The 57,090-nt window shown below is 62.2% G+C and carries 50 protein-coding genes, 2 tRNA genes and 2 pseudogenes; 23 read left to right on the plus strand and 31 right to left on the minus strand.

The window, feature by feature from the left end; genetic code table 11:
* Positions 1-335: 335 nt before the first annotated feature.
* From ppc to serS, 11 genes are all read right to left on the minus strand, one after another.
* Complete coding sequence (ppc, locus tag E6X30_RS07875) at positions 336-3,137, minus strand: phosphoenolpyruvate carboxylase (RefSeq protein WP_051120677.1); 2,802 nt, start codon at positions 3,135-3,137, stop codon at positions 336-338.
* A 319-nt stretch (positions 3,138-3,456) separates the two neighbouring features.
* Positions 3,457-3,546: transfer RNA gene (locus E6X30_RS07880), tRNA-Ser, on the minus strand.
* Positions 3,547-3,635: 89 nt separating this feature from the next.
* Positions 3,636-4,382 (minus strand): hypothetical protein, encoded by a 747-nt coding sequence (locus tag E6X30_RS07885; protein ID WP_016663363.1) that lies wholly within the window; start codon positions 4,380-4,382, stop codon positions 3,636-3,638.
* Between the two features lie 97 nt (positions 4,383-4,479).
* Positions 4,480-5,211, minus strand: coding sequence for a hypothetical protein (locus E6X30_RS07890; RefSeq protein ID WP_316335995.1), 732 nt, complete (start codon positions 5,209-5,211; stop codon positions 4,480-4,482).
* A gap of 102 nt (positions 5,212-5,313) precedes the next feature.
* Entirely contained in the window at positions 5,314-5,691 is a 378-nt protein-coding gene (locus E6X30_RS07895; RefSeq protein WP_147594868.1) for a hypothetical protein, read from the minus strand.
* Between the two features lie 431 nt (positions 5,692-6,122).
* Complete coding sequence (locus tag E6X30_RS07900; protein ID WP_316335996.1) at positions 6,123-6,854, minus strand: hypothetical protein; 732 nt, start codon at positions 6,852-6,854, stop codon at positions 6,123-6,125.
* Between the two features lie 267 nt (positions 6,855-7,121).
* Complete coding sequence (locus E6X30_RS07905) at positions 7,122-7,778, minus strand: hypothetical protein (protein ID WP_016663367.1); 657 nt, start codon at positions 7,776-7,778, stop codon at positions 7,122-7,124.
* Between the two features lie 158 nt (positions 7,779-7,936).
* A complete protein-coding gene (locus E6X30_RS07910) occupies positions 7,937-8,416 on the minus strand; it encodes a peroxiredoxin (RefSeq protein ID WP_016663368.1) in 480 nt (159 codons plus the stop codon).
* Positions 8,417-8,550: 134 nt separating this feature from the next.
* Positions 8,551-8,638 (minus strand) — tRNA-Ser (locus E6X30_RS07915).
* A 59-nt stretch (positions 8,639-8,697) separates the two neighbouring features.
* Complete coding sequence (locus E6X30_RS07920) at positions 8,698-9,576, minus strand: HAD-IIB family hydrolase (protein WP_016663369.1); 879 nt, start codon at positions 9,574-9,576, stop codon at positions 8,698-8,700.
* Positions 9,573-10,832: a serine--tRNA ligase gene (gene serS / locus E6X30_RS07925; protein ID WP_016663370.1), complete on the minus strand. Its 1,260-nt coding sequence runs from the start codon at positions 10,830-10,832 to the stop codon at positions 9,573-9,575. Before serS ends, E6X30_RS07920 begins: the two co-directional genes overlap by 4 nt.
* Positions 10,833-10,876: 44 nt before the next feature.
* Between serS and E6X30_RS07930 the strand changes: the two genes are divergently transcribed.
* Positions 10,877-11,818, plus strand: a complete 942-nt coding sequence (locus E6X30_RS07930; RefSeq protein ID WP_016663371.1) for a diacylglycerol kinase family protein — start codon at positions 10,877-10,879, stop codon at positions 11,816-11,818.
* A 12-nt stretch (positions 11,819-11,830) separates the two neighbouring features.
* On the opposite strand, the pseudogene E6X30_RS10355 reads toward E6X30_RS07930, so the two are convergent.
* Positions 11,831-11,968 (minus strand): annotated as a pseudogene (locus E6X30_RS10355) (prephenate dehydratase); the annotation flags it as partial.
* Positions 11,942-12,856, minus strand: a pseudogene (gene pheA / locus E6X30_RS07935) (prephenate dehydratase); the annotation flags it as partial. The pseudogenes E6X30_RS10355 and pheA, both read right to left, overlap by 27 nt.
* On the opposite strand from pheA, the gene E6X30_RS07940 reads away from it, so the two are divergent.
* Positions 12,812-14,848: a hypothetical protein gene (locus tag E6X30_RS07940; protein ID WP_016663373.1), complete on the plus strand. Its 2,037-nt coding sequence runs from the start codon at positions 12,812-12,814 to the stop codon at positions 14,846-14,848. The pseudogene pheA and the gene E6X30_RS07940 sit on opposite strands and share 45 nt — an antisense overlap.
* Here E6X30_RS07940 and E6X30_RS07945 read toward each other — a convergent pair.
* From E6X30_RS07945 to E6X30_RS07970, 6 genes are all read right to left on the minus strand, one after another.
* Positions 14,793-15,755 carry a glycosyltransferase gene (locus tag E6X30_RS07945; RefSeq protein ID WP_016663374.1) on the minus strand — a complete coding sequence of 321 codons (963 nt, stop codon included), beginning with the start codon at positions 15,753-15,755 and terminating at the stop codon, positions 14,793-14,795. The two genes, E6X30_RS07940 and E6X30_RS07945, sit on opposite strands and share 56 nt — an antisense overlap.
* Positions 15,752-16,576 carry a DUF5926 family protein gene (locus E6X30_RS07950; protein ID WP_016663375.1) on the minus strand — a complete coding sequence of 275 codons (825 nt, stop codon included), beginning with the start codon at positions 16,574-16,576 and terminating at the stop codon, positions 15,752-15,754. The genes E6X30_RS07945 and E6X30_RS07950 overlap by 4 nt, the downstream gene beginning before the upstream one ends.
* A 9-nt stretch (positions 16,577-16,585) precedes the next feature.
* Positions 16,586-16,837 carry a hypothetical protein gene (locus E6X30_RS07955; RefSeq protein WP_016663376.1) on the minus strand — a complete coding sequence of 84 codons (252 nt, stop codon included), beginning with the start codon at positions 16,835-16,837 and terminating at the stop codon, positions 16,586-16,588.
* Positions 16,834-18,153 (minus strand): uracil-xanthine permease family protein, encoded by a 1,320-nt coding sequence (locus E6X30_RS07960; RefSeq protein WP_016663377.1) that lies wholly within the window; start codon positions 18,151-18,153, stop codon positions 16,834-16,836. The genes E6X30_RS07955 and E6X30_RS07960 overlap by 4 nt, the downstream gene beginning before the upstream one ends.
* A 26-nt stretch (positions 18,154-18,179) precedes the next feature.
* Positions 18,180-19,925 carry a hypothetical protein gene (locus E6X30_RS07965; protein WP_016663378.1) on the minus strand — a complete coding sequence of 582 codons (1,746 nt, stop codon included), beginning with the start codon at positions 19,923-19,925 and terminating at the stop codon, positions 18,180-18,182.
* A 154-nt stretch (positions 19,926-20,079) separates the two neighbouring features.
* Positions 20,080-20,568 (minus strand): flavin reductase family protein, encoded by a 489-nt coding sequence (locus E6X30_RS07970; RefSeq protein ID WP_016663379.1) that lies wholly within the window; start codon positions 20,566-20,568, stop codon positions 20,080-20,082.
* A 172-nt stretch (positions 20,569-20,740) separates the two neighbouring features.
* On the opposite strand from E6X30_RS07970, the gene E6X30_RS07975 reads away from it, so the two are divergent.
* On the plus strand, positions 20,741-22,387 hold the full coding sequence (locus E6X30_RS07975) for an ABC transporter substrate-binding protein (protein ID WP_016663380.1): 1,647 nt from the start codon (positions 20,741-20,743) through the stop codon (positions 22,385-22,387).
* Here E6X30_RS07975 and E6X30_RS07980 read toward each other — a convergent pair.
* Positions 22,384-23,127: a FadR/GntR family transcriptional regulator gene (locus E6X30_RS07980; protein WP_016663381.1), complete on the minus strand. Its 744-nt coding sequence runs from the start codon at positions 23,125-23,127 to the stop codon at positions 22,384-22,386. The genes E6X30_RS07975 and E6X30_RS07980 overlap by 4 nt on opposite strands.
* A gap of 153 nt (positions 23,128-23,280) precedes the next feature.
* Between E6X30_RS07980 and E6X30_RS07985 the strand changes: the two genes are divergently transcribed.
* The 4 genes from E6X30_RS07985 (at position 23,281) to E6X30_RS08000 (ending at position 28,850) form a co-directional block, all read left to right on the plus strand.
* Positions 23,281-24,900 (plus strand): ABC transporter substrate-binding protein, encoded by a 1,620-nt coding sequence (locus E6X30_RS07985; protein WP_016663382.1) that lies wholly within the window; start codon positions 23,281-23,283, stop codon positions 24,898-24,900.
* 100 nt (positions 24,901-25,000) lie between these two features.
* Positions 25,001-25,966: an ABC transporter permease gene (locus E6X30_RS07990; protein ID WP_016663383.1), complete on the plus strand. Its 966-nt coding sequence runs from the start codon at positions 25,001-25,003 to the stop codon at positions 25,964-25,966.
* Positions 25,966-28,014, plus strand: coding sequence for a dipeptide/oligopeptide/nickel ABC transporter permease/ATP-binding protein (locus E6X30_RS07995; protein WP_016663384.1), 2,049 nt, complete (start codon positions 25,966-25,968; stop codon positions 28,012-28,014). The genes E6X30_RS07990 and E6X30_RS07995 overlap by 1 nt, the downstream gene beginning before the upstream one ends.
* The gene (locus E6X30_RS08000; protein ID WP_016663385.1) at positions 28,011-28,850 is read left to right on the plus strand and encodes an ABC transporter ATP-binding protein; all 840 of its coding nucleotides are present in this window, start codon (positions 28,011-28,013) and stop codon (positions 28,848-28,850) included. Before E6X30_RS07995 ends, E6X30_RS08000 begins: the two co-directional genes overlap by 4 nt.
* Positions 28,851-28,905: 55 nt before the next feature.
* Here the strand turns inward: E6X30_RS08000 and E6X30_RS08005 are convergent, their stop codons facing one another.
* On the minus strand, positions 28,906-31,143 hold the full coding sequence (locus E6X30_RS08005) for a sialidase family protein (RefSeq protein ID WP_016663386.1): 2,238 nt from the start codon (positions 31,141-31,143) through the stop codon (positions 28,906-28,908).
* Positions 31,144-31,352: 209 nt separating this feature from the next.
* Between E6X30_RS08005 and E6X30_RS08010 the strand changes: the two genes are divergently transcribed.
* From E6X30_RS08010 to argS, 6 genes are all read left to right on the plus strand, one after another.
* A complete protein-coding gene (locus E6X30_RS08010; protein ID WP_016663387.1) occupies positions 31,353-32,279 on the plus strand; it encodes a dihydrodipicolinate synthase family protein in 927 nt (308 codons plus the stop codon).
* A gap of 6 nt (positions 32,280-32,285) precedes the next feature.
* Complete coding sequence (locus E6X30_RS08015; RefSeq protein ID WP_016663388.1) at positions 32,286-33,263, plus strand: ROK family protein; 978 nt, start codon at positions 32,286-32,288, stop codon at positions 33,261-33,263.
* A gap of 3 nt (positions 33,264-33,266) precedes the next feature.
* Positions 33,267-33,962 (plus strand): N-acetylmannosamine-6-phosphate 2-epimerase, encoded by a 696-nt coding sequence (locus tag E6X30_RS08020; protein WP_016663389.1) that lies wholly within the window; start codon positions 33,267-33,269, stop codon positions 33,960-33,962.
* Positions 33,959-34,873 carry a DUF4862 family protein gene (locus E6X30_RS08025; RefSeq protein WP_259893993.1) on the plus strand — a complete coding sequence of 305 codons (915 nt, stop codon included), beginning with the start codon at positions 33,959-33,961 and terminating at the stop codon, positions 34,871-34,873. Before E6X30_RS08020 ends, E6X30_RS08025 begins: the two co-directional genes overlap by 4 nt.
* Before the next feature lie 30 nt (positions 34,874-34,903).
* Positions 34,904-37,180: an exo-alpha-sialidase gene (locus tag E6X30_RS08030; protein ID WP_316335997.1), complete on the plus strand. Its 2,277-nt coding sequence runs from the start codon at positions 34,904-34,906 to the stop codon at positions 37,178-37,180.
* A gap of 192 nt (positions 37,181-37,372) precedes the next feature.
* Positions 37,373-39,130, plus strand: a complete 1,758-nt coding sequence (gene argS, locus E6X30_RS08035; protein WP_316335998.1) for an arginine--tRNA ligase — start codon at positions 37,373-37,375, stop codon at positions 39,128-39,130.
* A gap of 27 nt (positions 39,131-39,157) precedes the next feature.
* Here the strand turns inward: argS and E6X30_RS08040 are convergent, their stop codons facing one another.
* On the minus strand, positions 39,158-40,072 hold the full coding sequence (locus E6X30_RS08040; protein ID WP_316335999.1) for an alpha/beta hydrolase fold domain-containing protein: 915 nt from the start codon (positions 40,070-40,072) through the stop codon (positions 39,158-39,160).
* Positions 40,073-40,144: 72 nt separating this feature from the next.
* Between E6X30_RS08040 and mtnN the strand changes: the two genes are divergently transcribed.
* The 3 genes from mtnN (at position 40,145) to E6X30_RS08055 (ending at position 43,374) form a co-directional block, all read left to right on the plus strand.
* Positions 40,145-40,930, plus strand: a complete 786-nt coding sequence (mtnN, locus tag E6X30_RS08045) for a 5'-methylthioadenosine/S-adenosylhomocysteine nucleosidase (RefSeq protein WP_316336000.1) — start codon at positions 40,145-40,147, stop codon at positions 40,928-40,930.
* Between the two features lie 318 nt (positions 40,931-41,248).
* A complete protein-coding gene (locus tag E6X30_RS08050; RefSeq protein ID WP_316336001.1) occupies positions 41,249-43,069 on the plus strand; it encodes a BCCT family transporter in 1,821 nt (606 codons plus the stop codon).
* Between the two features lie 116 nt (positions 43,070-43,185).
* Positions 43,186-43,374, plus strand: coding sequence for a hypothetical protein (locus E6X30_RS08055; RefSeq protein WP_016663396.1), 189 nt, complete (start codon positions 43,186-43,188; stop codon positions 43,372-43,374).
* 23 nt (positions 43,375-43,397) lie between these two features.
* On the opposite strand, the gene E6X30_RS08060 is transcribed toward E6X30_RS08055, so the two are convergent.
* Positions 43,398-44,330 (minus strand): sulfurtransferase, encoded by a 933-nt coding sequence (locus tag E6X30_RS08060; protein WP_316336002.1) that lies wholly within the window; start codon positions 44,328-44,330, stop codon positions 43,398-43,400.
* Positions 44,327-45,202, minus strand: a complete 876-nt coding sequence (locus E6X30_RS08065) for an HAD family hydrolase (RefSeq protein WP_316336003.1) — start codon at positions 45,200-45,202, stop codon at positions 44,327-44,329. The genes E6X30_RS08060 and E6X30_RS08065 overlap by 4 nt, the downstream gene beginning before the upstream one ends.
* Between E6X30_RS08065 and E6X30_RS08070 the strand changes: the two genes are divergently transcribed.
* The 3 genes from E6X30_RS08070 to E6X30_RS08080 are packed head-to-tail and all read left to right on the plus strand — an operon-like array spanning position 45,201 to position 47,872.
* On the plus strand, positions 45,201-46,145 hold the full coding sequence (locus E6X30_RS08070) for a PfkB family carbohydrate kinase (RefSeq protein ID WP_316336004.1): 945 nt from the start codon (positions 45,201-45,203) through the stop codon (positions 46,143-46,145). The genes E6X30_RS08065 and E6X30_RS08070 overlap by 2 nt on opposite strands.
* A 60-nt stretch (positions 46,146-46,205) precedes the next feature.
* Positions 46,206-46,718 carry a glutathione peroxidase gene (locus E6X30_RS08075; RefSeq protein WP_316336005.1) on the plus strand — a complete coding sequence of 171 codons (513 nt, stop codon included), beginning with the start codon at positions 46,206-46,208 and terminating at the stop codon, positions 46,716-46,718.
* A gap of 29 nt (positions 46,719-46,747) precedes the next feature.
* Entirely contained in the window at positions 46,748-47,872 is a 1,125-nt protein-coding gene (locus tag E6X30_RS08080) for an SPFH domain-containing protein (RefSeq protein ID WP_034371086.1), read from the plus strand.
* A 78-nt stretch (positions 47,873-47,950) separates the two neighbouring features.
* Here E6X30_RS08080 and E6X30_RS08085 read toward each other — a convergent pair whose 3' ends face one another.
* Both E6X30_RS08085 and E6X30_RS08090 read right to left on the minus strand, forming a co-directional pair.
* Positions 47,951-48,892 carry an aldo/keto reductase gene (locus E6X30_RS08085; protein WP_070457473.1) on the minus strand — a complete coding sequence of 314 codons (942 nt, stop codon included), beginning with the start codon at positions 48,890-48,892 and terminating at the stop codon, positions 47,951-47,953.
* Positions 48,893-48,901: 9 nt separating this feature from the next.
* Positions 48,902-50,086, minus strand: coding sequence for a MalY/PatB family protein (locus E6X30_RS08090; protein ID WP_070435726.1), 1,185 nt, complete (start codon positions 50,084-50,086; stop codon positions 48,902-48,904).
* A gap of 91 nt (positions 50,087-50,177) precedes the next feature.
* On the opposite strand from E6X30_RS08090, the gene E6X30_RS08095 reads away from it, so the two are divergent.
* Positions 50,178-51,212, plus strand: a complete 1,035-nt coding sequence (locus E6X30_RS08095; RefSeq protein ID WP_316336006.1) for a glycosyltransferase family 2 protein — start codon at positions 50,178-50,180, stop codon at positions 51,210-51,212.
* 111 nt (positions 51,213-51,323) lie between these two features.
* On the opposite strand, the gene E6X30_RS08100 is transcribed toward E6X30_RS08095, so the two are convergent.
* The 5 genes from E6X30_RS08100 to E6X30_RS08115 all read right to left on the minus strand — a co-directional run bounded on the left by E6X30_RS08100 (position 51,324) and on the right by E6X30_RS08115 (position 55,471).
* Positions 51,324-51,659 (minus strand): branched-chain amino acid transporter permease, encoded by a 336-nt coding sequence (locus E6X30_RS08100; RefSeq protein WP_016663405.1) that lies wholly within the window; start codon positions 51,657-51,659, stop codon positions 51,324-51,326.
* A complete protein-coding gene (locus E6X30_RS08105) occupies positions 51,649-52,404 on the minus strand; it encodes an AzlC family ABC transporter permease (RefSeq protein WP_016663406.1) in 756 nt (251 codons plus the stop codon). Before E6X30_RS08105 ends, E6X30_RS08100 begins: the two co-directional genes overlap by 11 nt.
* Before the next feature lie 143 nt (positions 52,405-52,547).
* Positions 52,548-52,799, minus strand: a complete 252-nt coding sequence (locus tag E6X30_RS10360) for a PIN domain-containing protein (protein WP_084813907.1) — start codon at positions 52,797-52,799, stop codon at positions 52,548-52,550.
* Between the two features lie 344 nt (positions 52,800-53,143).
* The gene (locus tag E6X30_RS08110; RefSeq protein WP_016663408.1) at positions 53,144-53,527 is read right to left on the minus strand and encodes a hypothetical protein; all 384 of its coding nucleotides are present in this window, start codon (positions 53,525-53,527) and stop codon (positions 53,144-53,146) included.
* Between the two features lie 210 nt (positions 53,528-53,737).
* A complete protein-coding gene (locus E6X30_RS08115; RefSeq protein ID WP_316336016.1) occupies positions 53,738-55,471 on the minus strand; it encodes a DNA methyltransferase in 1,734 nt (577 codons plus the stop codon).
* A gap of 229 nt (positions 55,472-55,700) precedes the next feature.
* On the opposite strand from E6X30_RS08115, the gene E6X30_RS08120 reads away from it, so the two are divergent.
* From E6X30_RS08120 to E6X30_RS08130, 3 genes are all read left to right on the plus strand, one after another.
* A complete protein-coding gene (locus tag E6X30_RS08120) occupies positions 55,701-55,949 on the plus strand; it encodes a hypothetical protein (protein WP_016663410.1) in 249 nt (82 codons plus the stop codon).
* Between the two features lie 14 nt (positions 55,950-55,963).
* Positions 55,964-56,512, plus strand: coding sequence for a hypothetical protein (locus tag E6X30_RS08125; protein WP_016663411.1), 549 nt, complete (start codon positions 55,964-55,966; stop codon positions 56,510-56,512).
* Between the two features lie 374 nt (positions 56,513-56,886).
* Positions 56,887-57,051 carry a hypothetical protein gene (locus E6X30_RS08130; protein ID WP_016663412.1) on the plus strand — a complete coding sequence of 55 codons (165 nt, stop codon included), beginning with the start codon at positions 56,887-56,889 and terminating at the stop codon, positions 57,049-57,051.
* The last annotated feature ends 39 nt before the right edge of the window (positions 57,052-57,090 follow it).

Raw genomic sequence — 57,090 nt, forward strand, 5'->3', positions numbered from 1 at the left:
GGCGTGTACTTCTTGCGCTGTTGACTCACAATGAACATCCTCTCCTACGGACACAAGATCCGCACTAATAGGGTGTCCACTAAACGAGGGTAACCTCAACAGAGCTTACGGACGGCGTATTTGGAGACACCAAGAGCATTCGCAGCGGCTTGATAGCTCATGCCTTGCTCAAACAGTCCAACCAACTGCTCGCGCTGATGCTCACTCAGCGAACTCCGTGCTCTCAACGAAAACTACTCCCCACTAGTCGGTAACTGATTTCTCAGTCCAACTAATGGGGAGCAGTTCACACATCGAGGAGCCGGGCCTTCGCCTTTGCTACCGAGAAACCGAGATCAGCCGGTGTTCTTCATGCCTGCGGCGACGCCGTTGATGGTCGTCAGCAGCGCACGCTTTTCAGCTTCGCTGATCTCAATCCCGCGCGTGTGAGCGTCGCGCACGCGCTGGAGCATCGCCACCTGCATGTAGCTGATTGGATCGAGGTAGCGGTCGCGCACCTCGAGAGTCCTCTTGAGCACCGGCGAGTTATCGAGAAGGTCGAGCACCCCCGTCAAGCGTTCGATCTCGGCGACCGTCAGTTCATACTCTTCACGGATCGTCTCGAACAGGTGCCACAGTCGCGTCGGCACGAGCGAGTGCACGTAGTGCGAAGCGATGCCCATGTCAGTCTTCGCGAGCGTCATCTCCACGTTAGAGATCACGGTCCGGAAGAAATGCCAGTTCTCGTACATTTCCTTGAGGTCGTCCTCGTAGCCCGCCTCACGAGCGGCCTTGAGGCCCGAGCCCGCGCCGAACCAGCCGGGTACGATCTGCCGCGACTGCGTCCAGCCGAAAACCCACGGGATTGCGCGCAGACCATCGAGGCCCTTCTCACTCGTCGTTCGCTTCGAGGGGCGCGAGCCGATCTTCAGGTCACCGAGCTGCTCCACGGGCGTGGACGCCACAAAGTATTCGGGCAGGTCAGGATCGTCAATGAGGGTGCGATAGCGCGCGAAGGAGGCGTCGGAAAGGTTTTCCATGACGGTGCCGAAGCGCTCCAGATCTTCCGGGCTCGTGCGGGGCTTTCGGTGCAGGGCCGAGCCCTGCATGACGGCTGCAAGCGAAAGATCGAGGTTTTCGCGTGCGAGCACGGGCAGCATGTACTTATCGGAGATGACCTCGCCCTGTTCGGTGAACTTGATTTCGCCCTCGAGAACGCCGTAGGGCTGAGCGAGAATCGCATCGTAGGTGGGACCGCCGCCGCGGCCGACGCTACCTCCGCGACCGTGGAACAGACGCAGCGTCACGTTGTGTTTGGCGGCAACGTCACGCAGGCGTCGTTGAGCCTGGTGAATCTCCCACTGGCTCGTAATGACGCCCGATTCCTTGTTCGAATCGGAGTATCCGAGCATGATCTCGTGGCGATCGCCGCGAAGGCGCACGATTTCGCGATAACTCGGGTCACTGAGGAGTTCATCGAGAATCTCGCCCGCGTGGCGAAGCTCTTCGACGGTTTCGAGGAGCGGGCTAAAGCCGATGTCTGCGCGGGGTTCGTCGCCCGCAAGGTCCACGAGGCCTGCCTCGCGCGCGAGCAGTGCCACGGCAAGGATGTCGTCGGCGCCGCGGGTCATCGAAACGATATAGGTCTGGATGACATCCGGCCCGTACGTGCGGTGCGCGGTGCGGATTTCGCGGAAGACGTTAAACGTGTTCTGCACCGAGGGATCGAGGGGGGATTCCTCGCCGAGTAGCTGCGCGCTCGCGAGTGGTCGCTTCGATGCAAGCTCGGAGGAGAGCACCGTCGTGCGCTCTTCACGCGTGAGCTCCCCGTACGCCTTATCGAGCTCGCCTACCCGGTCAAACATTTCCGCGAGCAGGTCGTGGTGCTTCTCGGCGTGCTCGCGTACGTCCATAATCGCGAGGTTAAGGCCGCTGCCAGCGAGAACAGACTGCACGAGGGCAACCGAACCGTCAGCCATGAGATCACCGCGGTGCTTGCGGAGCGAATCGCGCAGTTCTTCGAAATCGTCCTGGAGTTCAGCGCCGGTGAGATAGTCGACGCCGGGCTTGTGCGCTTCACCGCTGTGGATGCGTGTGCGTGTCGCCGCGAGCTTTGCACGCATAGAAAAGAGTTTGAGGCGATACGGCTCGTGGGCGAACAGCTCAAACTGCTTTTCGGGCACGAACGTGAGAGCTTCTTGATCCTTCTTTAGGCTCTCGTTGAACTGCTCATCCTCACCGATCAGAGTCGAGCTCATCGACAGCTCGAGAGTGAGCGTGTCGAGGAACGCCTCTGCGATATCGATCGCGGCATCGGCCTGAAGTTTGAGCACCTCGCGGGTCACGTCTGCCGTCACGTATGGGTTGCCGTCGCGGTCACCGCCGATCCACGAACCAAAGCGAAGCGGAACCTTCCGCACGGGAAGATCAGCGCCGTAGTCGCGAAGCTCGTGGCGCAACGCGTCGAGAACCTCGGGGAGCGTGTGGAGGTAGAGCGAGCGCAAGTAGAAGATTGCGTTGCGCGCTTCATCCTGCGGGGTTGGTTGCGTGCGGCGCAGCTCGTCGGTCTGCCAGAGCGCTTCGATTGTTTCCGCAAGGTCGCGATCTTGTTTCTTACGGGCGCGCGAACCTTCCTCGGTATCCGTCTCGAGGAGAGTCGAGACGCGGCGCAGCTTCGTGAGAACCGCGCGGCGCGAGGCTTCCGTGGGATGGGCCGTGAACACGAGGCGCACATCGAGTTCGTCAACCGTGCGCTGAAGCTCCTCCACCCCGGCCTCTTCCGCGATGGACTTCACCGTGCGGGGGAGCCATGAGTCGTTTTCGTCCTGCACCTGGAGCGCGCGCACGCGATACGTTTGCTCAGCGGCGTTCGCAAGCAGGAAGTACTGGGTGAACGCACGCGTGAGCTCTGTCGCCTGCTCGATCGGCAGTTCCGCGAGGCGGCGCTGCACGCGCATCGTATCCTCGGCCGATTTCGACTGCTTCGATTGCTTCGCAAGCTGACGCACCTCCTCAACCAGGTCGAGCAGTTCTTGCCCGTGCTGGTCGGCGAGCGTTTCACCGAGGAGCGTGGAAAGCCGACGCACGGTCGCGCGCAAGGGGGCGTCGATAAGCGGGTCATCACCCACCACCGGGAATTCGGCCGTCAACGTGGGCACGTTGTGAAGGCTATCGTCGTGCTGTTCGCGCACCTGAAACCTCTCGTTTGGAAGCGGGTGGCACCCGTGGCGAACCGAAAACACCGGCGTGGCGCTCGCGGTCCCCCATCAGCGCCGAATGAGCCGGGGCCAGTCTACTCCCACACGCGTCCCACCTGCATCCAGGGGTTGAACCGCATCCGCCACGCATTGCAGCGAGTGGTACGAGGCACTCCAGCGCATTCGTTACCTGTGCGACGCCACGTGGAAAATCAACGCGGCAAAGGTTAAAAGAGATTCCCCCACCCGCTTTAAAGCGGGCGGGGGAACATCCTATCTGCGGAGACGAGAGGATTTGAACCTCCGAGGCGGCTCTACACCGCCTACTCCCTTAGCAGGGGAGCGCATTCGGCCACTCTGCCACGTCTCCTTGCGCGCAAGGCGCTGAGTCAGCCTACCGAACTTCCTCGTGCTGCTCAAATCTTTCGCGGCGCGTCCCACATTGCGCCGGCGTCATCCTCAAGGTTTGATGTAAATACCCTTGCCTTCAAGCTTGACGACGTTGAAGCCCATACCGAGTTCTTCGCTCTTGACGGCGGCTGTACCGTCGCCACGTTCCTCGACTGTGAAGGCGGCACCGTTGAGCGCCTCGCGCATTGCGTTCGCCTTATTGGGGTCCATCGGCGCAACTTGCTGGCTCGCCGCCCTCACGCACGCGTTTTTCTCCACCTGGTTTTCGAGCACGAAATAGCCGCCGTTAGACTCGGCAGCCGCGAGTTCACACGCGACGGCCCAGTTCGAATCTATGCGCGCTTGCGCGTACAGGATGGTGATCTTGACCGCCTCCTGCTTTTCCTCCTCGGTGAAGGGAGTGCGGCTCGGCATGAGGGTCGCTCCCCCACCGCTGCCCGGATCCTGCGGCCCCGGAGCAGGCGCCGGTCCGGGCGCGGGCGCCGGATTCGGAGGGGCTGTGGTCGGCTCCGGGGCAGGCGGAGCGGTGGTGGGAGTCCCCGGCTGGGGTGCCGGGCCACCGCTCGTGCCGGGGTTCGCGGGCGCCGGTGCCGAAGTTGTTGGACCGGGCAACGGTGCGGTTGTGGGTGCGGGGCTCGCGGAGTCCGACGGTTGCGCGCTTGACGCAGTTGCGGAATTCGACGGGTTGCCCTCATCTTTGGAGGAAGTGAGGGCCCCGCACCCGGCGAGGCTGGCTGCCGTGAGAGTCGCCGCGAAAAAAACGGCAAGGGGGCGTCGTGTGCGGATGAGATTCATGAATGCGCCTCCGTGGCGGTGTGGGGTTTGAGGACTTCGAATCTTCAACATCACCGCCAATTGGCCGGTCACGTGAATTGCGCAAAGTCGACGCGAGTTACAGCAGGCCCCTGGCAACCAAGCGCAGACTGCCGTCATCGAGCCTCACAAGCGTCATACCTATGGGACTTCCATCCACAAGAAATTCGGCTGTCCCGTCGTGCCCGTCGCGGAGAGTCATACGCTCTGGTCTGGCTTCCCCAAGCGCTTCCTCTGCACTTTCCCTGTCACCCTGAGGCCCTTCCACGCTCTCCCTGAGAGGCAGTATGCAAGCCTTCTGTAGTTCTGGAACATCAAGGCGCAACATCTTGCCTCCCTCCTCCGCAACGAGCAACCCGCAAGCCTCTTCATACTTGCCATCGAGGACACGACGCACGAGCTCGGCGGGAAGGTCGCGACCGCGTTTTAACTCATCCTCGGTGAGGGGCGTGGGATCAACCATGGCCTTGGCGCTCGCGGGAAGGTTCTCGAGGGGTCCAACTTCATCCGCCGTTGGCTGTTCATCGTCCGGATGTACCTCACCGCCGCCAGGCGACTCGTCCTCGTCAGGCTCGGTTGTTGAGTCGCTCCGCTCGAGTGTGGTGGGACCCGCGCCACCCCCGTCGGAGGCGGCATCATTATGCGTGGGCGTCGTCTCTGCGGTGGTTTCGGCCGGAGACGTTATTGCTTCCGAGGTTGGATCGCTCGCTCCCGGCTCCTTGGTATCGCCACAGCCTGCAAGACCAAGAATAAGCGCGCCAGCGGCGGCAATCGTGCACAGCGAACGGATCTTGCAAGGAAGAGCAAACATCGTCAACCTTTCATATGGATTAAGTCGCTTGGTTTTGCCATTTCCCGCTCTAAAAGGAGTCTGTTTCGAGAGCCAGCAGCTCCCGAAACAGAGAGGAACGAGCTAGAAATTATCGACCAAAAGGCGAAGGCTGCCGTCGTCAAGCCGGGCAAGCTTCGTTGGGCTCGGCTTGCCGTCGCGTGCGAAGGTAGCTGTGCCGTCCCCATTATCGTGAAGCTCGAAGTGCTTCGGGTCAGAAGCTTCTTTCACCTGTTCCCGCGTCATGCTCTTCATAGAGGAGGAATCTATGCCGGTTTGAAGCTGAGCGGCACATTGCTCCCGGAGCTCCGGCACATCGAATCGCACAAGAGTGCCATCCTTACTCAGCACCATCATGTCGCAGACTCCGGCAGCATCCCCCGCTACCATTTTGGTCATCATCTCCTGCGGAAGCTGCAGGCCACGCTGCATCTCTTCTTGCGTGAGTGGTGTGGGATCCAATTTCGCCTTAGCACTCTCGGGGATGTCCTCGAACGAGTCGATACCTCCGGTACCCCCGGGGCTCGGTTGAGATTGGTTCCCTCCGGGTGCTGCCGGCGTTTGGTTCCCGCCCGGAGCCACAGGCGGCTGCTGAGCATCGGGAGTAGCGGCTCCGGGGTCATTCGCACCCGGATTCTCACCCCCGTTGGACACCGAGGGGCTGGCTGGTGTCGCTGACGGACTTTCATCATGCCCAGGGGCGCTCGACGAGGCTGAGGGCTCGCTCGCCCCCTTTTCTTCTCTCCCCTCTTCATTCAGAGCTCCGCACGACGCGACGCTTGCGGCCAGTGCGCTAGTCGCGACTGCTACTGCGATGGTTCGAGAAATACGATTCGCAACTCTCATCTGGTTCTCCTTCGCTACTATTTCGTCGAGCTCACCGCGCAAAACTACTACTGGGCGACTGCGAGGCGAACGCCGCCATCCTTAATCTTCAGAATGTTGAAACCGAGGGGTTGGCCAGCCATTGTCAGGGCAAAGGTGCCATCACCGTTATCTTTTAGCTCATAAGTGGCAGGATCAAACATCGATCTGGCTTGTTCCTCGGTCACGCCGCTACCACCTTGGTTCTGACCCGAAAAACTGTCCATGGCTTGAACACACTTCTCGCGCAACTCGGGCGTAGTATCCATGCGACGCATCGATCCGTCAGGCTCCTTGAATACGGTGGTGTCGCAGAGCGAACTGAAATCCCCACCCGTGGTGATTGCCACGAGAAGGTCGGCCATCATCTGTTTCCCCTGCTCCTTTTCCTGATCGGTGAGGGGCGTGGGATCAATCTCGACAGGCTCGCCTAGACCTGCAAGGCCACCACTCCCAATCCCGCCGGTGCCTGAGCCCGGAGCGACTCCACCGCCGTCACTGGGAGGTGCGGGTTTCGAGTCCGTGCCACCCTGGGTCGTCGGGTTTTCCGTACCACCCTGGGTCGCCGGTTTTTCAGTTGGCTCGGGCAATTCACTAGCCGATGTCGTAGGCGCTGGCGACGAGGTTTCTGCGGACGGCGATGCAGACGCGGATTCTTTCTTTGTTTCATTGACGGCACCGCAACCGGCGGCACCCAAAACAAGCAATCCCGCGGCTGCGGCGGCGTAGAGTGCACGAGCGGTGCGTAGTGTTGCGGACATGATCGCCTTTCTTCCGGTGCGTCTGTGAGTGCGCTTCCCACACCTATGATGCGACCAAGGTAACGCCCGTTTCTGCATCTTCCTCGAGAGACACACACAGTATTTTCAGCCTGCGCAACCTCTTGCGAGAAGACAACGACCACTCCCACATTTCGAACTGTCGCCGTTAAAAAGCGAAGGTGGCTCGGTAGACGACACTACCGAGCCACCCAGGCTTGACTCTTCTCTCACCTCAGCACGGGTGACCGACCCGAACCATGGAGAGAATCAGGAAGACAGATTCCTCATGTCGACGAGCGGACCCGCGCCCTTCACCTTGAGGAGCGAGATGCCGAGATCCTGGCCCTGGAACAAAACCTTGGCAGTACCGTCCTCGTTCGGCTGGATCTCAAGGTTTTCGGGCTTCATCACCTGCTTAATCTGCTCAGCCTGATCCTCGGTGATGCCCTGGCTGGAGAGGACTCGCTCGTTCTGAGCAGCGCACTGTTCGCGGATCTCAGGGGTATCCATGCGCTCGTAGGCGCCCCCGTTCCTCGCCACCATGTTCGTGCACGCATCTTCGAACTTCTTATCGAGCGAACTGGTGAAGAAGTCGGCCACGACCTGTGCGCCCTTCTTCTTGTCTTCTTCCGTGAAGGGGGTTTCGTCAAGCTCTACGGGCGTCCCGTGAACGCTCGAAGCGACGTCGTCTCCCGTGACAACGCCGCTGCCGGAATCCGTGCTCTCGCCCGAATCCGAGGCCGAGGCTGAGCTCTCGCTCGACGTCGAGTCTTCCTTGGTCTCTGAAGCGGTCGTGGTCTCCTTCGAAGCGGAATCATCCTTCTTCGCGTCGTTGGAGGCGCCACAGCCCGCGAGGCCGAAAGCGAGCACGCCGGCAGCGGCGATGATGGAGATCGAACGGTTCTTACGCATGAAAGTAGACATCGTCAACCTTTCGTGTTGGTCAGGGCCAGCGGCCCATGAGTCTCGCCCCTCGCAGAGCCCTTGAGGTCCACATTCGTGACGCTCTCGAGATCCACAAAGGAACGCGGACAAACCTAGCATCCCCTATTTCCGTGCATTCTCAGCTTTATGGAGAGCCGTCACATTTGCGCATCGAGGTTCAGAGCATTGCGCACAAACTCCACGTGTTTCGGGGTGCCAACGCGATACTTCACTGCGGTGAGCACCCCATGAGCATCGATGACGAAGCTCGAGCGGATCACGCCCATTTTCTTCACCCCGTACATGTTTTTCTCGCCCCAAGCGCCGTACGCCTCCATGACGGCATGGTCCTCATCTGCGGCCATCGCAAAAGGAAGATTTTCTTTTTCCACGAATTCCTCGACCTTCTCAATCGGGTCGGGGGAAATGCCGAGAATACGCGCACCATTCGCAGTGAGTTCTTCGGCATGATCTCGAAGATCGCGTGCCTGACGTGTGCACAGCGAGGTTCCGGCGGCAGGGTAGAACCAGATGAGGGCACTGTCGCCGGCAAGGTCAGCGAGCGTGATTCGGCCACCACCGGCGAGCGGGAGGTCGAAGTCGGGGGCCTTATCGCCCGGAGCGAGTTTGATGTTCATGCTTGTCTCCTTAGTGGGGCTCGACTCTCTCGATCGTACGTATATACGCGGCAGGGAATACAAAACCCCGCCTCCGGCGCGCCAAGCACGTCGAAGACGGGGAACGGCACACGGCAAGCCCATGCGCTCTAGTGCGGAGAGTAAGGGATTTGAACCCTTGGTGCAGGGTTGCTGCACAGCGGTTTTCAAGACCGCCACATTCGGCCGCTCTGTCAACTCTCCTTGCGCCGTTTGCGAGGCGCCCGTACATCCTACCCGACGCGCTATCGGGCTGGAGAAAACTAGCGAGGGTCAGCAGAGAGAAGGTGGCGCAGCACTAGTTCTGCGCCGTGGTCGTCAATGCTGAGGGTCTCGGCGTCGGCGTACGACTTCACGCGCTCGCTCGCCTGGCCCATTGCCACGCCGACGGCTGCCCAGTCGAGCATTTCCACATCGTTCGAGCCATCCCCAACTGTCACGGTGTGCTCGGGATCCACGCCAAGGCGCTCGCGCAACGCTTCAAGCGCACTGGCCTTCGTCGTGCCGGGCGCTGACATGTCGAGCCAGCTCGACCAGCCCACGGCGTATTCACAGCCGCTCACGCCGGCGCGCTCGACGATCCGCGCGAACTCATCGAGGGGAATATCGGGTGCTGTCACGACGACGCGCACGACCTCTTTCGCCCCGAAAAGCTCCTCGATACTCGCCGGCTCCGCTTGGATGCCGAAGTCGAGATCGTCGAAGCTTTCGGTCCCTATGAAGCCACCGCTCGCCCTCTCAATCGCGAATCGCGCCGTGGGGACGGCCTGATACATCGCGCGTAGCGCGGGCTCGGGGTCAAAAGTAACGGTCTCGACAATCTCGTAGTCGTCGTCGCCGGCCCCGGTGATTTTCGTGGTCACGGCACCGTTCGCGCTCACCGACCAGCCGTCTGACACGCCCGCCACACGCACGATCGGGAGGGTCGTGTTGAGCGAGCGGCCCGTCGCGATCACGATGTGGTGGCCGGCTTCGCGCACCGCGTGAAGCGCCTTCTTCACCCGCGGGTCCATGATGCCGGCGTGGTCAACGAGGGTACCGTCCACGTCGAGGCCAATCAGGGCTCGGTGCCCCGCGAGAGGCTCGAGCAGAGCGCGAAGGTGCGCCTCGTCAAAGCCCTTGGTGCTACGCGCGGGACTCATCGAACCTCGAAGATTTCGCGGCCACCAAGGTAGGGACGCAGCCCCTCGGGAACCACGACGCTGCCGTCGGCCTGCTGGTGATTCTCGAGCAGCGCGACGATGAAGCGGGTCGTGCCAAGAGTGCCGTTGAGGGTTGCGACCGGGCGCAGCGCCCCGTCCACCCGCTCGCGGATGTTGAGGCGGCGCGCCTGGAACTGCGTGCAGTTCGACGTGGACGTGAGCTCGCGGTACGTGTTTTGGCTCGGCACCCATGCTTCGCAGTCAAACTTGCGGGCTGCGGATGTGCCGAGATCACCAGCGGCGGTATCGATCACGCGGTAGGGCACATCGATGAGCGCCATCATCTCGCGCTCCATGTCGAGGAGCCTCTCGTGTTCCTCGTAGGAGTCCTCGAGCTTGCAGTACGAGAACATCTCGACCTTGTGGAACTGGTGGACGCGGATGATGCCGCGCGTGTCCTTGCCATAGCTCCCAGCTTCGCGGCGGTAGCACGCGCTCCACCCGGCGTAGCGCAGGGGCCCATTGTCGAGGTCGAGAACTTCGTCGCGGTGATAGCCCGCGAGCGCGACCTCGCTCGTGCCGACGAGGTAGAGGTCGTCGTCCTTGTCGAGGTGGTAGACCTCATCGGCGTGTTCACCGAGGAAGCCGGTGCCATCCATCGTTTCAGGTAGGACGAGGGTGGGCGTGATGACGGGCGTGAAGCCCGCACGGGTTGCCTTGTCGAGTGCGGCATTGAGAATCGCGAGCTCAAGTTGCGCACCCACCCCGGTGAGGAAGTAGAAACGCGAGCCGGAAACCTTCGCGCCGCGCTGCATGTCGATCGCCCTGAGTTTTTCGGCGATGTCGAGGTGGTCCCGCACGTCGAAGTCGAAGTTCGGGATATCCCCGTGGGTTTCGCGGACCTCAAAGTCCTCTTCGAGCCCCTCGGGAGCGCCTTCCGCAATATTGGGGATCGCGCGCAGCGCCTTTTCACGAGCCTCTTCCGCTTCACTCGCGCGCTGCTCGAGGTCCTTGACCTTCTGGCTCAGCTCTTTCGCTTCGGCGACGAGGGCCTGCTTTTCCTCGCCCTTGGCCTGGGCGACCTTCTTTCCGAAGGTTTTCTGTTCGGCACGCAGCGACTCGAAAGACTGCGTGGCCTCGCGCCAGGCCTGATCGGCTTCAAGCACGGCGTCGACGGTTTTGGGGTCGCGGCGCCGCGCTTTTTGGGCCTCGCGCACGCGTTCAGGGTTCTCACGGAGCAATCGCAGATCGATCATGTTTTCCAGGGTACAGTGCCGCGCCGTCCACGTATGCTGGAGCGGTGGAAAAGCTACACGTTGGGGTCGTTGTCAACCCGTCAAAACTCAAGGATGTCGCCGAATTTCGCGGCCGGGTCGTGAGCCACGTCTTCAATGTGGACCCGGATGCTCAGGTGTCGTTCTACGAAACGACCGTGGAGGATGCGGGCTTCGGTCAGGCTCAACAGGCGGTGTCCGACGGCTGCTCGGTGGTCCTTGCGGCCGGCGGCGATGGCACGGTGCGCCTCGTCGCGGCGGGGCTTGCGCACAGCGACGTCGCGCTCGGGATTATCCCGATGGGCACCGGTAACCTTTTTGCGCGCAACCTCGACATTCCGATCGATAATCTCCGCGGCGCCATCAAGGTCGCCCTCACGGGTGAGGCCCTCACTGCGGACCTCGGCTACCTGCAGCACGGCGAGAGCCTCGAGGATGCGAGTGATGCGAAGGAAGAACCGTTCCTCGTGATCGCGGGCTTCGGTTTCGACGCGGTCGTCATGGAGAACACCAACTCGAAGCTCAAGAAGGCCGTGGGCTGGCTCGCCTACGTGGTGGCGGGAGCGAAGAAGATCGTGGGACGCGGGCAAAGCGTCGACCTCGAACTCGATGGGCGCTCCGCGAAGTCGCTCAAGGCTCGCACCGTCATGATCGGCAACGTGGGGCGCCTTCCGGGCGGTATTACGCTCATGCCCGGAGCTGATCGCTCAAACGGCTCCCTCGAGATTCTCGCCCTCGACTGGAAGGGCGCGGCGGGCTTCTCTCAGATTCTCGGCCAGCTCGTGCTTCCGGGAGGACCCAAAACTCTCGCGAAAATCTCCAACCACCGCACGTTCCAGGCCCGTGAGGCTGTCGTGAGCACGTCGAAAGCTCTCCCAGTGCAGGTCGACGGCGACTACGTCGGCAACGCCACGCACCTCGTGACGCGTGTCGATGCGGGCGCGCTCCTCATTCGCTGTGCCCGCTAGGCGGCGTCAGTCTCGGGCGATGAGCGCCTCGAGGCCTGCAACGAAGCTGCGGGCTTCCTCGTATGCCGTGTCGGTGTTGTGGTCGACGACGTAGGGCACTGAACCGTCGGCCCGGCTGTAGGAGCCGAGGAACACGATGCGCGAGCAGATGCGGTGCAGGCCGCGCAGTGCCGAGGCGACTCGGCGGTCCTCGATGTGGCCCTCGAGGTCGAGGGAGAAGGAGTAGCGGCCGAGCGCGTCACCGATGGGTCTTGATTCGATGCGGGAGAGGTTAACGCCGTTGGAGCTGAGCACCTCGAGCATCTCGAGGAGGGAGCCGGAGCGGTCGTGAGCGAGGTGGGCGACGATCGTTGTTTTGTCCGCGCCCGTGCGCGCGGGGATGAGACCGTCGCGCTCCACGAGCACAAAGCGGGTTTCGGCACCTTTCGTATCCTCGATCCCCTCGGAGACGACGTGCAGCCCAAAATGTTCGGCGGCGAGCGGCGAGCAAATCGCCGCGGCGGTGCGGGCACGCGGATCTGCGTCGTCAAGCTCCGCGATCTCGCGGGCCGCAGCGGCGGTCGAAAGCGCGGGCTGCGGCGATGCGCCGGGAATTTTGCCGCGCACGAACCCCTGGCACTGGGCCTGCGCATGCGGGTGAGAGTAGACGGCCTCAAGAGCGTCGAGGCTCGACGGCACGCGCGTCGCAAGCACAAAGGTGATGGGAACTATCTGCTCGGCCACGATCGTGATGCCACCGGTTGCGGCGAGCACATCGAGAGTGCCTGAGACCCCTCCCTCGACTGAGTTCTCGATCGGGGCCATCATTGCGTCGACGTCGCCGGCAACGAGATCGCCGATCGCTTCGGCGACGCTTCGGTAGGGCACGAGCGTGTGCTCCCCATCGTCGGGTCGCACCGGCAGCGGACCCATGAGCGCTTGGAGGAGTGCCTGATGGGTGAAAGTTGTCTCGGGGCCGAGGAATCCATATCGCATGTCACTAAGAGTACGGGCATGTGCGCGATCGCTACGCTTGAGTCCATGCACGACACCTCTCATACGCGTGAGCGCCTCGCGGGCGCGGCCATTGTGGGCGCGTGCCTCGCGCTCCTCGCTGCACTCATCCTTGCCCCTTCCCTCCACTGGGGAAGTCTTCGCAAGGACGCGGCACCCCCCGAGGGTGCGGTCCACACGGTGTTCGTGACAAGCGGCCTCACGTGGAATGACATCACGAAAGAGGACACCCCGACCCTGTGGTGTTTTGCCGAGAATTCCGGCACGGCAGGGCTCGCCCTCTCGAGCGAATCGGTCATGCCCACGAAACGTCAGGGACTCGCTACTCTCGCCACGGGCACGCGCACACCGGCACTGACGCACGCGAGCACCAACGGGGCGAGCGGCACACCGGGAGAAGTCGAGCTGTCCGACGCCACCTCCGCCCTCGCCGAAGTCGGCATCTCTCTCGTCGATCTCGGCGACGTCGCAACCGGTCGAGGAGTGAGTAGGCTCGAGCACGAACGAAGTGTTCGCGACATCGATGCAGCGTTCGCGAAGTACGCGGGTGATTGTGGCGAGCGCGGAGTGGCACTCGCAAGCGTCGGCTCCCTCAAACCCTCCCCCGCGGACACGTACGAGGTGGAGCATACGCGCGGCTACGACGCGCTTCCCACACCGCTCAACCTTCAGGTGTACATCGATTCGCGCTGGGGTCCGGCGTTTCTCACGAGCCCGTCGACGCGCCAGGTCGGCGTCGTCATGAATCTCGACCTCGCGGCAAGCTTCACCGGCACGGAGCAGCTCGGTATCGGCCGAGCCGCTGTCGGAACCCCCACCACCAAAGGCACTCAGCTCGCGCACGCCCGCGAGGTCACGTTCGCGTCCCGCACCACCGAGGATTCCCTCGCCCCTCTGCTCGGCGCGATCGTCGCGGTCTTGCTGATCGCGGGTGCCCTCGCGCGGCATGTCCCGGCGGCGCGAACTGTCGCGAACGTCAGTATCCTCGCGATCCCCGTGGGCTACACCTCGAGCATCCTGCCGCTCAGCACCCTCGTTAACCTCGGCATTCATCCTCTTCTCGCGATCGCGGCGTGGACGATCATCGGCACAGCTGCGCTCGGCGCAGGCCTCACTTTCGGCGTACGCCTACTCGCCTCGGCGCTCCCCGACCGCAGTCGCCGGCTCCTCACCCCCGCACTCGCGGCTCTCATGACGGCCGGCGCGATCCTCCTCGACGCCGCGCTCGGCTCGCACGCGAGCTTCACCTCGCTACTCGGAAATCAACCGATTTACGGCGGACGGTTCTACGGGTTGAGCAACCACATCACGGGAATCACACTCGCGGCATGGGCGCTCGGGGTGGGCATGCTCATACACGCACTTCCCACCTTCACAGCCGGCCGGCGAGCGGGATTGGCACGCGTCACTCTCGTGGCAGCGACGGGCCTGATCGTGGGGCTTTGTTCGATCGCGCCGGGCATGGGGGCCGACGCCGGAAGCGCCCTCATCTACGCCCCGGTGACCCTCGTGGCCTGCCTCGCCCTGAGTGGGATCCGGCTGCGACCGTGGCACATTCTCGCCGCACTCGCGGCGGGAACAGGGGTGTTTGCCCTCGCGGGCGCTCTCGACTACATGCGCCCCGCCTCCTCGCGCACGCATCTCGGCGAGTTCGTCGCGACGCTCGTGGACGCAGGATCGCTCGCGGGCGCCGCTTCACAGTTCTGGGCCGTGTTTTCGGATCGCACGATGCGCATGCTCGAGCCGCTCACGCTCTATTCGCCACTTCTCATGGCCCCGCCGGTGCTCGTGACCATCGCGCTCACCTACGGCGCGGTGCGGCGGGGGCGCCTCGCGCACGAACTCCCCCACCTCTATGCCATACGCCTCGCAGCCATAGCTGGCGCGTGGATCGGGGCGTTCACGAACGACACCGGTCTCGTTCTCGTGGGCCTCGCCTACGTCGTGGGCCTCGCACTCAGCCTTGCGGCTCGCGCGGCACTTACTGCTCGGGCTCCTCGCGAGGCTCATCCACCGGCTCCTCCGAAGGAGCTTTAACCTGCGCGTTCTTCTCGAGGGACGGTACCGCGAAGTGCTTCACGGGAGGGTTCTCCACGAACTCAGGCGCCTCGGTGCGATCACCCGTGAGCGTCCGCACCTCACCGTCCTCGCCAAGCGGATCATTCGGCGAAAGAGACCGCCGCTTCGAGAGCGCGCGCATGACGTCCTTCAGCTGGTTTGCGCGATGAAGCTGCGAGCGCAGATCCTTGCCGGTAGCGCGATGCGTGAGGTCGGCAGGGATCTCCTTGACCCAAAACCCCTGGTGAAGCGCGTCAATCGTCAGGCCGGTTTCCACGCCCCACCCAGCGGCGAGAGGCTGCACGGCATCCCAGGTTTCGCGCGTGATACAGCGCGTTCCGCTGAGAGGCTGTACGGTCTCGAACCCGGTGGCCTTGCGGATTCCGTTGCGGGCCGTTTTCACCACGAAGCCCATGCCAGCTGCGCCCTCTTGCGCGGGGAGCGTCGCGATCGCCATATCCACGCCGTCCTCAAGGACCGCCTCGACGAGAGGTTGCGCACCTGAGGCCGAATCCTGCATGTCGGCATCGATAAAGAGAAGCGCGCGTGGCGGCTCAACCGCCTGGCTGGGGATTGCTGCGGCGTTGAGCCGTTCAGCGTGCTCGGTCTCCTCGCGCATGTGCACGACCCGCGCACCGGTCGCCATCGCTGCCGCCTTGCCGCGATTGGTGCGGTGACGCACCACTACCGCACCGGCGCCCTTCGCAAGAGCCGCCGTGGCATCGGATGAGCCATCATCGACAACGACAACGAGGTCGACGCCGCGGATCGTGAACGAGGCGGCAACGGTCCGTTCGATGCGTTCAGCCTCGTCTTTCGCGGGGATGACAACCGCGACCCGCGTGGGTCGCGCACCTCCCATCTGCGCGGCGTCGACGCTGCTCATCGCAGGGTCACCTCACGTGCGACAATTCCGCCGCGCGCGCGACGCTCGAGAGCCGTAAACGGCTCCTCGCTCGAAAGCGCCGCTTCGAAACGCTTGAGGAACTCGGGAACCTCATTTTCCACGCCCTCGACGCCGAAGCCCTTCGGCAGGTCCCATACGGGAATCGTGAGGCCATCAGCACGGAACGAGCCCACGTAGCGCGTGCCCTCGGCGATACCCGACTGACGCTTCGCGTGCAGGCGCGCAACCGCGTCGATCACGCGGTCTTCGCTTTCGTCGAGAACCCAGCGCAGATGCTCCTTGGGGCCTGCATCGACCCAATACGCGTGCGGCAGCCCGCCGACGGCCGCCGTCGGCATGATCGCCTCGTTGGCCTGCTCGAGGCCCTGCTCGATCTGCTCGGTGCGCTCCGCACCGGCACCGAGCCAGTACTCGAACGAGTCGTGCACGTCGACCGTGTAGCCCTCCTCAATGACGAGGATGTCCTGAAGCCGCGGTGAATCCTCCGCAACCTTCACGGTCGTCACTGACGTTCCGGGCTCCGAATCAAGCGCTTGCTTGAGCGCTGCGCCGAGACCGCGCGAAGTGTCATTACCGGGAACGCTCGCTTGCATGCCGAGCATGACGGTGCCGTTATCGCGCTTGATCGCCGCCCAGTTCATGGGGAGGATCGTGGCGATCACGGCATCGCCACCGCCAAACTCGGGGGCAATCTTCGCCTCGAGGGTCGCCGATGGGATGAGTTGGCGCATCGCCACGAGATCGTGTTCGGCGATGAGGCCTTCAAACGGACGGCGAACGAGAGTAGTGCTAGAAGTCATGGCCCAAGTCTAGCGAGGCGGCGGGGGAACCTCCCGAACGGCCACGATCAACACGCGAGGAATCCTCGCGTATCCACGTTTCGTGTGGATAGTGACCGTTTCCTCGTCTGTTTCAACAACGTAGCCGAGGGCATCTGCGACCTTCTCGCGCCCCTCATGGGTCCGCGGGTCAAGCGCGTAGCGGGCCGTCACGCGAGTCCCCGAGGTGAGGATCGGCGCCCAGCCCGTACGCACTCTCTTGGACGGTTGCTCGGCAGTCATCGCGTAGAGGTGGCTTCCGCTGTCGCTGAGCGAGCGTCGGAATCCTCCGCAACCTCGGTGCCCGTGACCTTCCCAATTACCGTCATGAGGTGGTAGATCACGAGCGCCGCAAGGGTGCCGAGCGCAATGCCGTTGAAGGTGATGCCGGCGTCCTTGGGGCCGAACGTCCACGTCACGTTCGCGATGCCCACGACGAGGGCGACGCCCGCCGTCATCTGGTTGCGAGGCCGAGAGAAATCAACCCGTCCGTCGACCCACATGCGCACGCCCACGATGCCGATGAGGCCGTAGAGCACGAAGGTCACGCCACCGAGCACCCCAGCCGGGATCGAGAAGATGAGCTGGCCGATCTTCGGCGACATCGACAGGGCGATCGCGGCAATACCGGCAACCCAGTAGGCAGCAGTCGAGTAGACGCGAGTTGCGCTCATGACGCCGATGTTCTCGCCGTAGGTGGTTGTGGGCGAACCACCGAACGTCGCCGAGAGGGCCGTCGCGATGCCATCAGAGAAGAGTGTGCGGCCCACCATGTGGTCGAGATCCTCGCCGGTCATCGACCCCACCGACGTCACATGCCCCACGTTCTCCGCAATGAGGACGAGGACCACCGGAAGAAACATCGGAAGAACCGAGAGATCAAAGTGCGGGTGGTGGAACTCGGGAAGGCCGATCCACGGCGCCTTATAGAAGGCAGTGAGGTCAACTTCGCCGCGCGCGAGGGCAAACAGGTAGCCCACGAGAACGCCGAGGAGAACGGAGACGCGCCCGAGGATGCCCTTGAAAAGCGCCGTGCACAGGACGACCGCGAAAAGCGTCACCGTCGCGGTAAGGGCCGACTGCTGGAAGTTTTTGTAGGCCGTGGGCGCGAGGTTGAAACCGATCAGGGCGACGATGGCACCCATGACGACGGGCGGCATGAGCACGGCGATCCACCGTGTGCCGACGAACTGCACGATCACTCCGACGAGGGCGAGCGCGAGGCCCGTGAGAAGCACGGCGCCGAGCGCAGTGCCCATGTCGTGAGCCTTTGTAGCCGCCACAATCGGGGCGATGAACGCGAACGAGCTTCCTAGATAGCTGGGGACTCGATTACGTGTAATGACGAGGAACAGGATCGTGCCGAGGCCCGAAAAGAGGAGCGTCGTCGATGGGGGGAACTTCGTCAGGAGCGGGACGAGAAATGTTGCGCCGAACATCGCAATGACGTGCTGGGCGCCGATCCCAATCGTGACCGGCCATGCGAGCCGTTCGGAAGGAAGAACGACTTTTCCTGGCTCAACGGTGAGCCCATTTCCATGAATTTTCCACAGTGGCATGGCGGCCTTTCTTTTGGGGATAGGGGTTACGACTCCTTGGCGGGGTCGGGATCAGGGGTGGCCGGCGAAAGCGCCTCGGGGGAAACGCTCGAGGGGAAACGGTGTGTCCGACGCCGGGCTTCGGACACATCGGGAAGGAAGGCTGTCGCGCCAGCTGCGCCGTTGATGCGCGCACGGAACTCGACGAACGTGCGTTCGAGATCCGGAACGCCATGTTCGTCACGCACGGGCGCGGGGACGGTGATCATCAAGGCAGCGGTGATGCCCGCGACGAGGCCGAGTCCGCCGTTCGTAAGGCCGGCAGCGGCGCCAGTGACGACCGAGAACACGATGACACCGAGGAAGCCGAGCAGCGTGAGAGCCGCGCCGATCGATACGGCGTGACCGCGCGCCTTGACCGCGTTCTTTCGCACGAGGGCCTTGCGGCCGAAGTGAGACAGGAGCGCGAGAAGAGCCACGAGGAGAAGTTGGAGGATCACGAGGCCCGAACCACCTCGCGCGTCGTAGCCCACGAGAATCGCCGCGAAGTAGACGAGCACTGCCGCGAAAGCCACACCGTGCATGGTGCGCGAAAACTCGAAAGTGCGCGCCGCGTACATGAGCCAATCGACGCGTTTGAAGTTGTGCGTGCTCGAGCGCACGTAGGAGCGCGAGAGAAGCAGGCCGAATGCCGCGAACGCGAACGGAAGCCACACGTACGAGGTCGAGAAGCTTCCCGGTGCGGCATACTCGAGCCGCAGCGAGTTGTCGGCCGCTGCGCCGACGACCATGGCCGCAGTAGCCCCCACGAGGAACACGTACCACGAGGGCTGCTCGTTGAGCTTCGGATTAGCGATGAAAAGCCCAAGCGCGAGCGAGCCGAGGGAGTTCGAAAGAGTCACGAGTGCGAACGCCGGATCACCGTTGACGGCTTTACCGACAACCATGACGAGAGACAGAGCAAAGCTCACGAGCAGAAGCACGCGAAGCACGAGTATCCATCGACCTGCGCGCGCTTTCGCTGCGGCGCCGGGAACATACCCCTCGAAGCCGCGCCGCTCGGAGCCCATCACTGCTCCAAAGAGAAGCAGCGCAACGGAGACGCCGACGCCCACGCGCGGCCCTTCGGGAAGCGGTGTAAGGAGGTCGGGGATGGACGCGACAAGGTCGTAGCCGAGCACCCCAATCGACGCCGCGAACGCGGGAAGCATGCCGACCTTCCGCACGACGCCGAGGTAGGAAAAGTGCTCCGGCCCCCGGGGCTTCGGATCCTTCATGTAAGCGGGCACCCACCGCAGGAGATACACCGCGAGGATTGCCGCAATACCAATGCCCCCGGCGAGGGCAGGGATCCACCCGGGCAGCGCATCGGGGGCGTGCGTATACGTCGTCGTGAAGCTCGAGCCGAATGCGAGAACTGCGATGATGTCGCGCAGTGCATCCCAACCGCTCAAGTCGCTGAATTGCGGCGGAAGCTGCATGGAGCGGGGTTTCGGCGCGGCCGAGGGGGTTGCGCCCGAGCGCGCGTACGCGTGAGGGGCCGGCGCGGGTGGAAGCGCGATCTCCGCGGTCTCGGTCGCGGGCTCGTGCGGCGCGAGGCCTGGCGCGAAATAGTGCTCGGCCTCCCCCTCGAGGTTCGCGCGCTGCATCCTGAAGCGCTCGAAATCCTCGCTATCGGGGAGCTTTTCGGTGGGGAGCGTGCCCGGTTCGGGAACAAAAATCCAGCCCTCAGCGGGGTCGGTTCCCGCCTGGACTCGATCGTCGCTGTTTTCCGGCACCTGATCCTTCGCCATGGGCTCCCTCATTAGTGTCGCGCGGCACGCCGGTGCAGGGAAGCGCCGAGAAGGCGGCACGGCACAAACGCGCGCGTATCGCGAACATTGTAGAGGTGAAGGGGTGGATCTGCGCGCCGCCTACGCCGAGCGTGTCGCGAATCTCTTTGACGCCCTACAGACTCGCATATCGCTTCGAAAATCTCACAAGCGGCGAACGCGCAGGCCCCTGGTGCACCTCACGCACGCGGCACACAAAGAGCGTGTGGGTCGCAGCTTCGTGCGACGACTCGACCTCGAGACTAAAGGTCGCGAGCGATCCCTCGATGAGGGCGTTGCCCACCCCGTCACGCGTGTGCGCAACCGACTCGAGCATCCCCTGCAGCGGAAGGCCGGGCTCGCTAAACCGCTCGGCGAGACCCTGCTGTTGATCGCCAAGGACGCTCAGCGCACACGTACCCGTCTGTTCAAGAGCCTCCGCCGCCCGCGAGAGGGAATAGAGACTCACCACCATCGTGGGAGGGTCATACGACACATCAAGGAACGAGTCGATCGGGGTGACGAGATCCCAGCGCCCCACGCGCGCGCTCAGGAGCGCGATCGCCGAGGCGATGTCCTCGCTCAGTCGCCGATAGCTCTCGACATCCACTTCGCCTGCGCTCATGGCCGCCTCCTCAGATCCCTCGGTCGCGATGGTGTGCGGGCAGCGTCGGACCCCGCATCTACGTGTGAGCGTATCGCCCGCGCTCCCCAAACACCCGTGACTCCTCTCGCCACGTCACACACCACACCCGCACCTCCACAACCGACTCTGCGCACCTATTACTCTGGAGACCATGACCGGACCCGCACGCACCACCAGCCGGCGCGCCTTTCTTACGGCAGGCGCCTCTCTCAGCGCTCTTGCCCTCGCAACTACCGCCGCGGGCTGCCAAAGCTCACCGGACGCGGACCACCTCTCGGTCGCGGAGCAGTTCAACCTCCCCGTCCCCACAGGGCACCTCGACGTTATTCTCAGCGCGCCGCTCGGAAGTGACGGCCTCAGCCCGTTCACGACGCGCTCCCTTCAGAACACCGCTGCGCTGTGGCACGTGTACGAGGGCTTGTCCATCATGGATCCGACGACCGGCACAACGCAGCCGGGCCTCTCGCAAAAGCTCTTCAATCCCGCCGACGCCGTCATCGATGTGTCCCTTCGCGACGGCGCGATCTTTCACGACGGCATGCCCGTAACCCCCGCCGACGTCATCTACTCTTTCGAGGCCGCACTCGACGAAAAAAACAAATTCCCCAACCGCGAGCTTCTCGACTTCTTCGACCACGCCGTCCAGGTGGCCGACAATATCGTCCAGCTCCGCCTCAAGTACTCCACGCCCGAGATCAACGAGCGCCTCTCCCTCGTCAAAATTATCCCCGAGGGCACCGACCCCGCCTCGCTCCTCGACCATCCCAATGGCACCGGGCCATGGCGCATCAAGGAGCGCGACGCCGCGAGCCAAACACTAGCTTTTGAAGCATTCGACCAGTACTCGGGAGTGTTCCCGGCGCTCTACGAAACCATGACCTGGCACGTCGAGCACAGCGAATCCGCGATCGCTGACGCGGTCATGGACGGCAGCATGCAGGTGGCACTTCCCGTGCCCCCAGCGAAATACCGCGAACTAGCGAAAAGCTCCCGGGCCAAGAACAGCACGCTCCACCTCGGCTCCCAGAAGAGCAAAGCCGCGGTGTACGCGATGTTCAATCATGATGAGGGCCGGGCGTTTTCCACACTCGAAGCTCGACGCGGCTTTATGAAGGCCTTCGACTATCAAGGATGCGCAAAGCAGGTCTTCGCCACATACGTCGATCCGGTCAAGAGCCCCATGTACCCCGGAACCCCCGGCTTCAACGCCTCCAGGAGCGTCTACACCTATGCCCCGGAGGAAGCGCGCGACCTCTTTGCGCGCGCGGAGATCAGCACGATTCGCTTGCTCGCGAGCAACGAGCCCTGGACCCGCGCCGTCGCCGAGTTCCTCAAGGGCAATCTCAAGGAGGTCGGGCTCGAGGCCGAGCTCGAGATACTTCCCTGGTGGGATGCCGTGAAGCGCATGGAGGAAGATTCCGACGGCTGGGACGCCGCCCTCGTGTGCCTGGATCCAGCATTCACGGGCTTTCATCCCGACACGCTTCTTCGCTCCCTCTACGCTTCACCTTTCTGGGCTGATTCTCGATTGCACCTCGGCGAAAGCGAACTTCTCGCCGAGATCCGCGACGTGCTCGACCGCAGCGCGCGCCTCGACCTCATGGGTGAGGACCTCCAGCGCGCATGGCAAAAACTGATGGATCGGATTGCCACAGAACTTCCCCTGTACCCACTCATGTGGCTGCGCGCGCTAAGCGCAATCGACACCTCCAAGGTTGCCGACCTTCCCGACACAAACGCCCTGGGCTTCATCGCTGCGACGGCGACCCCGCCGTCGCAGATGGAGAAGAAGCGCTAGTCGGCGGCGACTTCGAGGAGGCGCCTAAGCGGGCGATAGTGTTCGACGACAGCCTCACGATAAGCCGCGGGATCACCCGCGACAAGCGCGTCAATGATGGCGTCGTGGGCATTCACGGTGTCGCTAATGTCTCGCGCTTGCGGGAGGCCCGCCGCGGGGACGGCGGCGGTGTGGATCCGCCAAAATGCCATACCGAGCTGTTGCATCATGTGGTTGCTTGTCACCGCAAGCAGGTCGGAGTGGAACGCTTCGTCGCATGGGGCGAAGCCCTCCCCCGCCGCGACGCATTCACGCATGTTCTCGACGTGTTGACGGAGCTTCGGCTGCGAAGAACCGCGGTAGGCCGAGATCAGCTCATCTGTGAGTGAGAGGTCGAGTGCCATGCGCACCTCGACCACTTCACGCAGCGTGCTCAGATCATCTTTGGCATTGAGACGCGCGCGAAAAAGTACAGCCTCGATCATGGGGGAGAAAGACAGACCTCCCACGCTCATGCCGCGTCCGTGCTGAATCGAGACGATATCGAGAGATTGGAGAGTGCGGAGAGCCTCGCGCACGCTCGAACGGGAGACGCCGAGAATCTCTTGTAGCACCGCTTCCGTGGGGAGCGGATCTCCCGGATGCAAGCGGTGTTCAAGAATGTAATCCTTGATCGCATCCACCGTTGCATTACCTGCGGTGCGGCGCTTGCTTGGCTGTGCGCCACCATCGAGTTCGCGTGCCTTGGGTACTTCGACCACGATCTACCTTTCTCGTGCTCCGAGCCTCCAGTATCGCTATCTCAGCGACGTTGACAAAGTCTCGGGACTCCCCATATGCTAACAGCAGTCATCAGACGTCTGATGTCTCCGTACGGGGAAGTATCCCCTCACCCCCTTTGCAAAGGAGCAAAAGTGAGCAACTCACGCACTGTCTCTCGCCGCTCAGTTCTTAAGACCGGCGCCCTCACGGCAAGCGCCGCGGGTCTGGTCGCCGCCATCACTGCGTGCGCCCCCTCGGACAAAAAGTCCGGCGGCTCCGGAGGGTCAGGCGCCAGTGCCGGCAAGGCTAACGCGGACGGCACGATCAAGGCCTCGATCTCCTACGAGCTCGGAACCAACGGCTATGACCCCATGACCACGACCTCAGCACTCACAATCGCGGTCAATTGGCACACCCTCGAAGGCCTCACGGAACTCGACCCTGCAACAGGCGAGGTTTATCCAGCACTCGCGTCTGAGCTCCCGAAGGGCGACAATACGACCGTTGATATTGAGCTCCGCAAGGACGCTAAGTTCCATGACGGCTCCCCCGTAACCCCCGCGGACGTCGTATTCTCCTTTGAACGCGTCCTCGACCCTGCCAATAACTCGCTCTACTCGCAGTTCATTTCCTTCATTGACTCGGTCAAGGAGAATGGTGACAACGGGGTAAGCATCGCACTCAAGCATCCCGTTGGCCCACTTGCCGAGCGCCTTGCTGTCGTCAAGATCGTCCCGAAGGCCGCCGTCGAAAAGGACGCCGCCGCATTTGACGCAAACCCCATTGGCACGGGTGCGTGGAAGATGATCGATAACGGTGCTGCTTCAAAGATCGTGAAGTTCGAGCGTAACGATGACTACACCGGGCAGAAGCCGGCGCGCGCGAAGACGATGGAATGGCAGGTCATCCCCGACGCTGCGACTCGTACTAACTCGCTCCAGTCAGGTGATGTGCAGGCGATCGACTCGGTTCCCTACCTCTCGATCGATGCTCTCAAGTCCGTCGCAACCGTCGACTCCGTACAGGGTTTCGGTCTTCTTTTCGCGATGTTCAACAACACCGAAGGCAACCCCTTCGCTAATGTCAAGAACCGCCAGGCGTTCCTCTACGCGATCGACATGGACAAGGTCATCGAGACGGCCCTCGCTGGGCAGGCGACCGCTGCCACGTGCTTCGTGGACAAGGAGAATCCGGCTTACAAGGAGGCCGCGACCGTCTACTCGCACGATGCCGACATGGCTAAGAAACTCTTTGGGGAAACCGGTCTCACAGAGTTCCGCATGCTGTGCACCGACCACGACTGGGTCCAGCAGGTGACACCCATCATTCAGGAATCTCTCAAGGCAACCGGCGTCACCGTGCACTTCGAGCAAAAGCAGTCGGCCGAGGTATACACGACGATCGACGGTAAACCGGAAGCCTACGACGTCGTAATCGCCCCCGGCGACCCGTCGGTTTTCGGCTCCGATGCTGACTTGCTCATGCGCTGGTGGTACGCGGGTGACACGTGGACGGATTCTCGCATGCACTGGAAGGGTAGCGAGGCTTACAACCAACTCCAGGAGCTGCTCGATAAAGGCATCCAGGCGACTGAAGAGGCCGCTCAACTCGAAGCGTGGCACGCCGCTTTCGATCTCATCTCGAACGAGGTTCCGCTTTACCCGCTGTTCCACCGCAAGACCCCGACCGCGTACAACGCTGAGACCCTCATCGACTTCAAGCCGATTTCACTCACGGGCCTGAGCTTCGTCAACGTCGGCACGACTCTCTAACCGAGGTCCCCACTCTCGCCGGGAGGCGAGGTGTTCCCACTCCACCTCGTCTCCCGGCCCACGCGCCAGCAATGGCGCTCATTTCTAAGGACAAAGTCGCATGGCTCAATTCGCAAGACTCATTGGCCGAAGGCTCATCTCCCTGCCCTTCATGGTCGTTGGGGTCGCTCTGCTCGTTTTCATCGTGATGAGCTTTTCCAACGTAGACCCGGCACGGCTCGCACTCGGCGAAGCCGCCTCGGCCGAAGCCCTCAACAACTACCGCGAGCTACACGGCCTCAATGATCCGCTTCTCGTGCGGTTCTTCTCATTCCTCGGCGGGCTTTTCACCGGGGATCTCGGCACCTCTTCGGGCGGTGTTCCCGTGACCGAAATGGTGGCGCAGGCCTTCCCACGAACCCTAGAACTGACCTTCCTCAGCCTTATCATCGCGGTCATCCTTTCGTTCACACTGGGCGTCCTCGCTGCGCTCTATCGCGACACCTTCGTTGACCAGATCATCCGCGTGCTTTCGATTGCCTCGCTTGCTACCCCGAGTTTCTGGCTGGCGATTCTCCTTATTCAATGGCTCGGCGACATTCCTGGCGGCTGGGGCTTCTTCCCTGCGCTTGTCTCGGGCTGGACATCCTTCGCTGACGACCCGCAGCAATATCTTCTGAACATGACGCTCCCCGCGATCGCGGGAGCTATTCCCGTTGCAGGATCGCTCACTCGCGTCGTTCGTACCTCGATGGTGGAAGAACTCGACCGCGACTACGTGCGCACTGCGATCGGCGCCGGCATCCCCTACCCGATCGTGATCTCTCGAAACGTGCTTCGCAATGCGCTCATCACACCCGTGACAGTGCTCGGTCTTCGCGTCGGCTACCTCATGGGTGGTGCGGTCATCATCGAGATCATCTTCAACATTCAGGCAATGGGCAAGCTCATTCTCGACGGTATCCAGCGCAACGACGTGTATCTCGTGCAGGGCGTCACACTCACCGTGGCCATCGCATTCATCGTCATCAACTTGCTCGTCGACATCCTTTACGTGCTCATCAACCCGCGGATTAGGAGCATCTAATGCGACCAAATCTTGACGCAAAACTCCAGCGCTCCTCGGGCGGCACCCTCAAAGCGCTCAGGGGCCTCAACCCCATGAACGTCCTCGCGGCGGTCTTTCTCGCGATCCTGATCCTCGCGGCGATCCTCGCCCCGGTGATCACAACGCACGACCCACTCGCGACTGGCATGCCCGTGAAGCCACCGAGCGGCGAGCACTTCTTCGGAACCGACCAGATCGGGCGAGACGTGTTCGCGAGGGTCGTGTATGGCGCTCGTTCCTCCCTCATCATCGGTTTGAGCGCAACGGCGCTCGCCCTCCTCATCGCGGCTGTACTCGGGTCATTTGCGGCAACAGCCCACAAATGGGCCTCCGAAATCCTCATGCGCTGCCTCGACGTCGTCATGTCCATTCCGGGTATCGCGCTTGCCGCAGTTTTCGTTGCCGCGTTTGGCAACTCCTTGCCAGTACTCATCATGGCGATTGGCTTCCTCTACGTCCCGCAGCTCTCGCGAGTCGTGCGCGCCAACGTGCTTTCGCAGTTTGGCGAAGACTACGTGAATGCTTCGAAAGTTATGGGTGCCGGAATCCCCTGGATTCTTGTCAAGCACGTCGCCCGCAACTGCCTCGCCCCGATTCTCGTGTTCGCGACAGTCCTGGTCGCCGATGCGATTGTGCTCGAGGCTTCGCTGAGCTTCATCAACGCGGGCGTGCAACCGCCGAACCCGTCGTGGGGCAATATCCTTGCGCAAGGAAAGCAGCTCCTGTTGTCGGGGTACTGGTGGCCCACCTTCTTCCCAGGCCTCATGATCCTTATTACAGTCCTGAGCCTCAACATTCTTTCGGAAGGGATGACCGACGCCTTCGCCTCACCGCGCGTAAAGACGATCGTCGACGTCGCGGCCGACGAAAAGAAGGCACAGGAAGCACCCGAGGCAAGCCTCAACACGCTCGGCCTCATCGATCCTGCGAAGGCGCGCGCGAGGCTCCTGGAGTCGCTTAACAAGCTCCATATCAAAGAGCGCGAGCGCAATGATCGTCTCATTTACGAGGGTGACCCAGAAGCGGCACCACTCCTCGATGTCCGCAATCTTCGCGTCTCATTCCCGAACGCTCACGGCGACGTCGACATCGTTGACGGAGTGAATTTCACCATCCGTCCCGGTGAAACCATGGGGCTCGTCGGCGAATCGGGCTCCGGCAAGTCCGTCACGTCGATGGCGATCATGGGCCTTCTGCCCAAGACTGCCAATGTTCGAGGCACCGCGACGCTCGAGGGGAAGAACCTACTCGACATGAATACGCGCCAACTCAACGAGATGCGTGGACGTGAGATGGCGATGATCTATCAAGACGCACTCAGCTCGCTCAATCCGTCTATGCTCATCAAGAGCCAGATGGCGCAGCTCACCAAGCGTGGCGGGACACGCAGTGCCGAGGAGCTCCTTGAGCTCGTCGGGCTCGACCCAAAGCGCATACTCAAGAGCTACCCACACGAGCTTTCGGGCGGCCAACGCCAGCGCGTGCTCATCGCGATGGCCCTTACGCGCGACCCCAAACTCGTGATCGCCGACGAGCCCACGACGGCGCTCGACGTGACCGTCCAAAAGCAGGTCGTTGAGCTCCTCAATCATCTGCGCGAGGAACTCGGTTTCGCCATGCTATTCGTGAGCCACGATCTCGCGCTCGTCGCCCAGCTCGCGCACAAGATCACGGTGATGTACGCAGGTCAGGTTGTCGAGCAAGGCACCACGACCGAGGTGCTGACAGATCCTCGACATGAGTACACGCAGGGCCTCCTCGGTTCAGTACTCTCGATCGAAGCTGGGGCCGAACGGCTCCACCAGGTCCAGGGCACTGTTCCCTCCCCGCGCGAGTTCGTCGCGGGTGACCGCTTCGCGCCGCGGTCCTCGACCCCGGAAATTGGTCTCGCGGAGAAACCACGACTGTGGGACGTTCCCGGTACCACACATCGCGTCGCTTCCACCGTGGGGCTTCCCGAATCTATCGTCGCCGCCCGCCCTGCGCGGGATGCGGCAACGAGCGCACACAGGGGTGATCAGGAATGAGTCACAGCATCACATCACACACGGGTCGCGAAAGTTCCATACACGACCCAAACGACCCGCCCGTCCTCGACCTCCAGGACATCCACGTCGTGCACACGCTGCGCACGGGATCAATCCTCAAACCCGACACAATTCGCGCGGTCGACGGAATCAGCGTCCAGGTGCGCCGCGGCGAAGTCATCGGCATTGTCGGTGAATCCGGCTCTGGCAAATCGACTCTTGCGAACGTGATGTTGGGGCTCCAGCAGCCTACGAGTGGAAAAGTGTTCTTCAAGGGGAACGATCTGCGGCGCAGTCGCTCGGCGCGGCGTGAACGTGGTCGAGCAATCTCGGTCGTGTTCCAGGATCCGTCTACAGCGCTCAACCCACGCATGATCGTTCAGGACACCCTGATGGATCCACTTCGCGTGCATGGTATCGGCACGGAACGGCAGCGCCTGGCGATGGTCAAGGAGCTCGTGCGCCTCGTGGGCCTTCCGCAATCTGCACTGTCGGTTTTGCCGCGGCAAATCTCGGGTGGTCAGCGACAGCGCGTCGCTATCGCGCGCGCTCTCGCGCTCGAGCCAGACATCGTCATCGCGGATGAGCCGACTTCGGCCCTCGACGTGTCGGTACGCGCGCAGGTGCTCAACCTCCTGACCGACCTTAAAAAGGAACTCGGGCTTGGACTCGTGTTCATTTCCCACGACATCAATACGGTGCGGTTCGTTTCCGACACGCTCATCGTAATGAATCGCGGCAAGATCGTTGAGTCGGGTCCGAGCGAAGAAGTGTTCCGCAATGCCACGGATCCATACACTCAGACCCTTCTCGCAGCGGCGCCCGCACTCTTATAACGCTCGACACCACACGTGGAGGCGGGAGCCCATCGCTCCCGCCTCCACGTGTGTCCTACGCCTCTACGCGGGTGCTTTGCGAGCCGGTAAGCCACGTCAGCGGAATCTCCGTGAAGAAGAGACCGTGCCACTCGCGCTCCCACAGCAGCCCAATGTTGCCGTTCGGCAGCTGAGTCATCGATTGATAGACGTAGTGGCGGGGATTGAAGACGCGATTGTGGGGCCATGTGCGCGCGCCGTCCATGCTAAGCCTGAGAGTGCCGCAGCCGCGAAAGGGCAAAAGAGCACTGGCATTGGCGAACACCACTGCCTCTCGACCGTCCATGTCGATTCGCACAGCGTTCGGTTGGCTAAAGATCTCCGTAAGCTGCGGATCATACGAGACACTCGACCAGGTCTCGCCACCGTCAGTGCTACGTGACACCGCAACGTTCCCGGAGGGGTGTTGATTGCGTGCAAACACGACAAGCTCGCCTCCTTCCACTTCCACGATGCTCGACTCATAGAGCGATGCCTCGTCACACCCACGCCACTCGCGAGAGTCATTTGGAGAGCCACCGAGGCGCCAGGTGTGGCCCGCATCATCACTCAGAAGGGCCGCACACGCAAAGGAGGACCCGGATGTATCGCTGTAGTACACGGGCATCACGAGCCGCCCGGAATAAGGCCCGTTTTCCACGCATACACCGGTCCCGGGTGAAGCCCCAAGGAACGGCATCCACGGCTCCTTGACCTGAGGATTCAGATCGATGGGTTCACTCCACGTCTCTCCGTCGTCGTCGCTTACCACCATCCACAGGTAACTCGTGGGCATGACTGTGAGGGGCGGAGCGGTGAGTTCATCTCGAGCGGTTTCGACGTGCCCGAGCTGGGCCGCGCCATCACGCAGGCAACCATCAGAATCGAGCATGAAATCCGTGGGAGATCCCGAAGCCGAACGAACCGTGCCATCGCTGCCAGCGACGTACTGCTCCCCCTCAGAGTCGAGCAAAATCCGCTTTCCCTCGGGGGTGTAGCCGGTACCAGCAATCGCATTCAGCTGACCAATCGCCCCCGGGAAATGATCAAAGAGCGCGATGATGCGCCCACTCTCGCGGTGTTGGACGAGGACGGGGTCGGTTGCAGAGGCTCCCTTTAAACCCGCTCCAATGGAGCGCACGATCGTGCGCAGCGGTCCCCAGGTGCGGCCACCATCGGTGCTGCGCCGAATGACGAAGTTTATGTGATTCGGGCTGTCGTTCGGGATGCTGATGCGCTGGTCGGCTCCCGCGATAAGAGTCCCTCGATGCGTAGTGAGCAGGGCGGGGATTCGGTAACTTTGAGCATCCTCATATCCGAGATCGAAAAGCGCTTTCGTGTGCAGCGGCTCAATACCGCAAAGATGCTTGATGTGATTATCGGAAAGTATGCGTGCGTAGATCATCGCGGTTTGCGCCTCACCGAAGAGCCGCGCACCGTCGAGGTCCTGTCCCACGGAGATGCGATCGACTCCATCGACGTCACTGAAGAAGCACACGCCCGCGCTTCTCGCGACCTCGTAGCCATCGACGTAGAGGGTGCTTGCACCGTAGCCGGTTGTGACGACGAGTTCGTGCCAGTTGCCGTCGTCCCATTGACCGTACGCCTCGAGTTCGCACAGAGTCTCTTCCGCCTCGATCACGCGGTACACAATGTTTCCGCGTTCGATCGAAAGGGCGAGTTTTCCATTACTTCCTCTGGCTTCAAGAATAGTTCCAGCTTGATGCCTACCACGAACACGAAATCGTACGCGAATTGAGCCTTTAGAAAGTTTTCCTACCCGTTTAGCATCCCGGTTAGAAAGGCGAGAGGCAGCGAACTCCACGAATGGTTGAACAGCTATCGCTTTCGCGAGAATTTCGCGGGCTTCAAGTTCTCGAGGGAGGTCGAGCATACCTTCTATACGTGGATCACCGAGCTGATTGATCAGAGTTTCGCCCTCGCTAGACTCGGGCCACGCAAGCGTCGAGGTGGAGCAAAAGACTTGGTATCCGTCGAGGTAGAGATTCGTTCCATTCGCGCTTCGAGTGAGCGACAAGGTATGCATCTCGCCGTCGTCAACGTGGTCGGCGTCCTCGGCATCGAGGGTTCGTCTTGCACCGTCGCGGGAAATGTCTACCACGAGGCGAGAGTTGCGGATTGATATTTCCAGTCGAGAATTTTTCGATTCGCGCACTAGAAGCGTCCCACTTCCGTGTGAAACAAATGCGAAGTGGAGGCTTGATGCATCCTGGAGCATTACCTCTTTCACGTGCGAACGAGGCACCGTTTCCATGTCTTTTCTCCATTTTTCACTAGTCGCCCGCTAATCATCACGAAACTCATCGGAGTGACGTCGCGCACAGCTCCCGAACACTGAACGCCTTGACGTAACTCCCCACTCACTCTAGTCTGTTGTCAGACATCAGACATCTGACGTCTGGTTACATGAGCTGGACCGTCGGCAACGAAGCGGCGGAACCTCGAACAGAAGGATTTTTTGCTATGGCCCCCCAGGGACGCCTCGCGGGCGTTATCCCGCCCCTTGTCATTCCACTCACAAATTCCCGCGAACTCGATGTCGAATCTCTCGAGCGCCTCGTCAACCACCTGATCGAGGGCGGCGTCGACGGGATTTTCGCTCTCGGATCTTCGAGTGAAGTCGTATTCCATACAGATCGCATGCGCGAGCAAATCCTTGAAACCGTTACCGGTGTGGTCGCCGGCCGCGTCCCCGTTCTCGCCGGCGTGATCGACACAGAAACGAACCGCGTTCTTGAGCATGTCAAAACTGCTCAGAAGTACGGCGTAGCAGGCGTCGTCGCGACCGCGCCCTTCTATGCCATCACGGGCCCAGCCGAGATCGAACGTCACTTCCGAGTACTCGGTGAACACGCCGAGGTTCCCGTATGGGCCTATGACCTGCCGGTATGCGTGCACGTCAAGCTGAGCCCACACATGCTCGTGGCGCTTGGCAGCGAAGGACTACTCACGGGCGTCAAAGATTCCTCAGGCGATGATGTGTCATTCCGACGGCTGACCGCCATGAATCGTGCCGCGGGCAGTCCGCTGAGCGTGCTCACGGGACACGAAGTTGTCGTAGACGGCGCTTACCTCTCCGGCGCTGATGGATCGGTGCCGGGCCTCGGCAATGTCGATCCGGCGGGCTACGTGCGCATGCACAAAGCCTTCGTGGAAGGGGATTGGCAAAAGGTACGAACCGAACAAGATCGCCTTGCCGCGCTGTTCGAAATCGTGTTCCAGCCCGTTGGCAAAACCGGCCCCGCCGCTGGCGTCGGCGCATTTAAGACGGCGCTTCGCGAACTCGGGCTGTTCGCCACGAACATGATGAGTGAACCGATGACCCCAATCGAGGGCGAATCGGTTGAAAAGATCCGCGGAATCCTCCAGTCAACCGGTCTTCTCAAGTAGGCAATCATGACTGCCGGGCCCACGCGCGTGCTCGCCGTTGATCTCGGCGGGACTAAAATCAATGCCGCCGTGGTGGTTTTCGAGGAGGGCGCGGCCGCACCTTCCCTCTGCCAGGTAGCCACGACTGCGACGCCCGCCCGCGACGGCGCGAAGGCCGTTCTTGCCGCATCACTTGCAGTCGCCCGCGAGGCCCTTAGCCTCGCCGGCGACGATGAGGAGACCCTCAAAGCCATCGGAATTGCTTCGGCGGGCGTGATCGATACAGCACGAGGGCTCGTCACCGCCGCCACCGATGCACTTCAGGGCTGGCCGGGCACGAATCTTGCGAGTGTTTTCCGCGCTGAGTTCGGCGCACACACCCGCGTCCTCAACGACGTTCACGCGCACGGCCTCGGAGAAGCCATGTTCGGCGCAGGCAAGGACCGCGATTCGCTACTTCTCGTGGCCGTTGGCACGGGCATCGGTGGCGCCTTCGTCACCCACGGGGAAGTCCTTACGGGTGCGCGTGGCGCCGCTGGCCACATCGGGCACGTGCGTACCGCGGGGATTCCCGGTGTCGAAGAACTCGTGTGCACATGTGGGAGGCGCGGACACCTCGAAGGGTTTGCGTCTGGTCCCGGCATCGCGGCCGAGCTCACGAGGCGCGGAATCCCCGCAGCTTCCACACGCGAAGTCGCGGATCTCGCGAACGACGGTTCGACAATCGCTCTCGAAACACTCATCGACGCGGGCCGTCTCACCGGCCGCGCAATAGGCGACCAACTCAATGTCGTCGACCCCCACGTCGTCGCAATCACGGGAGGCGTCGCTTCCGCGAGCGGCGCCGCCGGTGACGGGTGGTGGGCTGCGCTTCGCAAAGGTGTGCGCGAGAGTGCCATGGATGCCGTCGGAAATACTCCCATCGTGCCCGCAAGCGCGGGCAACCACGCGGCGCTCCTTGGTGCCGCACATTTCGCACTGACTGAAACCGCCACGGAAGGCTGAACCATGCACCCCATCGTCAAAGCCCTCGAGGGCTCCCTTATCGTCTCGTGTCAGGCCTACCCGGGCGAGCCCATGCGCGATCCGCGCACGATGGCGCAGATTGCCGCGGCCGTTGAACAGGGCGGAGCAAGCGCCGTTCGTGCGCAGGGTCTCGACGATATTCGCCAGGTGAAGGCTGCCGTGAACAACGTTCCCGTGATCGGCATTTGGAAGGACGGAAACGAGGGCGTGTTTATCACGCCAACACTCAAGCATTGCGAGGCAGTTCTCGATGCGGGTGCGGACATTCTCGCGCTCGATGGGACGCTTCGTGAGCGTCCCGATGGGCTCACTTTTGCCGAAACTGTCGCGCGGATTCGTGAACGAAGCAAGGCACCGATCATGGCTGATTGCGATAGCGAGGAGTCCGCTCTTGCAGCAGCCGAGGCGGGCGTCGACATCATCGGCACGACCCTCGCGGGATATACGGGAGCGCGCGAGAAGACCGACGGTCCCGATCTCGAGTTGCTCGCGAGCCTCGTGGAGAAGTTGCCCGGGCGCGCCGTCGTTGCCGAAGGGCGCGTACACAGTCAAGCCCATGCGGCGGCATGTCGCGAGGCGGGAGCATTCGCAGTCGTGGTGGGGACCGCAATTACGCACCCGACGTCGATCACGACGTGGTTCGATGCCGCCGTGCGCGGAGCCGGTGAGCGAGCATGAATGCCGCGCCGGTGTGGATCGCGGGGGCTTACGCCGCGCTTGAGCCTGCACTCACGGGTGAGCGAGCCGAACAGGATACGCGTGAGCTTTACTCGGCGCTCGCACAGCCCAAGGGATTTGATGGTCTCGAGCTCCCCTACCGCTCTTCGCTGCCCAATCTCGCGCTCGTCAAGGGTGCACCGTTCACGCAGCACGTCATCACGGCAATTCCTGGGACGATGCAGCGCCTCGCGAAAGCCCCTTCCTTCGGCCTCGCCTCTCGAGATACCGACGGTCGGGAGGCGGCGCTCGACTTTGTAAGGGAGATTGTGCGGGCCTCACGCGAACTCGAGGGCGCTGTCATGGCGATCGAGATTCACTCCGCTCCCACTGATCACGCAGATTCGAGCGCCTTTGCTCACTCACTTGAGACGCTCATGAGAGAGCGGATCGAGGGCGACCCCGAGTTCGTGATCGAGCACTGCGATGCCGCTGGCTCGCCGTTCCCGGGCGAAAAGCGCTTCCTTCCTCTCGAGGAGGAAGTGCGCGTCGCGAAGGAGACTGGGGTGGGCATCGCGCTCAACTGGGGTCGTTCGGCGCTCGAAACCCGCGATCCTCAAACACCACTCGAACACGTGCGCTATGCCTCGCGAGCGGGGGTTTTGCGGGCGTTCATGGCCTCGGGCGCGGGCGCCGGCACCCCGATGTACGGCGCTCAGTGGGCCGACACTCACCTCCCCCACGTCGACCATGAGCCTTCGTCACTGTTGACGGACGACGCACTCACCTCGTGCATGTCCGCTGCCGTAGGCAACCTGCTTTATGCAGGCGTCAAGATCCAGACCCCTCGAGGGCTCACGGCTCACGAGAGGTCTCGCGTGCTTGCACGCGTCGCGGAGCCGATGCGTTCCGCCTTCAGCCGCGCGGGATAGCCCGCACGACGCCTCACGAAAAGGAGTCCAATGATGAATTCCCCCCTTTCCCTTCGAGCGAGAGGGCTCGCCTTTGGCGCAACGGTGGCACTTGCGCTCGGCGTACCAATGTCGGCGCTCGCGGCGCCTTCTGACTCGCCAGGAGCGGCCGACGCTCCCGCGTCCGAATCGAGTTTCACATCGCAACGCATCGCTATGGGCGGTGAAGGTGGGTTCGGCAACTACCGCATCCCTGCCGTCATCCAGCTCAAGAACGGCGATGTCCTTGCTGCTTACGACGGCCGACCGACGGGCACCGATGCACCCGGACCAAATTCGATCCTCATGAGGCGTTCGACCGATGGTGGAAAAACTTTCGGGCCCCAAACCGTGATCGCCGCAGGCAAGGTTGAGAAGCCGATCCACGGCTACTCGGACCCTAGCTTCGTGTACGACGAGGAAACGGGAAATCTTTTCACGTTCTTCGTGCACTCGAAGGACACGGGTTTTTGGAATAGCCACGAGGGCAATGATGATGCTGATCGCAAGGTCATGAGTGCTTCGGTGGCCGTGTCGAAGGACAATGGCGAGACGTGGGAGCTTCGCTCCCTCACCGAAACGGTCAAGCCTGAGGGCGTGCGCGCGACGTTTGCGACAAGCGGCCACGGTATTCAAATCAAGAACGGTACTCACAAAGGACGTCTCGTGCAGCAATACGCAGGCGCCTTCACCGATGGAACCGTGCGCGCCTACTCGGTGTACTCCGATGATCATGGCGCCACGTGGCACATGGGCACGCCCGTGGGAACGAAGATGGACGAAAACAAGGTTGTGGAGCTCGCTGATGGCACGCTCATGATGAACTCGCGTGCTCATGACACGTATACCGCGCGCTGGGTCGCCTATTCGAAGGACGGCGGCGAGACGTGGAGCGAACCGTCGCTCGACCACACTCTCACTGATCCGCGCAACAACGCGTCGATCATCCGCATGAACCCCGCGGCCGCTCCTGAGTCACGCGCGGCACAGGAACTGCTCTTCTCGAACGCCAACTCCTCGAGCGGCCGCACGAACGGCAGCATCCGCTACTCGTGCGACTCGGGCAAGACTTGGCCGACGGTCACCACGTTCAATGCTGGGGACACGTCGTACTCGGATCTCGTCGCGCTCGAAGATGGTTCTTTCGGTGTGTTCTACGAGTCCGCGAAGAACGAGCAGCGCTACGGTGCGTTCACGAGGGAGTTCCTGAATCCCTTCTGCGCGGCCTTTGGCGAGGCAGCTGCCGATATCGGTGCGGGAAGCACGAGCGAGGTCACATTCACTCTGCGCAATGACGACACCCGGGATCTCACCTCTGGCACGGCGACTGTCGACCTTCCAAAGGGCTGGAGCGCACCTACCGTGGAAACCCCGGCGCTCAAGCCGGGTGAGAGCACGACGGTCACTCTCAAGGTTTCGGCTCCCGCATGGGCTCCAAAGTGCGAAGTGCACGGCGACGTACGCGTCGCGGCCGCCGACATCACCGTTCGCGGGGATCTCGATCTCAACGTCATCAACACTGCACCCGATACTCTCGGCGCCACGATCGTGGGAACGCCTGGTGAGCCTGAACGCGACCTCGTGAAAAATCCCTACAAAGTGGGTGACGAGGTCCCCTACACATTCCGCGTCGATTCGACGGCAAACGTCACCGAAACCGTGACACCGGTCTCCAGCAACCTCTCTCCGCTCGTGCCGGAGGGCCCCGGCAACTGTCGCTGGCGCGATCTCAAACCCGGTGATGGGTACACGTGTTCCACACCCCGCTACACGGTCACTGAGCAGGATCTCGAACGTGGCTATTTCATTCCCGAAAGCACGTGGGAACTCACGCGCAGGGGTCTCGATCCCGTCACGATCACCGTCACCGGCGAGAAAGTCTGGCTCGTAGCTCCCGACGAAAAGCCCGCAGAACCGCCAGCCGAAGAGTCGGACGACAATGCGGGCGAGGAACCGTCGGACACCCCGACCGGCGAACAACCTGACCCGGTTGAGCAAGGTGACCCGACTGAACCAAACGAACCGAGAGTGCCGAGCGAGGATGCCCCCGCAATCTCCGAGAATGACCCGGGTCGTGCGAGTTCGGAGAGCTTCGAGCCCCAGCAGGCACACGACCAGGCAGCAAGAACACCGCGGGCGGTAGGCGCAAACACGGGGCAGAGCTCAATGCCCTCCCGCACCCTTCCGCGCACGGGTACGTCAGCACTGCTCATCGCCAGCACCGCGACGGCAGTCCTCGCCGCAGGAATTGCGCTGACGTTCGGAGCACGCGAGCGCGGAAAGCACTAATCTCGCCATCTCGATCCACATTGCCACGCAAAAGAAACGGGCGGCTCCGCCGACAAGGCGGAGCCGCCTCAGTTGTGTGAGCAACCGTCGGAGCCTTCTCAAGGGCCCACGCGCCGCCTGCGTGACGAAACCGTCCCTTCCGAGACCCCTTCCGGCATGACCTGGCTCCGCTTGACGCCGTAGGCTTGGGGTATGACTGCACCGGAACTTGCCCTCACTGAACGTTTCCAGAATGCCTTCGCCGAGGCTTTCGGCGAGGAATACCGCACAGCTGACCCGATTATCAGGCCGGGGAAGTTCTCGGACTTCCAGTGCAACGCGGCGATGGGCCTCGCGAAGAAGCTCGGCGCGAAGCCGCGGGACCTTGCCCAGCAGATTCTTGACAACGTCCAGCTTGACGACATCGCGGAGACGCCCGAGATTGCCGGACCGGGCTTCCTCAACATCACGCTCAAGACCGAATGGGTCGCCTCCCAGGCGGCTGGGCTTCACGAGGATGAGCGCCTTGGCGTCACGACCCCCGATGAGCCAGAGACGATCGTCATCGACTACTCGGCGCCGAACGTCGCGAAAGAAATGCACGTTGGCCACCTGCGCACGACGGTCGTGGGCGATGCGCTCGCACGCGTGCTCGAGTTCGAAGGCCACAAGGTTGTGCGCCAGAACCACATCGGCGACTGGGGCACGCCGTTCGGCATGCTCATTGAACACCTGCTTGAAGTGGGCGAGGATTCGGAAGAGGCGAAACTTCTCGAGACCGACCCGAACGCGTTCTACCAGGCGGCACGCGCGAAATTCGATGCAGATACGGAGCAGACCGATTTCGCGAAGCGCGCGCGTGCACGAGTCGCGACCCTGCAGTCGGGCGACGAGGCAACGCTCGCGATGTGGACGAGGCTCGTGGGGCTCTCGAAGCAGTACTTCCACCGCATCTACGACATGCTCGACGTGACCCTCACCGATGAGGACCTCGCGGGCGAATCGACCTATAACGACGCGCTCGCGGGCGTGTGCGATGACCTCGAGAAGGCAGGGATCGCGCGTGTCTCGGATGGCGCTCTGTGCGTATTCCCGGCTGGATTCACGGGCCGCGACGAGCAGCCTCTTCCGCTCATCATTCGTAAGTCCGACGGCGGCTACGGTTACGCGACGACCGATTTCGCGGCGATTCGCCACCGCGTGAATGACCTCGGAGCAGACCGGATCGCGTACGTCGTGGGCTCCTCGCAGGAGCTTCACTTCCAGATGGTTTTCACGACTGCGCGCGAGGCCGGTTGGCTCCCCGAAACCGTCGATGCGGAGCACGTGAAGATCGGTTCGGTTCTCGGCGAGGATGGCAAGATCCTCCGCACACGCTCTGGTTCCTCGCTGCGCCTCATGGCGCTCCTCGAGGAGGGCGTCGTGAAGGCTCGCTCCGTGATCGACGAGCTTCGCCCTGATCTTCCCGAAGACGAGCGAGCCACAATCGCTCGCCAAATCGGCATCGGAAGCATCAAGTACGCGGACCTCTCAACCGCGCACGATTCCGATTACGTGTTCGACCTCGACCGCATGCTCGCTCTCCAGGGCAACACGGCGCCGTACCTCCAGTACGCGGTCGCGCGCATCCGCTCGATCCACCGCAAAGCCGCTGACCAGGGAATTTCCTCGGAGCAGGTCGATGCGGCAGCACCGCGCGTCGTTGATGATCCGGAACGCGCCCTTGCCCTTCAACTCTTGCAGTTCGCGCCCACGGTGGCGGAAGTCGGTGCCCAGTACGTGCCTCACAAGCTCGCGGCGTACCTGTTCGACCTCGCGCAGGCATTCATGAGCTTCTACGAGAAGTCCCCGATCCTCAAGGATGCGTGCGAAGACGTGCGCCTCGGCCGCCTCGCTCTCGCAAAGCTCACCGAGCGCACTCTCGTTGCGGGCCTGGACCTGCTCGGTGTGCAGGCTCCCGCGCAGATGTGAGTCGGCGCGGCCCGCGCGGCCGCGGCGTTATTTCCCGAGGGGCTTCTCGAGGAACCCCTTTTGTTCCTCGAGGAGGCGGGCCATGTCGTCACCGCGGCGGAGCCTCGGGGTGACGCTGATTTTCCCGGGGATCTCGCGGTAGGTGAGGTCGATTCCCTCGCGGTCGAACTGGTGCGTGACGATCCGCGAATCGGTGAGGAACAGGTCCTTCGTGCCAACGCTCAGGTGCACGGGCGGCAGGCCTTTGAGATCGCCGTTGAGCGGCGAGAGCGCCGGATCATCGAGCGGGGTGCGCCCCGCATACTTCTTTGCAGCGAGCTGCATGATGCGGCGCTCGTGCACGGGGTCGTGCTGGTTCGTTTCGCTCAGTTCGAGATTGGTGAATTCGAGATCGAGCAGGGGGTTCATGAGCACGATGCCGGCGGGCTTAGCCTTCGCGTTTGCGAGGCCACCGTCGACCCTCGTGTTCACGAGCGAGGCAAGCGACAGTGCGAGCCCCGCACCACTCTGGTGACCGGCGACCGCCCAGTTGCCCTGGGTGATGAGGCCCTCGGCGGCGAGTGCCTTGATAACTTCGAAGGTGTCCTCGAGGGCCGTGGGGTGCATGTAGTCGGGGCCATAGCGGTAGTCGATGAGGAGCCCCGCGCACTCGCGCTCGTCGACCTGCTTGCTGAGCCACTCCCAGTCGCCGACGAACGGTCCCGCCATGTAGCTGCCGCCGTGGAGGTACACGATGATGCCGCGATCGGCCTTGTGCTTGTCGAGCCACACGGTTCGCGTGCGGTTGATCAGTTCGATGTCGATCGCGTGCCGTTTCTGCACGGGTGCGGGTGGCTTGGCAATTCGCACCTTGCCGAACCCAATTTCGTACACGAAGTTGGGAAGCGGGGTGCGCGTGAGTGTGCGGCCCGCGATGGCGGCGTAGTGCTTGATGCGACCCATGGTGGGATCCTCCTGGCTCGATGCGCGAATCACCTTAAGGCTAGTGTTTCGACCTTACGAGATACTGGCTCCATGACTTCTCACGTTGATGTTCTCGTTGTCGCGGCGATGGCTGACGAGGCTGCCGCCGTTTCGTCCCTCTGCACAAACCTTCGCGCGGTCGCTCACCCATTTGCGGGCGGCGGGAAGGGACGCGGTGCGGGCGCGTCCGGCGAGGTAAACGCATCGGTGGGCACACTCGAGTGTGCGGGCTCCGGAGCGCAGGGGTCCGACGGTTGCCAGGCTCCTATCGCGCTTGTGACGACGGGCGTCGGCACGGCAGCCGCGAGCGCCGTGCTCGCGTGGGCCGTGGGCGAGTTTTCGCCGCGCCTCATCGTAAATGTGGGCAGTTGCGGTGGCCTCGCTGAGGACATCACCGTGGGCACGGTCGCGATTGGCTCTTCCTATGCGTATTCGATCGCGGAGGCCACGGCTTTCGGTTACGAGACTGGCCAGGTACCGGGTGCTCCCGCACAGTTCGGCAGGGAGGAGTGCGAGACGCGTGCACGCCGCGCCCTCGAGGCTGTCGAGGCGGCGGGCCTTCCTGCTCGTGCGGGCCTCATGCTTTCAGGCGATGCCTTTGTCACGGCAGACATCGCTGACGGCATGCGCGCGAAGTTCCCGGGCGCCATCACCGCCGACATGGAATCGTGTGCGTTTGCGCATGTCGCGCACCTGATGCAGGTGCCGTTCCTCGCGCTACGCGCGGTCAGCGATCTGTGCTCACCGCGGGCGAACGAGGAGTTTCATATTGGCCTCGAGGTGGCTGCGCAGGCGTCGGCCCAGGCCCTCGCGCAGGCGCTGCCTGCCCTGCGGTAGGCCACCCCTCCCTCCCCTTCCCCTTCCCTTTCTCTCCCCCTGCTTCCCCTCCCCCCTGTCTCCTTTCCCCTTCCCCCTATCTGAAAGTGGTGAAAAACCGCCACCTCACGCGCAAAAACCGACTCCTAACGCCGTGTTTCACCACTTTCCCCACTCGCGAGATCGGCCGAACGTGAGGAGCCCGGCCGACCAGGCTTCGTGGTGAGGACGTTCACCGAAGGGCGCTTCCAAAACCGCTTTTCATGTACGGTAGGGAGGCAAGGACAGCCCTAGGGGCTGTTTTTTATTGCCTTTTACCCACATTGAAGGAGGTTGGCCTTGACGAGCGCAACGGCCACAAAACCCACGCGCCCCGAAACCCCGCCCGGCGAGAAAGGGCCGCGGCACTACGGCATGGCGAAGGGTGTCTTTTACCCCTCGGCCGCGATCATCATCGTCGCGGTGCTCTTCTCCGTGCTTCTGCCCGATCAGTTCAACACCGTCGTGAGCACCATCAACTCGACGATCGTCGCGAGCGTCGGGTGGTACTACATTCTCGCGGCCACGTTCTTCGTCGCCGCGGCAGCTGTACTCGCGTTCTCTCGGCTCGGCTCGATCAAGCTCGGCAAGGACGACGAAGAACCGCAGTACAGCCTCATGTCGTGGTTCGCGATGTTGTTCGCGGCCGGCATGGGCATCGGCCTCGTATTCTGGGGGGCTGCTGAACCTCTCACCTTCTTCGCATCAAACCCGCCGCCGAACATCGCGGAGCTTCCCGATGCGGCCCGCGCGCCTAAGGCTATGGCGCAGGTGTTCCTTCACTGGGGCCTGCACGCGTGGGGCATCTACGTCGTCGTAGGCCTCGCCGTTGCGTACGCAACGCACCGTCGCGGCCGCCCGCTCTCCGTGCGCTGGGCGCTCGAGCCTATCCTTGGCCGCCACACCGATACGTGGATCGGCAACGTCATTGACACGATCGCCGTTATCGGCACCCTCTTCGGTGTCGCAACCTCGCTCGGCTTCGGCGTGAACCAGATTTCCGCGGGGCTCGTGCACCTCGGTTTGCTGCCCGATAACCCGTGGCTGCGCTTCGTCATGGTCATCGTCATCACGGGTCTCGCGACCCTCTCGGTCGCCTCGGGCCTCGAGAAGGGCATCAAGTTCCTCTCGAACACGAACCTGATTCTCGCGGGCGTGCTCCTCGTCATCATGCTGATCCTGGGGCCAACCCTGTTCCTGCTTCGTGACTTCGTGTCGGGAATTGGCAATTACCTTCAAAACTTCATCTCGTTGAGCCTTCAGACCCTGCCGTTCTATGGCGATGAGGGTGCGTCCTGGCTCAATGGCTGGACGACGTTCTACTGGGGCTGGTGGATCTCCTGGTCGCCGTTCGTGGGCGTGTTCATCGCGCGTATTTCGCGTGGCCGCACCGTTCGCGAGTTCATCATGGGCGTCATGCTCGTGCCGACCCTCGTGACGATTCTGTGGTTCACGGTCATGGGCGGCACGGCCATCTACAAGAGCGTGTTCGAAGGCGTCAACTTCCTCAACGCCGAAGGCGGTATCGACAAGGACCTCGCACTCTTCCAGGTGTTCGAGACGATGCCCGCGAGCAGCCTCCTTTCGGGTCTCGCGATTCTTCTCGTGACGATCTTCTTCGTCACCTCGGCGGACTCCGGCGCGTTCGTGGTCGACATGATCGCGCACCGCGGCGATCCGGAACCGCCCCGAGGCACCCGTATTTTCTGGGCTGTCACGAGCGGTGCGATCCCCGCGGCACTCATCGGCATTGCGGCCTACACGGGCTCGGGCGACGCATCCGGCATGAGCGGCCTTCAGGCGCTTGCGCTGATCGCTGCGCTTCCGTGGTCGGTCGTCATGATCGCGATGGTCGTCTCGATGTTCCGCGCCTTGCGCCACGAGGTCCGCATGATCGAGCGTCTCGAGCTGCAGATCCGCCGGCGCGAGCTCGTCGAGCACGTCACGGAACACGTGACCGAGCACGTCACGGATGAGGTCGCCGACAGGGTGTATGAGCGCGTGGCCACGGAAACGGGCCAGCTTGAACTCCCGGCGGTCGACGCGAGTGAGGCAGCCCCCACCGAGGGCGCCCGCAAGCGCGGTTTCCTCGATCAGTTCACACAACGCCACAAGGACTGATCCGTCACAGAAGGGGCGTGGCGCTGAGCTCATTGCGGCTTCGCGCTACGCCCCTTTCGCTCTCCCTTGGGCCCTTAGGCCCTCTTTTCGCTCTCCTAGGTAGTTAGGTTTAAGTCATGACTACCTCAAGCGCGGCGTATTCCAAACGCCAATTCAACGTGCAGCTGCCGATCGAACTCATCACGCAGATTAAGCACGCGTCCATCGACGAATCGATGACCCTCTCGGAGTTCGTCGAGGAACTCCTGCGCGCCGCATTGAAGGAGCGCACAGCCCCCACAGACGAGAGCGCGGCTGCAGCTTAAAGGTGCCTGGTTCCGACGGCTGCTCAGCTAGCGTCGGACACGTTCCCTTCTCCCGTTTCCACCGCACGTTCGGGGTTGCGAGACCACTCAGAGTATGAGCCTGCGTAGAGGTAGACGTGGGCGAATCCGGCGTAGTCCATCGCGAGCGTGTTGAACGCCGCGCTCACTCCCGAGCCGCAGTAGTTGAAGGTGATTCGTTCGGTCGTGGCTCCCACTGCTTCAAATGCGGCGCGAACATCGGCGCGTGGGCGCAGGGTGCCGTCAGATTCCAGTAGCGAGGTAAACGGCACGTTTTTCGCGGTCGGGATGTGCCCGGGTCGCGGGTCGAGGATTTCGGATTCGCCGCGATAGCGTTCGGGTGGGCGTGCATCGATGAGGAGCGCGCTTTTCGTGGGGATCGCGTGTTGGACTTCGTCCTCGCTCACGAGCCGCACGTATGGCTGCCACGGAAAGTCGCTCGGCTCACGCTGCACGTCTCCGCTTTCGAGCGCATCCTCACCGGCTGCCCGCACGTAGGCCTCGAGGCCTCCGTCGAGGACGGCGGCGTTCACGCCCACGAAGCGCAGCATGAGCGCGAGGCGCGCGGCGCCCATGGGGTCGCCTGCCCCGTAGCAGATGACCGTGTCCTCGAAGTTGATGCCGAGGCTGCCGAGCTTTTCGGAGAGTTCGTCGTCGTCGGGGAAGGGGTGCCGCCCGCGTTGTGGTGCGCCGGCACCGGTGAGGTCGAGTTCGAGATCCACGAAGATGGCACCGGGGATGTGGGCCTCGAGGTAGTGCTCGCGCAGCGAGCCTTGGGCGACGCTCCACCGAACGTCGGCGATCACCAGGTCGCCGGTGCCGGGTTCGAGGCTCCCAATGCCGTCGCTTCCCCTTCCGGGTGCGCGGCCTCCCGTACGCTCGAGGAGGGCGGCTGCGCTCACGAATGGGGGAAGGTCGTGCCAGTCAATGTCGCTCATGCTCCCAGCGTAGTGCGGGCGAGGGCGCGGGCTTTCAGGGCGGTGTCGATCACGTGGGCCACTGCGGCGTCCGTGTTGGCGGGGGCGATCGCGTCGGCGTGGGCGAGCACGTCGGGGTGGGCGTTGCGCACGGCAATTCCGACGCCTGCCGCGCTCAGCATCGGCAAATCGTTCGGCATGTCGCCCACGGCCCAAATCTGCGCGTGAGCGATGTCGCGCGTGCGGCAGGCGTGGTCGAGAGCTGCGGCTTTCGAGATGCCGAGGGGGCTGAGCTCGGCAAGGCCGTCGGATGTGGAGATGTGTAGTTCCGCGAGGCCCTCGATGCGGGCGCGCACTTCCCGATAGAAGTCCTCCGCCGAAAGGACGCTCGATACCGCGAGGATCTTGCCCGCGCCGCACGAGATTTCGCGCAGCGGGGTGAAGCTGGCGTCGGAATCGTGGTCCCTCTCCCCCGCTGCCGGCGCTGAGGGAAACTTCCGTTCGCGCACGAACCCGGTCGCCGTTTCGGCAGAGAGGGCGAGGCCGGGGATCGGGGCGAGCTTGCGGGCGAGAAGGCGGACCTCGTCTTTTGAAAAACCGCGGTCCTCGAGGATCTCCCCCGTCGCGGCGTCAAGAATGTAGGCGCCATTGGCGGCGTAGATCGCGCCGGCGCTGAGGCCGCGAAACCGCGCAAGCCACCGTGGCGGCCGGGCCGTGACGAGGCAAAAGTCGAGTCCTGAGGCGTGAGCGCGTGCGATCGCTGTGAGGTTGCGGCCGGGAATGTTTCCTTCGTCGTCCACGAATGTGCCGTCGATGTCGGCGGCGATGAGGGCGGGGGCGGGCTGCGCAAGAGGGAGCATTGCCTCATCGTAGTGCCCGTACACTCGAGGCATGCCCCGAGTTCTCCATACCGCCCAGGCGCTCGTTGACGTCATGATCGAGGTGCCCGCGCTTCCAAGCACGGGCTCCAACGTGAATGCGGTTGGCGTCCCGAGATCCTATGCAGGCGGCGCCGTGACCATTTCTCTCGCTGCAGCCCGCGTGGGCGCGACGGCCGTGCACGGTGGAGCCCACGGAGAGGGGCCGAACGGCGATCTCATTCGCGCGGTGCTGCGCGAGAACGGGATTGGCCTGTCGAGCCCCGTGGTCGAGGGAAAAGATACGGGCAGCTGCTACGTGTTCGTGGAGCCGTCCGCTGAACGCACGTTCGTGACGTGCTACGGCGCTGAACGTGACATCACCGCTGAGTCTCTTGCTCTGCTTGAGCCGCGCCTGGGCGACCTCGTGTGCGTGAGCGGCTACAGCTTTTTTGAGCCCACGCGCGACCCGCTTCTCGCGTTCCTCGACGCCCTCACACCGGGCGTCCTCCTGGTTCTCGACCCTGGCGCACCGTTTGCCTCGTTCCCGCGCGACCTTCGCGACCGGGTTCTCGCGCGCACTGACGTGTGGACATCGAATGCGGATGAGGCTCGCGAGATCACGGGGATCGACGACGTCGCGGGGACCCTGCCCGCCCTCGGCCGGCTCCTCGGCACGGGCGCGGTCGTGATCGTGAGGGATGGGTCCGACGGTTGCTATCTTTTCGAGCGCGGCCACCTCGACTACGTGCCCGGGTACCCGCAAAAAGCGGTCGATACGAATGGCGCCGGCGACACCCACACGGGGATTGTGCTCGGCGAGCGGGCGCTTGGCCTGTCCTGGCTCGATGCTGCGCGCCGCGCCAATGCCGGAGCCGCCCTCAAGGTGACGCGCAAGGGACCGATCACGGCCCCCACGCGCGAGGAGGTTGACGCGTTTCTCGCAACGAATCCCGCGACGTCCCTTGAGGCACGCTGAGGGCTTCACGCTATCCTGGTATCGCACGTCACAATCACGCCCCCCGTTTAAGGATCTTTCGTGAACTCTGCGCACACCGAGCAGTCCGCTCCCGCGACCTTGTTCGACTTCACGGTCGAAGGCGCAAACGGCGAACCGCGCGACCTCGCCGAGTTCGCCGGCAAGGTGACGCTCGTTGTGAATACCGCGAGTGAATGCGGGTTCACGCCCCAGTACGAAGGTCTCCAGGAGCTTCAGGACCGCTTCGAGGAACAGGGATTCAGCGTTCTCGCATTCCCCTGCAACCAGTTCGGCAACCAGGAGCCCGGTTCAATGGACGAAATCATCGACTTTTGCGAGACGCGCTTTCGCACAAGCTTTCCCGTGTTTGCGAAGGTCGAGGTGAACGGTAGGGGTGCTGATCCCCTCTTCACGTGGCTCGAAGACCAGCGTGGCGGCATGCTCGGCGGCCGCATCGCGTGGAACTTCACGAAGTTCCTCGTGGGCCGGGACGGACACGTCATCCGTCGCTTTGCGCCGCCCATCCCTCCCGCACGCATCGCCACATCTATCACCAAGGCCCTCGCGGCCTAACAACTCCCACCCATTCAGAAAGGACTCTCATGGAAGCCCTTCTCGGCCTTGGCGTCAGCGCCATCGTCGTCATCGTCATCATCCTCGTGGTGCTCGCTCTGCTGTTCGGCGGTCTGCGTTCCTCGATCCTCTTTACCGTGAAGACGCAGGAAAACGTCATCGTGGAGCGTTTCGGTAAGTTCCTGCGCGTCGCGAAGCCTGGTCTCAACACAAAGATTCCCTTCATGGACACGCTCACGAAGCCGATCTCGCTGCGCATTCGCCAGCTCGAGGTCAATATCGAGTCGAAAACGAAAGACAACGTTTTCGTGACGGTCCCCGTAGCCGTGCAGTACGTGATCCGCGAGGAATCGGTCCAGGACGCCTACTACCGCCTCTCAAACCCCGAAGCGCAGATCCGCAGCTACGTGTTTGACACGGTGCGTTCAGCACTGTCGGGCCTCGATCTTGACGCGGCGTTTGAGTCGAAGGACGACATTGCTCGCAGTGTCGAGGCGACCCTTTCGACTCGCATGCAGGAATTTGGTTTCCACATCGTCAACACGCTCGTTCAGGACATCTCTCCGGATCAGCGCGTGCGCGACTCGATGAACTCGATCAACGCCGCGCAGCGCGACCGCGTCGCCGCGCAGTCGCTCGCCGAAGCCGACAAGATCAAGCGCGTCACGCAGGCTGAGGCGGAGGCCGAATCCAAGCGCCTGCAGGGTGAAGGCGTTGCCGCGCAGCGCCGCGCGATCGCGATGGGTATCGCTGAGCAGTACGAAATGCTCAAGCAGGTTGGCATCGAGAACACTGCCGAGCAGCTTCTGCTCATGACCCAGTACTTCGACACGATGCAGGACGTCGCCCGCAACGGTCGCTCGAACGTGCTGTTCCTCCCCTCGAATCCCGCCTCCGTGGGGGCGATGGGCGAAGAGATCCGCTCGGCGCTTCTCCAGGCGCAGGTTGCCAACGACACGATCAACGGCGATTCCACTCCCGTGGCGCCCGCGGTGCCCGTTGACGGCGATGGCAATTCGCAAGAGAACATCGAGCGTCTTCGCAACGAGGCGAAGGAGCGCGCCCGCCGCGCAAGGGAAGAAGCGCGCCGCAGGGCTGAGGAAGCCGCGAGCAGCACTCGCGAGCACATGGGCGATGCCGGCCCGGACTTCTAAGCGCTCCTCAATCCGTTAAAAAACGGCGGACCCGGATCATTCCGGGCCCGCCGTTTTTGACGTGTGCAGCACCTCGCTTTAGCGCTTCGGCAGCAGTTCCTTGTTGAGGGCATCCTTCTCGCCGGACTCGAGCGCAAGGCTCATCGCCATCGCCGAATCCGCAACGGATGCGGGCCTCGAAGCGCCGGGAATCGGCAGCACATGGTCGCCGAGTGACATCTCCCAGGCGAGAACGACCTGCTGGGGGCTCACACCGCGTGCGCGAGCGATCTCGGCGATCACGGGGAAGCGCTCACCCACCTCGAAGGCTCCCCCGCCTGTGCCGCCTAGCGGAGACCACGGCACGAACGTAATGCCGTGCTCGCCGCACAACTGCAGCTCGTCCCAGCTCGTGTGGTTGAAGCGCGGCGAAAACTCGTTTTGCACGACCGCGAGGTTGCCCTCACCGAGCACGTCGAGGGCAATCTCAATCTCCTCGACGCTCGCGTTCGAAATGCCGATATTCTTCACGTGCCCCTCGTCCTTGAGCTCGGCGAGGGTCTCGATCGCCTCCGAGTACAGGCGCGTGCGGTCGGGGCGGTGCAAGTAGTACAGGTCGATAGCGTCGACTCGAAGATTCTTTTTCGAGCGCACCACCGCGGTGCGGAAGTGGCCGACGGAACTGTCGCGGCCCCACTTCTCACCTTCGGCGCGCGTGATGCCACCCTTGGTCGCAACCGTGATGCCCGCCCGGTCAAAGTCCGGATGCGCCTCGGCGTAGGCCTCGAGGGCGTCGGCCACCTGCCGCTCGTTATGGCCGACCTTGTTCCATGCGGGCGCGTAGATGTCAGCGGTGTCGACGAGGGTGATGCCCGCATCGAGAGCAGCGGCAACCGTGGCGCGCGCGTTCTCGGTATCGTCGGCTTTCTCCTCGAACGAGAGCGGCATGGCGCCAAGACCAAGCGGCGTCACGGTGAGGCGTCCAATGGACCGCAAAGGGTAGGCGAATGACGGAATGCGTGAGTGTTCTGCTGTGGACATGTCCCCAGCCTAGCGACCGTGCGCCTCGGCCAAACGGACGAGCGCCTCTTCTAGCACTCGCGTAGGCGTACCGAGGTTGAGGCGCTCGAAACCGGGCGCGCCGAAGTTTCGCCCATGCTCAAAGAACACGTGCGCTTCACGGTCGTGAAGGCGCGTGAGCTCACGTTCGTCGAGCCCAAGCGGGCGAAAATCGATCCACTGCAGGAACGTTCCCTCGAGCGGCGCGATCGCCACCTCCGGAAATCGCTCAGCGAAGAACTCCCTGCTCACCTTGTCATTGCGGGCGATCAGTTCGAGCAGCCCCTCAAGCCACGCACTCGCCTCCGTGTAGGCGATCTCGACCGCGCGATACCCGAGGCAGTTTGCAAAGTGGAAGCCCCACGCCTCGAGTTCGCGCTCGTAGGCGGCGCGCAGCTCGGCATTTTCGATCATCGCCCAGCTCGTTTGCACGCCAGCAAGATTGAAACTCTTGGACGCTGATGACAGCGTGATCGTCCGCGACGTCGCATCCTCGCTCACGGCTGCGAAGGGAATGTGCTCGAACCCCTCGTGCACGACATCCGCGTGAATCTCATCGGCAATGACCGTCACGTCATTGGCACGAGCAAGATGCGCGATCTCCTCGAGCTCTGTGTGCGTCCACACGCGGCCGGTCGGGTTGTGCGGCGAGCACAGGATGAGCACTGTGACGTCTTCGTTCTCAAGGGCATCGGCCAGAGCGGCAAAATCGATTCGGTATCGCCCACCCTCGCCGTCGAGGGGCACCGCCACGAGGCGCCGCCCCGTCTTCTCGATCGCATCGACCATGGGAGGGTAGGCGGGCGTCAAGAGAGCGACGCCGTCGCCGGCCTTACTCGCTGCACGGACACCGGCGAACAACCCCGTGACTACCCCCGGCATCATCGAAATCCAGCGCGTATCGATCGCCCAGCGGTGACGCACGGCTTGCCACATTTGAATCGCCGAGAACAGCGCAGGCGTCGGACCCGTGTACCCCAGGACCGCACCCTCGAGGTGCTCGCGCAGCCCCCGCGTAATCTCCGGGGCGGGCAGAAAATCGAGATCCGCCGTCGACAGTGGCGCGATCCCCGCGGGGACGTCTCCCCCACGTTCACGCATAAGCTCCCATTTCACGGACCCCGTCCCCGAGCGGTCCACGAGCGTTTCAAAGTCATAGGCGGGCGGGCGGGTCACTGTGCGTACCTCTCTTACGTCATCGTCGGATGGGAAGCACTCTCAATCGTAGCCGCGCCTCCTCACGGTTCGGGGATCTACGATAGATGCCATGCAGCCTTCCCCCCTGATCTCCTTCGTTGTGCCGTGCTACAACTCAGCGCAGTACATGCGCCGGGCCATCGACTCGATCCTCTTCGACAGGGACGAACCCCGCGAGCGCATCCAGATCATCCTCGTCAATGACGGCTCGACGGACGAGACCGAACGCATCGCGCGGCAGTACGAGGAGTGCCACCCCGGCATCGTTCACGTCGTGAGCCAGCCGAACGGGGGTCACGGCGCGGCCGTCATGGCTGGAGTCCATGCGGCGGATGGCACCTACCTCAAGGTCCTCGATTCCGATGACCGACTCGACACCCACGCCTTGAGCGAGCTGCTCCACACGGTCGAGTCGTTCCCGCCCGACAACCTCCCCGACCTCGTCCTCACCGACTACGTGTACGACAATCACGCGCTCAAAAAGAACCGTCGGATCGGATACCGGCGCACCGTGCCCGCCCGGCGAACACTCACGTGGGACCAGGTGTCGCGCCCCAGAATGGGCAGCTACTTCCTCATGCACGCGATCCTCTACAAGCGCAGTGTGGTCATCGAATCAGGGCTTGAGCTTCCCCGCCACACGTTCTATGTCGACAACCTTTACGCGTCGATTCCCCTTCGCCACACCCGCACCCTCTACTACCTTCCGGTTCCGCTGTACTACTACTTCATTGGCCGCGACGACCAGAGCGTCAACGAAAAAGTCATGATCTCGCGCCTCGACCAGCAACTTCGCGTCAACAGAATCATGATCGATGAACTGCGCGTCGAGGACATATCCTCACGCTCGCTGCGTCGCTACCTCCTGCACTACCTCACGATCATCACGAGCATCTCCCTCACGTTCGCGGTGCTCGCAAAAACACCGGAGGCAAAAGCGCAAGGTCGCGACCTCCTCGCGTATCTCAAATCGCATAACTATCCCGCGTACCGAGCCTACCGCCGCACACCCATGAGCATGGGACTCAGCGCACGTGGGCCCGGCGCGCACAGGTTTATCCGCACCACTTACGGGGTCATTCGCAAGCGGTTTGGGTTCAATTAGGTCCGACGGTTGCCGGGCTACCGTCGGAAAGCTTTTCGCACGCACCGAACCACGCACCCGGGTTGAGGGGGCTCCCGCTTCAGCAGCATCCTGCCGCCCCGACGCTTTCGCTTAGAAGAAGTTCACGAGAAGCACGAAGGCGAGGGTTCCCGCGGCGACGCTCACGAGGGTGCGGCGCCCACCGAAAAGGTGCACGGCGATCGTGACAGCTGACGCGATGAGCAGGTGGATGATGCTTCCGGGCTCTTCGGCAAAGGTGCTCTTGAACGTCGCGAGCGCAAGGATCACAAGGATGCCCGCGGGCATCCACACGGCCATGACGCGCACGAACTGGGATTTGCGCAGCGGTTCGAGGATCGCGAACGGGAGCGCGCGCAGCGTGAAGGTAACGGCGAAGGCTATGAGGAGAACCGAGGCGAGGTACCAGAAGGGGATGTCAAGCTGCATCGTCGCTCTCCATCTCTGCCGGCAGGGGTCTCGTGAGGCGCACGGCGATCGTGTAGCGAGCCGCGAGGGTTGCAACGAAGCCGATCATCGCGGCGAAGATCGGCTGGCTCGGGAGCAAAAGGAGCGCGAGGCCGAAGGCGGCAGCACCGAGGAGAAGCGACGGGATTTCCTGTTTCGTGCGGCACGCATCGAGCGTGAGCGTGATGAACAGGGCGCACAGCGCGAAACTCAAGCCGCGGATCTGGAAGGGAATGAAGCTCGAGAGGAGCACGCCCATGAGGCCGCCACCCACCCAGCAGATCTGGAGCACGGCCCCTGCCGAGATCACGCGCGGCTGAGTCCATCCCTTCGGGTTCGCGACCGTGACCGCGAAGATTTCGTCGGTGAGCGAATACATCGCGTAGAACTTCAAAAACGGGTTCTTCACGACCTTGAGCGGGAAGTTGAACGCGTAGAACACGTGGCGGAAGTTCACGAAGAACGATGCCGCGGCGATCGTCACGAGCGGCGTGAGCGACGTGATGAGTGTGATGAGCAAAAGCTCGAGCGAGCCCGCGTACGCGAAGAACGAGAGGGCGGGTGCCATCCACCACGGGAGTCCGGACTGCACAACGAGAAGTCCAAAAGCGATGCCGATCGGGATCATGCCGAGACCCGCCGGGAGAATCAGCAGGGCTCCCTGCGCGATTTCGTGGCGCACCGAATAGGGAGGCTCATGCGCGCTAGGCTGCGCCGCAACGCTCATGCGTGCTTCCCTCTCACTCACATCTGTTCCAAATCCCGCGGCGAGCGGGCGAACTCAATCTTCGCACGCCCACCCCACCGCGGGGAACAATTAAAGCCGCTGACCTGTGTATACATTGCAGTGAGGGTGAGCTCGTTGACCCTTTACGCGGATAAAGGGTCGCATACGGTGAGGCCCAAGTCCTGGGCAAAAGCGAGCATTTGCCTGTCGTGACTCACTACGGTGACCGCACTGCCCAACTGGAGGGCAGTCGCAAGATGAACGGCATCAAGCGAACGAACGTTCTGCGGTAACGCCTCAGCGATCGAGAGCACTGCGTCAGTAATCGGCGCGACGTCAACATAGCGGAGAAGCAATTCTCGCTCCTGTACCGGCCGTCCCTGACGCCGCAACACCCGGGTTAACTGGTGTAGGTGACGCCCATATGTCTCACAATCTCTAGAACCGTGAACGGAAGTGTCTCACGGGCGAAAGTTTAGCGTTTTGAGACACATTGAGGGGGTCACGGCGCCCCAGTCGCAAAAAGTACACAAAACGAGACACCATAGACAAGCTAGAAAGTTTGCAAGTTTGCTAGATAACCAGCAAACAAGCTGAAAGCCAAAAAGATTTTCTGTCTGCGCTGACGGCATCTCGCCGCCTTGCCGCAAGAGCGGGCACAACTAGGAGACCACCATGGCTCACCTATACCCCATCAGGGCATACACAACGCCTTCTCCTAGAGTCGCGAACTCCGCGCCTACTTACTTTGATAGTCGATCCTAGGATCGTAAATTCGCTCAGCCGTATTTTGATTTTGCTCATCTTCAGACTCAGAGGACAAGTGTTCCTTGGCCGCCCGAAGTTTTTCCCTGATCGCCTGCCTATTGGTGATTCCAATAGCAACGACCGTTGCTGCTGCAACGCCCACGGCACCCGCCGCAAGTAGCGGACCGGCGCCAGCTGATCCCTTAGGAGCCCCTCTTGAGGCGGGCTTGGCCAGAGCTACAAGTTGGCCCGTCACACTATCTCGCAACCCGCCCGAGGAAAGCTCCAGATTCTTGAAGGGGATGTCTGCCCCCTTTTCCAAAACAACTTCGGCGGTGTATCGGATCACCTTCCCCAGCGCATCATCATTCGCCATATAAAACTCCCTCAAGTCCAATCGATTGCTCGCATCTGCAGCCTCCGTAGTGCTGCGCTAAACATTGAGAACACTGCCGTGTTCAGTGATCGTCACTTTTAACTCCATCGCATGAGCAGGCCAGCCAACCAATCATCTGTGGCCCGTGCCCACACTCGGGGCACGGGCCAGGTGTCGGCTCAACCCACACGTTGCCACACTTGATGAGCTTCATGCCGTCATGTCGGCGTAGCGCTCGAAGAGGATCGTGAGGCGTTCCTCGTTGGAGTGGAGTGGCTTCTTCGCGCCGAAGGCTTTGTCGACGACGCGGTCGAGCGCAGCGTGGGCCTTGAGGAGCGCGGGGCTCATCGCGAGGGGGTTGTAGTGCTCGGCAAGAGAGCGCTCGGGGTGGAGCTCACGCGCAGCGATCACGCCCTTGCCAGCCTCGATGATTTTCTCGCGCAGTTCCTGTTCGACGGCGGGAAGAGGAAGGTTGTTCCACACGATGGTGTTCGAGAAGCGTAAGCGGGATTCGAGTGCACCGCCCACCGCACGCTGCCACGTAATGAACATCGATGACGAAATCACGCCGAAGAGGAAACCATCTGGATCCTCGGCAGTAAACAGCTGATCACCTGCTATTACTGTTTCAGGAAGGTGCTGGACCGTGTAAAAAGCGCGTGTTTCTGACACAACGCGGGGAATTCCCACGTAGGGAACAAGCGGGCGGTGTTTGTTTCCCCTGAACACGTGGGGGGTATCGCGAAGCTTGTACGCGTCACCGCCCGTCGATTGTTGTGACCGCCAAGCACGGCAGGCTTCGACTCGGGCCTTGAGAACCGGTGAACGTCCGAGATCGCTTGGGTCAAAGTTGCTGTCGGCCATCCACAGACACCAGCGGTCAAGCCCACGGACGACCTCGCGGCCCATGCGGAAGGGCCGCAAGTACCTCGCCGCGATGGGGTCCGCGGCGATCTCGGAATATTCATCCGCTTCGACGATCAGATTTCCCCCGTCGGCAGGCATGGTTCCAAAGCTCACCCTCGATAGCATCGGGCTAAGGGCTTTCGTTCGCTTGCGCACGAGGAGATTAGGTCCATCGATGAGGTAAGCGTTGACTCCCTTCGCGGGCACCTGCGTCGGCTCGCCCTTGACCTCGTTGTAGGTGAACAATTGGGGAGCGCTTCGCTCGTGCTTGTCATAGCCCGTGATCACGCAGTGCACGGCTGCGGCACCGGGTGCCTCGCTAGTCCACGAAAACGTCTGGTGGGCGAAGCGGATGCGCCAGCCGGCGTCGAAAAGAGGGCCAAAGAGCGGCGCGACACCCTGGCCCTGCGCGATCGAGTTCGTGGACACGAACGCAAAGCGGCCTCCTGTCACGGGCCGGAAGAAATCGCTCGCTTTCTTGAACCAGGCAGTGACGTAGTCCAAGGTACCGTCGTGGAGCTCGCCCCACACATCCTTGAGTTCCTGACGCTGCTCCTTTGCTTTCGCTTGGTGCCCAATAAACGGCGGATTGCCCACGATGAGCGTGTCAGGACCCGCGTGCACAAGCCCGCGCCAGTCGAGACGCAAGGCGTTACCCACGGTGATCTGCGCGGAATCCTGAAGTGGAAGCATCGGGTATGCGTAGCCAAGTGCGAGACTTAGTGCCTGGTTTGCTTGGTGCTCCACGAAAAACATTGCGGTCTTGGCGATGGTTGCTGGCCACTCTTCAATTTCGATGCCATGGAACTGACTAAGTTTCACATGGACGAGGCTCGCTGCATCGAGGGAGAGTTGTCGGCGCTCGGGGTAAAGTTCCTGTAGGCGCTGATGGATGCGTAATTCCAGCGCTCGGAGTTCGCGGTAGGCGATGATGAGGAAGTTGCCGCACCCACAGGCAGGGTCGTAGACCGTATCAAGTTGGATACAGGGGCTTGTGGTACTCGGATGACGCAGATGGTGCGAAACTAGCTCGCCGATAGGGAATACGTGCCGTGGCGCTGGTCATTGAGTGGTCTGCTCGGACGGTGTGGATCCGCGATCTGGTGCGATCGGGAGGTGGAGTCCGGCGATGTGAACCCCGACAGGCAAGGCTGAGAGTGAGGCGCTAAAAGGTGGGGCGAGCGCCAAAAGGTAGTGCCGGTTGCGGCTTGCTATTAGCAATGAACAGAGCGTGTAGGTACTTGACGCAAAGACAGGATCCGCAGCCATGCACTACTCCGATCTGGTGACAGTCCACGCCCGCCTGACGTACCGGCTGACCAGCTTCCTCCTCGAAAATCCCGCCGCCGGGGACAGCGTCGAGTGGTTGGCCGCATTCCGCGCCCAACGTCACGCAGCCATCGTCTTCACGATCACCGAGTGGGAGCTGTACTGGCTGGGTGCGCGCGTGGATCCGCGAACATTAGAAAAGGATGTAATACTGGCAAGCACAGTTGCGCATCCCCTATTCGAATGAACAAGGAGTCAAGAATGAAGTTATATTCTATTTACAGTAAACTGCTTAACTCAGATGCTTACATAGAGCTGATGAATAGCGATAGAACGGAGATACAATCTTATTTCTTATATGACGAAGGCGAACTAACTACGAAACCTAAATTTAGAGGACAGGAAGGTTTCAGTACCAAGAATATTAAACTTACTGATAAATATGACAGCATAGATAGTCTGTTGGTTTTTTCTGCTGATTTTTATGAAAAAATGAGTCTTCTACTCGAAGACGAGATGCAGTTTTCTGAAGCAGAGCTAATGATAGGTGATGAGATCATCAATTGTTATATTGGGAAAATAACCAACATTCAAAGCATTTTAAACGAAGAGAAATCAGAGTATGATGAGTGGCTAGGGGATGAAGATGAGCCTTTTGTAGAAACGCCAGTATTTATGAAGGAGATTCGCAATACTGTTTATTGCGTTAGAAACACATCCAGACAACATATCGTAGCATTTACAGAGTTGTTTAAACAACAGGTAGAAAATGAAGGTTTAAAAATTGAGTTTCAAGAGGTTAAACAATAATTTATTCGACTCTCTGATTTAACAGGACCTAATCAAGGCCATAAGGGACATTAAACCTAATGAAGTGCAGCACATGCGCGATGAATAACTAACGACGTGATCGGTGCCGCACAGAATCCTTCAAAGACTTCTTGACGACGAACGAAGACGCTGCAGGAGTGGAAATCCGTCTTGCCGGTGGGGTCACACATCGAGTTCCAATTCAGAATTGAGCCAACCACGGACACAATGCCCATGATCAAAGTCGCCCACTCTCAGTGGGCCTGTAAAGAAGCTGTAATCTGCCCGCTGTTCATGGTAGGTTCGCCCCTCTCCTTATCCCTGCATCTCTGCACCAATGGGGCCTTTTCCGGTGTCCCATCTACCGTGACCATATGACCCCAGAACGCATCAGCTTCCCCACTGTCACCAACGCGATCATTATGATGACCCAGTGTGGCAGCGCAGAGGTGCTCCCGGGCGAAGGCGGCCCAACGGGAGATCGCTTTGATGCCTTCGTTGAAGCGTGGGACTCGACCGCCACATGCTTGGTGCGCTGACCGGGCACGCCATTTGACAATGGCTTAAAGCTACTTAAA

Source organism: Dermabacter sp. (genome assembly GCF_032550575.1).
Lineage (GTDB): Bacteria > Actinomycetota > Actinomycetes > Actinomycetales > Dermabacteraceae > Dermabacter > Dermabacter hominis.

Coding starts and splice junctions, on each gene's coding strand:
- E6X30_RS08070 (WP_316336004.1), top strand. CDS start 45,201: ATGCCCCGAGTTCTCCATACCGCCCAGGCGCTCGTTGACGTCATGATC.
- E6X30_RS08055 (WP_016663396.1), top strand. CDS start 43,186: ATGACTACCTCAAGCGCGGCGTATTCCAAACGCCAATTCAACGTGCAG.
- E6X30_RS08065 (WP_316336003.1), bottom strand. CDS start 45,202: ATGCCTCGAGTGTACGGGCACTACGATGAGGCAATGCTCCCTCTTGCG.
- E6X30_RS07900 (WP_316335996.1), bottom strand. CDS start 6,854: ATGTCCGCAACACTACGCACCGCTCGTGCACTCTACGCCGCCGCAGCC.
- E6X30_RS08095 (WP_316336006.1), top strand. CDS start 50,178: ATGCAGCCTTCCCCCCTGATCTCCTTCGTTGTGCCGTGCTACAACTCA.
- E6X30_RS07945 (WP_016663374.1), bottom strand. CDS start 15,755: ATGAGCAGCGTCGACGCCGCGCAGATGGGAGGTGCGCGACCCACGCGG.
- E6X30_RS08085 (WP_070457473.1), bottom strand. CDS start 48,892: ATGTCCACAGCAGAACACTCACGCATTCCGTCATTCGCCTACCCTTTG.
- E6X30_RS08010 (WP_016663387.1), top strand. CDS start 31,353: ATGGCCCCCCAGGGACGCCTCGCGGGCGTTATCCCGCCCCTTGTCATT.
- E6X30_RS08125 (WP_016663411.1), top strand. CDS start 55,964: ATGAAGTTATATTCTATTTACAGTAAACTGCTTAACTCAGATGCTTAC.
- E6X30_RS07965 (WP_016663378.1), bottom strand. CDS start 19,925: ATGGCGAAGGATCAGGTGCCGGAAAACAGCGACGATCGAGTCCAGGCG.
- E6X30_RS08005 (WP_016663386.1), bottom strand. CDS start 31,143: ATGGAAACGGTGCCTCGTTCGCACGTGAAAGAGGTAATGCTCCAGGAT.
- E6X30_RS07975 (WP_016663380.1), top strand. CDS start 20,741: ATGACCGGACCCGCACGCACCACCAGCCGGCGCGCCTTTCTTACGGCA.
- E6X30_RS07990 (WP_016663383.1), top strand. CDS start 25,001: ATGGCTCAATTCGCAAGACTCATTGGCCGAAGGCTCATCTCCCTGCCC.
- E6X30_RS07995 (WP_016663384.1), top strand. CDS start 25,966: ATGCGACCAAATCTTGACGCAAAACTCCAGCGCTCCTCGGGCGGCACC.
- E6X30_RS07950 (WP_016663375.1), bottom strand. CDS start 16,576: ATGACTTCTAGCACTACTCTCGTTCGCCGTCCGTTTGAAGGCCTCATC.
- mtnN (WP_316336000.1), top strand. CDS start 40,145: ATGACTTCTCACGTTGATGTTCTCGTTGTCGCGGCGATGGCTGACGAG.
- E6X30_RS08060 (WP_316336002.1), bottom strand. CDS start 44,330: ATGAGCGACATTGACTGGCACGACCTTCCCCCATTCGTGAGCGCAGCC.
- E6X30_RS07910 (WP_016663368.1), bottom strand. CDS start 8,416: ATGAACATCAAACTCGCTCCGGGCGATAAGGCCCCCGACTTCGACCTC.
- E6X30_RS07955 (WP_016663376.1), bottom strand. CDS start 16,837: ATGACTGCCGAGCAACCGTCCAAGAGAGTGCGTACGGGCTGGGCGCCG.
- E6X30_RS07970 (WP_016663379.1), bottom strand. CDS start 20,568: ATGAGCGCAGGCGAAGTGGATGTCGAGAGCTATCGGCGACTGAGCGAG.
- E6X30_RS08120 (WP_016663410.1), top strand. CDS start 55,701: ATGCACTACTCCGATCTGGTGACAGTCCACGCCCGCCTGACGTACCGG.
- E6X30_RS08030 (WP_316335997.1), top strand. CDS start 34,904: ATGATGAATTCCCCCCTTTCCCTTCGAGCGAGAGGGCTCGCCTTTGGC.
- serS (WP_016663370.1), bottom strand. CDS start 10,832: ATGATCGATCTGCGATTGCTCCGTGAGAACCCTGAACGCGTGCGCGAG.
- E6X30_RS07890 (WP_316335995.1), bottom strand. CDS start 5,211: ATGTTTGCTCTTCCTTGCAAGATCCGTTCGCTGTGCACGATTGCCGCC.
- E6X30_RS07885 (WP_016663363.1), bottom strand. CDS start 4,382: ATGAATCTCATCCGCACACGACGCCCCCTTGCCGTTTTTTTCGCGGCG.
- E6X30_RS07905 (WP_016663367.1), bottom strand. CDS start 7,778: ATGTCTACTTTCATGCGTAAGAACCGTTCGATCTCCATCATCGCCGCT.
- argS (WP_316335998.1), top strand. CDS start 37,373: ATGACTGCACCGGAACTTGCCCTCACTGAACGTTTCCAGAATGCCTTC.
- E6X30_RS08100 (WP_016663405.1), bottom strand. CDS start 51,659: ATGCAGCTTGACATCCCCTTCTGGTACCTCGCCTCGGTTCTCCTCATA.
- E6X30_RS07960 (WP_016663377.1), bottom strand. CDS start 18,153: ATGCCACTGTGGAAAATTCATGGAAATGGGCTCACCGTTGAGCCAGGA.
- E6X30_RS08025 (WP_259893993.1), top strand. CDS start 33,959: ATGAATGCCGCGCCGGTGTGGATCGCGGGGGCTTACGCCGCGCTTGAG.
- E6X30_RS08105 (WP_016663406.1), bottom strand. CDS start 52,404: ATGAGCGTTGCGGCGCAGCCTAGCGCGCATGAGCCTCCCTATTCGGTG.
- E6X30_RS07940 (WP_016663373.1), top strand. CDS start 12,812: ATGTGCGCGATCGCTACGCTTGAGTCCATGCACGACACCTCTCATACG.
- E6X30_RS08080 (WP_034371086.1), top strand. CDS start 46,748: ATGGAAGCCCTTCTCGGCCTTGGCGTCAGCGCCATCGTCGTCATCGTC.
- E6X30_RS08020 (WP_016663389.1), top strand. CDS start 33,267: ATGCACCCCATCGTCAAAGCCCTCGAGGGCTCCCTTATCGTCTCGTGT.
- E6X30_RS08015 (WP_016663388.1), top strand. CDS start 32,286: ATGACTGCCGGGCCCACGCGCGTGCTCGCCGTTGATCTCGGCGGGACT.
- E6X30_RS07920 (WP_016663369.1), bottom strand. CDS start 9,576: ATGAGTCCCGCGCGTAGCACCAAGGGCTTTGACGAGGCGCACCTTCGC.
- E6X30_RS08110 (WP_016663408.1), bottom strand. CDS start 53,527: ATGGCGAATGATGATGCGCTGGGGAAGGTGATCCGATACACCGCCGAA.
- E6X30_RS08130 (WP_016663412.1), top strand. CDS start 56,887: ATGACCCCAGAACGCATCAGCTTCCCCACTGTCACCAACGCGATCATT.
- E6X30_RS08000 (WP_016663385.1), top strand. CDS start 28,011: ATGAGTCACAGCATCACATCACACACGGGTCGCGAAAGTTCCATACAC.
- E6X30_RS08040 (WP_316335999.1), bottom strand. CDS start 40,072: ATGGGTCGCATCAAGCACTACGCCGCCATCGCGGGCCGCACACTCACG.